This window comes from Galbitalea sp. SE-J8 (genome assembly GCF_030345695.1).
Classification (GTDB): domain Bacteria; phylum Actinomycetota; class Actinomycetes; order Actinomycetales; family Microbacteriaceae; genus JAUASV01.
In genome coordinates this window covers 57,672-111,471 of record NZ_JAUASV010000001.1, presented here as the reverse complement: position 1 = coordinate 111,471, position 53,800 = coordinate 57,672, and the positions used below count along the sequence as shown (strand labels likewise).

67 protein-coding genes (2 of these 67 only partly in view) are annotated in these 53,800 nt (G+C 70.9%); 57 read left to right on the top strand and 10 right to left on the bottom strand.

Annotation, left to right across the window (positions count from 1 at the left end; genetic code table 11):
• Positions 1–867, top strand: the end of a protein-coding gene (locus tag QT381_RS00575; protein WP_289246639.1) for a glycosyltransferase family 2 protein. The gene continues 1,434 nt to the left of window position 1, outside the view; only the last 867 of its 2,301 coding nucleotides appear in the window; its start codon lies off the left edge, out of view; it ends in the stop codon at positions 865–867.
• 20 nt (positions 868–887) lie between these two features.
• Here the strand turns inward: QT381_RS00575 and QT381_RS00570 are convergent, their stop codons facing one another.
• Genes QT381_RS00570 through QT381_RS00555 form a run of 4 tightly spaced genes read right to left on the bottom strand, consistent with a single transcriptional unit; the run spans position 888 to position 5,939 of the window.
• Positions 888–2,486 (bottom strand): ABC transporter ATP-binding protein, encoded by a 1,599-nt coding sequence (locus QT381_RS00570; RefSeq protein WP_289246638.1) that lies wholly within the window; start codon positions 2,484–2,486, stop codon positions 888–890.
• A complete protein-coding gene (locus QT381_RS00565) occupies positions 2,483–3,415 on the bottom strand; it encodes an ABC transporter permease (protein ID WP_289246636.1) in 933 nt (310 codons plus the stop codon). Before QT381_RS00565 ends, QT381_RS00570 begins: the two co-directional genes overlap by 4 nt.
• Entirely contained in the window at positions 3,412–4,374 is a 963-nt protein-coding gene (locus QT381_RS00560) for an ABC transporter permease (protein WP_289246635.1), read from the bottom strand. Before QT381_RS00560 ends, QT381_RS00565 begins: the two co-directional genes overlap by 4 nt.
• Positions 4,375–4,418: 44 nt before the next feature.
• A complete protein-coding gene (locus QT381_RS00555; RefSeq protein ID WP_289246634.1) occupies positions 4,419–5,939 on the bottom strand; it encodes an ABC transporter substrate-binding protein in 1,521 nt (506 codons plus the stop codon).
• Between the two features lie 126 nt (positions 5,940–6,065).
• Between QT381_RS00555 and QT381_RS00550 the strand changes: the two genes are divergently transcribed.
• On the top strand, positions 6,066–6,749 hold the full coding sequence (locus QT381_RS00550) for a DUF1028 domain-containing protein (RefSeq protein ID WP_289246633.1): 684 nt from the start codon (positions 6,066–6,068) through the stop codon (positions 6,747–6,749).
• Here the strand turns inward: QT381_RS00550 and QT381_RS00545 are convergent.
• Complete coding sequence (locus tag QT381_RS00545; protein ID WP_289246632.1) at positions 6,730–7,323, bottom strand: helix-turn-helix domain-containing protein; 594 nt, start codon at positions 7,321–7,323, stop codon at positions 6,730–6,732. The genes QT381_RS00550 and QT381_RS00545 overlap by 20 nt on opposite strands.
• Before the next feature lie 389 nt (positions 7,324–7,712).
• Here QT381_RS00545 and rpsJ point away from each other — a divergent pair, with 389 nt between their 5' ends.
• From rpsJ to QT381_RS00395, 30 genes are all read left to right on the top strand, one after another.
• Entirely contained in the window at positions 7,713–8,021 is a 309-nt protein-coding gene (gene rpsJ, locus QT381_RS00540) for a 30S ribosomal protein S10 (RefSeq protein ID WP_289246631.1), read from the top strand.
• 14 nt (positions 8,022–8,035) lie between these two features.
• Positions 8,036–8,686: a 50S ribosomal protein L3 gene (gene rplC, locus QT381_RS00535; protein WP_289246629.1), complete on the top strand. Its 651-nt coding sequence runs from the start codon at positions 8,036–8,038 to the stop codon at positions 8,684–8,686.
• 2 nt (positions 8,687–8,688) lie between these two features.
• On the top strand, positions 8,689–9,360 hold the full coding sequence (gene rplD / locus QT381_RS00530) for a 50S ribosomal protein L4 (protein ID WP_289246628.1): 672 nt from the start codon (positions 8,689–8,691) through the stop codon (positions 9,358–9,360).
• Positions 9,361–9,371: 11 nt separating this feature from the next.
• Positions 9,372–9,671, top strand: coding sequence for a 50S ribosomal protein L23 (gene rplW, locus QT381_RS00525; RefSeq protein WP_289246857.1), 300 nt, complete (start codon positions 9,372–9,374; stop codon positions 9,669–9,671).
• An 18-nt stretch (positions 9,672–9,689) separates the two neighbouring features.
• Positions 9,690–10,529 carry a 50S ribosomal protein L2 gene (gene rplB / locus QT381_RS00520; protein ID WP_289246627.1) on the top strand — a complete coding sequence of 280 codons (840 nt, stop codon included), beginning with the start codon at positions 9,690–9,692 and terminating at the stop codon, positions 10,527–10,529.
• Between the two features lie 15 nt (positions 10,530–10,544).
• On the top strand, positions 10,545–10,826 hold the full coding sequence (rpsS, locus tag QT381_RS00515) for a 30S ribosomal protein S19 (RefSeq protein ID WP_289246626.1): 282 nt from the start codon (positions 10,545–10,547) through the stop codon (positions 10,824–10,826).
• Between the two features lie 27 nt (positions 10,827–10,853).
• Positions 10,854–11,225, top strand: a complete 372-nt coding sequence (rplV, locus tag QT381_RS00510) for a 50S ribosomal protein L22 (protein ID WP_289246625.1) — start codon at positions 10,854–10,856, stop codon at positions 11,223–11,225.
• A 2-nt stretch (positions 11,226–11,227) separates the two neighbouring features.
• The gene (gene rpsC, locus QT381_RS00505) at positions 11,228–11,980 is read left to right on the top strand and encodes a 30S ribosomal protein S3 (RefSeq protein ID WP_289246624.1); all 753 of its coding nucleotides are present in this window, start codon (positions 11,228–11,230) and stop codon (positions 11,978–11,980) included.
• Positions 11,981–11,983: 3 nt separating this feature from the next.
• Complete coding sequence (gene rplP, locus QT381_RS00500; RefSeq protein WP_289246623.1) at positions 11,984–12,403, top strand: 50S ribosomal protein L16; 420 nt, start codon at positions 11,984–11,986, stop codon at positions 12,401–12,403.
• Positions 12,403–12,735, top strand: a complete 333-nt coding sequence (gene rpmC / locus QT381_RS00495; RefSeq protein ID WP_289246622.1) for a 50S ribosomal protein L29 — start codon at positions 12,403–12,405, stop codon at positions 12,733–12,735. Before rplP ends, rpmC begins: the two co-directional genes overlap by 1 nt.
• A 2-nt stretch (positions 12,736–12,737) precedes the next feature.
• Complete coding sequence (gene rpsQ, locus QT381_RS00490; protein ID WP_289246621.1) at positions 12,738–13,031, top strand: 30S ribosomal protein S17; 294 nt, start codon at positions 12,738–12,740, stop codon at positions 13,029–13,031.
• A gap of 3 nt (positions 13,032–13,034) precedes the next feature.
• Positions 13,035–13,403, top strand: a complete 369-nt coding sequence (gene rplN, locus QT381_RS00485) for a 50S ribosomal protein L14 (RefSeq protein WP_289246620.1) — start codon at positions 13,035–13,037, stop codon at positions 13,401–13,403.
• A 3-nt stretch (positions 13,404–13,406) separates the two neighbouring features.
• A complete protein-coding gene (rplX, locus tag QT381_RS00480) occupies positions 13,407–13,760 on the top strand; it encodes a 50S ribosomal protein L24 (RefSeq protein WP_289246619.1) in 354 nt (117 codons plus the stop codon).
• The gene (gene rplE, locus QT381_RS00475) at positions 13,760–14,356 is read left to right on the top strand and encodes a 50S ribosomal protein L5 (protein ID WP_289246618.1); all 597 of its coding nucleotides are present in this window, start codon (positions 13,760–13,762) and stop codon (positions 14,354–14,356) included. The genes rplX and rplE overlap by 1 nt, the downstream gene beginning before the upstream one ends.
• 109 nt (positions 14,357–14,465) lie before the next feature.
• Positions 14,466–14,864 carry a 30S ribosomal protein S8 gene (gene rpsH / locus QT381_RS00470; RefSeq protein WP_289246617.1) on the top strand — a complete coding sequence of 133 codons (399 nt, stop codon included), beginning with the start codon at positions 14,466–14,468 and terminating at the stop codon, positions 14,862–14,864.
• A 6-nt stretch (positions 14,865–14,870) separates the two neighbouring features.
• On the top strand, positions 14,871–15,407 hold the full coding sequence (rplF, locus tag QT381_RS00465) for a 50S ribosomal protein L6 (RefSeq protein WP_289246616.1): 537 nt from the start codon (positions 14,871–14,873) through the stop codon (positions 15,405–15,407).
• Between the two features lie 2 nt (positions 15,408–15,409).
• Positions 15,410–15,781, top strand: a complete 372-nt coding sequence (rplR, locus tag QT381_RS00460; protein ID WP_289246615.1) for a 50S ribosomal protein L18 — start codon at positions 15,410–15,412, stop codon at positions 15,779–15,781.
• Between the two features lie 38 nt (positions 15,782–15,819).
• Positions 15,820–16,485, top strand: a complete 666-nt coding sequence (rpsE, locus tag QT381_RS00455) for a 30S ribosomal protein S5 (protein WP_289246614.1) — start codon at positions 15,820–15,822, stop codon at positions 16,483–16,485.
• Positions 16,485–16,670, top strand: a complete 186-nt coding sequence (gene rpmD / locus QT381_RS00450) for a 50S ribosomal protein L30 (protein ID WP_289246613.1) — start codon at positions 16,485–16,487, stop codon at positions 16,668–16,670. The genes rpsE and rpmD overlap by 1 nt, the downstream gene beginning before the upstream one ends.
• A complete protein-coding gene (rplO, locus tag QT381_RS00445; protein ID WP_289246611.1) occupies positions 16,670–17,350 on the top strand; it encodes a 50S ribosomal protein L15 in 681 nt (226 codons plus the stop codon). Before rpmD ends, rplO begins: the two co-directional genes overlap by 1 nt.
• A 151-nt stretch (positions 17,351–17,501) precedes the next feature.
• Positions 17,502–18,827 (top strand): preprotein translocase subunit SecY, encoded by a 1,326-nt coding sequence (gene secY, locus QT381_RS00440; protein ID WP_289246610.1) that lies wholly within the window; start codon positions 17,502–17,504, stop codon positions 18,825–18,827.
• Positions 18,824–19,423, top strand: coding sequence for an adenylate kinase (locus QT381_RS00435; RefSeq protein ID WP_289246609.1), 600 nt, complete (start codon positions 18,824–18,826; stop codon positions 19,421–19,423). Before secY ends, QT381_RS00435 begins: the two co-directional genes overlap by 4 nt.
• Before the next feature lie 26 nt (positions 19,424–19,449).
• Positions 19,450–20,283 (top strand): type I methionyl aminopeptidase, encoded by an 834-nt coding sequence (gene map / locus QT381_RS00430; protein WP_502877404.1) that lies wholly within the window; start codon positions 19,450–19,452, stop codon positions 20,281–20,283.
• A 187-nt stretch (positions 20,284–20,470) separates the two neighbouring features.
• Entirely contained in the window at positions 20,471–20,692 is a 222-nt protein-coding gene (gene infA / locus QT381_RS00425) for a translation initiation factor IF-1 (RefSeq protein ID WP_289246607.1), read from the top strand.
• 60 nt (positions 20,693–20,752) lie between these two features.
• Complete coding sequence (gene rpmJ, locus QT381_RS00420) at positions 20,753–20,869, top strand: 50S ribosomal protein L36 (RefSeq protein WP_289246606.1); 117 nt, start codon at positions 20,753–20,755, stop codon at positions 20,867–20,869.
• Positions 20,870–21,109: 240 nt separating this feature from the next.
• Positions 21,110–21,490 carry a 30S ribosomal protein S13 gene (gene rpsM / locus QT381_RS00415; protein ID WP_289246604.1) on the top strand — a complete coding sequence of 127 codons (381 nt, stop codon included), beginning with the start codon at positions 21,110–21,112 and terminating at the stop codon, positions 21,488–21,490.
• Between the two features lie 32 nt (positions 21,491–21,522).
• A complete protein-coding gene (gene rpsK / locus QT381_RS00410; protein ID WP_289246602.1) occupies positions 21,523–21,924 on the top strand; it encodes a 30S ribosomal protein S11 in 402 nt (133 codons plus the stop codon).
• Between the two features lie 208 nt (positions 21,925–22,132).
• Positions 22,133–23,122, top strand: coding sequence for a DNA-directed RNA polymerase subunit alpha (locus QT381_RS00405; protein ID WP_289246601.1), 990 nt, complete (start codon positions 22,133–22,135; stop codon positions 23,120–23,122).
• A gap of 52 nt (positions 23,123–23,174) precedes the next feature.
• The gene (rplQ, locus tag QT381_RS00400; protein ID WP_289246600.1) at positions 23,175–23,729 is read left to right on the top strand and encodes a 50S ribosomal protein L17; all 555 of its coding nucleotides are present in this window, start codon (positions 23,175–23,177) and stop codon (positions 23,727–23,729) included.
• A 177-nt stretch (positions 23,730–23,906) separates the two neighbouring features.
• Positions 23,907–24,860 (top strand): cytochrome b/b6 domain-containing protein, encoded by a 954-nt coding sequence (locus tag QT381_RS00395; RefSeq protein ID WP_289246598.1) that lies wholly within the window; start codon positions 23,907–23,909, stop codon positions 24,858–24,860.
• A gap of 7 nt (positions 24,861–24,867) precedes the next feature.
• Here QT381_RS00395 and QT381_RS00390 read toward each other — a convergent pair whose 3' ends face one another.
• The gene (locus QT381_RS00390; protein ID WP_289246597.1) at positions 24,868–26,772 is read right to left on the bottom strand and encodes an acyltransferase family protein; all 1,905 of its coding nucleotides are present in this window, start codon (positions 26,770–26,772) and stop codon (positions 24,868–24,870) included.
• A gap of 128 nt (positions 26,773–26,900) precedes the next feature.
• Here QT381_RS00390 and QT381_RS00385 point away from each other — a divergent pair, with 128 nt between their 5' ends.
• Genes QT381_RS00385 through truA form a run of 3 tightly spaced genes read left to right on the top strand, consistent with a single transcriptional unit; the run spans position 26,901 to position 28,441 of the window.
• Positions 26,901–27,131 (top strand): AbrB/MazE/SpoVT family DNA-binding domain-containing protein, encoded by a 231-nt coding sequence (locus tag QT381_RS00385; RefSeq protein WP_289246596.1) that lies wholly within the window; start codon positions 26,901–26,903, stop codon positions 27,129–27,131.
• On the top strand, positions 27,115–27,540 hold the full coding sequence (locus QT381_RS00380) for a type II toxin-antitoxin system VapC family toxin (protein WP_289246595.1): 426 nt from the start codon (positions 27,115–27,117) through the stop codon (positions 27,538–27,540). Before QT381_RS00385 ends, QT381_RS00380 begins: the two co-directional genes overlap by 17 nt.
• The gene (truA, locus tag QT381_RS00375) at positions 27,533–28,441 is read left to right on the top strand and encodes a tRNA pseudouridine(38-40) synthase TruA (RefSeq protein ID WP_289246594.1); all 909 of its coding nucleotides are present in this window, start codon (positions 27,533–27,535) and stop codon (positions 28,439–28,441) included. The genes QT381_RS00380 and truA overlap by 8 nt, the downstream gene beginning before the upstream one ends.
• Here truA and QT381_RS00370 read toward each other — a convergent pair.
• Together QT381_RS00370 and QT381_RS00365 are read right to left on the bottom strand one after the other, a co-directional pair.
• Positions 28,433–28,765 (bottom strand): type II toxin-antitoxin system PemK/MazF family toxin, encoded by a 333-nt coding sequence (locus QT381_RS00370; RefSeq protein ID WP_289246593.1) that lies wholly within the window; start codon positions 28,763–28,765, stop codon positions 28,433–28,435. The genes truA and QT381_RS00370 overlap by 9 nt on opposite strands.
• Positions 28,737–28,970: a hypothetical protein gene (locus QT381_RS00365; RefSeq protein ID WP_289246592.1), complete on the bottom strand. Its 234-nt coding sequence runs from the start codon at positions 28,968–28,970 to the stop codon at positions 28,737–28,739. Before QT381_RS00365 ends, QT381_RS00370 begins: the two co-directional genes overlap by 29 nt.
• Before the next feature lie 525 nt (positions 28,971–29,495).
• Between QT381_RS00365 and QT381_RS00360 the strand changes: the two genes are divergently transcribed.
• From QT381_RS00360 to QT381_RS00335, 6 genes are all read left to right on the top strand, one after another.
• Positions 29,496–30,908 (top strand): hypothetical protein, encoded by a 1,413-nt coding sequence (locus QT381_RS00360; RefSeq protein ID WP_289246590.1) that lies wholly within the window; start codon positions 29,496–29,498, stop codon positions 30,906–30,908.
• A gap of 197 nt (positions 30,909–31,105) precedes the next feature.
• Entirely contained in the window at positions 31,106–31,552 is a 447-nt protein-coding gene (gene rplM, locus QT381_RS00355) for a 50S ribosomal protein L13 (protein ID WP_289246589.1), read from the top strand.
• A gap of 27 nt (positions 31,553–31,579) precedes the next feature.
• Entirely contained in the window at positions 31,580–32,065 is a 486-nt protein-coding gene (rpsI, locus tag QT381_RS00350) for a 30S ribosomal protein S9 (protein WP_289246587.1), read from the top strand.
• Positions 32,066–32,085: 20 nt separating this feature from the next.
• Positions 32,086–33,447, top strand: coding sequence for a phosphoglucosamine mutase (gene glmM / locus QT381_RS00345; RefSeq protein ID WP_289246585.1), 1,362 nt, complete (start codon positions 32,086–32,088; stop codon positions 33,445–33,447).
• Between the two features lie 942 nt (positions 33,448–34,389).
• A complete protein-coding gene (locus QT381_RS00340) occupies positions 34,390–35,955 on the top strand; it encodes a CHAP domain-containing protein (protein ID WP_289246584.1) in 1,566 nt (521 codons plus the stop codon).
• A complete protein-coding gene (locus QT381_RS00335) occupies positions 35,937–37,499 on the top strand; it encodes a CHAP domain-containing protein (protein ID WP_289246583.1) in 1,563 nt (520 codons plus the stop codon). Before QT381_RS00340 ends, QT381_RS00335 begins: the two co-directional genes overlap by 19 nt.
• A gap of 17 nt (positions 37,500–37,516) precedes the next feature.
• On the opposite strand, the gene coaA is transcribed toward QT381_RS00335, so the two are convergent.
• Positions 37,517–38,455, bottom strand: coding sequence for a type I pantothenate kinase (gene coaA, locus QT381_RS00330; RefSeq protein ID WP_289246582.1), 939 nt, complete (start codon positions 38,453–38,455; stop codon positions 37,517–37,519).
• 154 nt (positions 38,456–38,609) lie between these two features.
• On the opposite strand from coaA, the gene glmS reads away from it, so the two are divergent.
• The 9 genes from glmS (at position 38,610) to QT381_RS00285 (ending at position 46,587) form a co-directional block, all read left to right on the top strand.
• The gene (gene glmS, locus QT381_RS00325; protein WP_289246581.1) at positions 38,610–40,460 is read left to right on the top strand and encodes a glutamine--fructose-6-phosphate transaminase (isomerizing); all 1,851 of its coding nucleotides are present in this window, start codon (positions 38,610–38,612) and stop codon (positions 40,458–40,460) included.
• A gap of 270 nt (positions 40,461–40,730) precedes the next feature.
• Positions 40,731–41,099 carry a holo-ACP synthase gene (locus QT381_RS00320; protein ID WP_289246579.1) on the top strand — a complete coding sequence of 123 codons (369 nt, stop codon included), beginning with the start codon at positions 40,731–40,733 and terminating at the stop codon, positions 41,097–41,099.
• A complete protein-coding gene (alr, locus tag QT381_RS00315; RefSeq protein WP_289246577.1) occupies positions 41,096–42,220 on the top strand; it encodes an alanine racemase in 1,125 nt (374 codons plus the stop codon). Before QT381_RS00320 ends, alr begins: the two co-directional genes overlap by 4 nt.
• A 35-nt stretch (positions 42,221–42,255) precedes the next feature.
• Complete coding sequence (gene tsaE / locus QT381_RS00310; protein ID WP_289246856.1) at positions 42,256–42,699, top strand: tRNA (adenosine(37)-N6)-threonylcarbamoyltransferase complex ATPase subunit type 1 TsaE; 444 nt, start codon at positions 42,256–42,258, stop codon at positions 42,697–42,699.
• Positions 42,700–42,823: 124 nt separating this feature from the next.
• A complete protein-coding gene (tsaB, locus tag QT381_RS00305) occupies positions 42,824–43,453 on the top strand; it encodes a tRNA (adenosine(37)-N6)-threonylcarbamoyltransferase complex dimerization subunit type 1 TsaB (protein ID WP_289246576.1) in 630 nt (209 codons plus the stop codon).
• The gene (locus QT381_RS15780; RefSeq protein WP_502877391.1) at positions 43,453–44,595 is read left to right on the top strand and encodes a GNAT family N-acetyltransferase; all 1,143 of its coding nucleotides are present in this window, start codon (positions 43,453–43,455) and stop codon (positions 44,593–44,595) included. Before tsaB ends, QT381_RS15780 begins: the two co-directional genes overlap by 1 nt.
• On the top strand, positions 44,592–45,641 hold the full coding sequence (tsaD, locus tag QT381_RS00295; RefSeq protein WP_289246575.1) for a tRNA (adenosine(37)-N6)-threonylcarbamoyltransferase complex transferase subunit TsaD: 1,050 nt from the start codon (positions 44,592–44,594) through the stop codon (positions 45,639–45,641). The genes QT381_RS15780 and tsaD overlap by 4 nt, the downstream gene beginning before the upstream one ends.
• A gap of 42 nt (positions 45,642–45,683) precedes the next feature.
• Positions 45,684–46,022, top strand: a complete 339-nt coding sequence (locus QT381_RS00290; protein WP_289246573.1) for a hypothetical protein — start codon at positions 45,684–45,686, stop codon at positions 46,020–46,022.
• Positions 46,023–46,152: 130 nt separating this feature from the next.
• Positions 46,153–46,587, top strand: a complete 435-nt coding sequence (locus QT381_RS00285; RefSeq protein ID WP_289246572.1) for a DUF4190 domain-containing protein — start codon at positions 46,153–46,155, stop codon at positions 46,585–46,587.
• Between the two features lie 3 nt (positions 46,588–46,590).
• Here the strand turns inward: QT381_RS00285 and QT381_RS00280 are convergent, their stop codons facing one another.
• Entirely contained in the window at positions 46,591–47,769 is a 1,179-nt protein-coding gene (locus QT381_RS00280) for a THUMP-like domain-containing protein (RefSeq protein ID WP_289246571.1), read from the bottom strand.
• A 169-nt stretch (positions 47,770–47,938) separates the two neighbouring features.
• On the opposite strand from QT381_RS00280, the gene groES reads away from it, so the two are divergent.
• The 7 genes from groES to QT381_RS00245 all read left to right on the top strand — a co-directional run.
• Complete coding sequence (gene groES, locus QT381_RS00275; protein ID WP_289246570.1) at positions 47,939–48,235, top strand: co-chaperone GroES; 297 nt, start codon at positions 47,939–47,941, stop codon at positions 48,233–48,235.
• A gap of 97 nt (positions 48,236–48,332) precedes the next feature.
• Positions 48,333–49,286 (top strand): EamA family transporter RarD, encoded by a 954-nt coding sequence (rarD, locus tag QT381_RS00270; RefSeq protein WP_289246568.1) that lies wholly within the window; start codon positions 48,333–48,335, stop codon positions 49,284–49,286.
• A 165-nt stretch (positions 49,287–49,451) separates the two neighbouring features.
• Positions 49,452–50,609, top strand: coding sequence for a branched-chain amino acid ABC transporter substrate-binding protein (locus tag QT381_RS00265; RefSeq protein WP_289246567.1), 1,158 nt, complete (start codon positions 49,452–49,454; stop codon positions 50,607–50,609).
• Positions 50,610–50,736: 127 nt separating this feature from the next.
• A complete protein-coding gene (locus tag QT381_RS00260) occupies positions 50,737–51,777 on the top strand; it encodes a branched-chain amino acid ABC transporter permease (protein WP_289246566.1) in 1,041 nt (346 codons plus the stop codon).
• On the top strand, positions 51,774–52,949 hold the full coding sequence (locus tag QT381_RS00255) for a branched-chain amino acid ABC transporter permease (protein ID WP_289246565.1): 1,176 nt from the start codon (positions 51,774–51,776) through the stop codon (positions 52,947–52,949). Before QT381_RS00260 ends, QT381_RS00255 begins: the two co-directional genes overlap by 4 nt.
• On the top strand, positions 52,942–53,754 hold the full coding sequence (locus QT381_RS00250; RefSeq protein ID WP_289246564.1) for an ABC transporter ATP-binding protein: 813 nt from the start codon (positions 52,942–52,944) through the stop codon (positions 53,752–53,754). Before QT381_RS00255 ends, QT381_RS00250 begins: the two co-directional genes overlap by 8 nt.
• Positions 53,741–53,800, top strand: the beginning of a protein-coding gene (locus QT381_RS00245; RefSeq protein ID WP_289246563.1) for an ABC transporter ATP-binding protein. 663 nt of this gene lie beyond the right edge of the window; the window shows 60 of its 723 coding nt (coding positions 1–60); it begins with the start codon at positions 53,741–53,743; its stop codon lies off the right edge, out of view. The genes QT381_RS00250 and QT381_RS00245 overlap by 14 nt, the downstream gene beginning before the upstream one ends.

The following is a 53,800-nucleotide window of genomic DNA, read 5'->3' as shown; positions in this document are numbered from 1 at the left end:
CGGCACGCGCTCCCGGCCATGATCGACGAGTACGTGGGGTACAGCGTCGCGTACTCGGCGCAGGACGTCGGGACACGCGCGGGTGCGATCTCGACGTTCGTCCAGTCGCTGATCTTCACCCCGTCGGGGATAGCGGGGATCGCCGTCCTCACCGCGGTCGTCGTCGTCGGAGGGGTGCGACGCCGGCTCGCCGCTCGCGACGGGGCAGGGCTCGCGGGATCCACGGTTTTCGCCGTCATCGCGCTCGCGTTCCTCGCGGATGCGGCGTCGCAGCTCGTCGCGCATCGCGCGTACGTCCACTACGCCGTGACGGCGCTCGCCGCGCTCGCCGTCCTGCCGCTGATCGCGTGGAGCGGCAATCGAGGAGTCGCCCCGACGCGGCCCGATCGCAAGGCTCTCGCGTCGAGCGCGGTCGCCGTGCTCGCGCTCGCCGTCGTCTTCGGCTCCACGGGCGTCGCCGCGTACGACCGGGTGCGCGCCATGCTGTCGAACGGGGTGTTCGTCGCCGGCTCGTATCAGAACGCGATCGTCGACTACGTCGACGCCCACACGGATGCCGACCAGCGCGTGCTCGTGCACGGAGCGGAGACGTGGATCCTGTCGGCGGCCGACCGGACCTCGGTGACGCCGATCACCTATCTGCTCCCGGTCGCGGTCGGCTACGGCGATCTGCCGGAGCGCTATCGGCGCGACATCGAGGCCGACCCGCCCGCGCTCATCGTCGAGGCGCCCGACGTGTGCGGGATATCCGCGCCCTGTCCGCCCGACCAGGCCTACTTCGGCGGACTGAACACGTTCGTCGCGGCGCATTACACGATCGACGCCGACATCGACGGCTTCCGATTCTGGCTCCCGACGGGCCGCTGAGATCCGGCGGGCCGCCGAGATCAGGCGGGCCGCTCCGGCGGGATCGCGGCGATGAGCCGGCGCGTGTAGTCGGTGCGCGGGCTCCGGTAGAGCTCGGCGCTCGGCGCGCTCTCCACGATCTCCCCGTTGCGCATCACGGCGATGCGGTGGCTCATCCGCTCGACGACCGCGAGGTCGTGGCCGATGAACAGGTACGCCGTGCCGAGCCGTTCCTGCAGCTCGATGAGCAGCTCGATCACCCGTGCCTGGATGGAGACGTCGAGCGACGCGGTGGACTCGTCGAAGATGACGAGCTCGGGCTCGCACGCGAGCGCCCGGGCGATGCACACGCGCTGACGCTGTCCGCCCGAGAGCTCGTGCGGGTAGCGCGCGGCGAACTCCGCGGGCAGCGCGACGAGCTCGAGCAGCTCGCGCACCCGCCGCGTCCGGGCGGCGCCATCGGCGACGAGCCGGTGCTCGACGAGCGGCTCGGCGATCGCGGCCTCGACCCTCATCCGCGGATCGAGCGCCGAGAACGGATCCTGGAACACCATGGCGAGGGAGCGACGGATGCCGCGCGCCCGCGCCCCGGTCGCGGCGAGCACGTCGGCGTCGCGGAGGGTGACGCGTCCCGCGTTCACCCGGGCGAGCCCGGTCAGGGCGTTCGCCACGGTCGACTTGCCCGAGCCCGACTCCCCGACGATGCCGAGCGTCTCGCCCCGGCGCACCTCGAACGAGACGCCCGACACGGCCCGCACGGTGTGCCGCCCGCCGGGGGAGGCCACCCGGAAGCGCACGTCGAGGTCGGCGACGCTCAGCACGCGGTCGGCGTCGGGCGCGATCGGCCGGCGCTGATCGCGCCCGAGCACGGGCCGCGCGGCGAGCAGCGTGCGCGTGTACTCGTGCCGCGGCGCGTCGAACACCTCGTGCACGCCGGCCTGCTCGACCGCCTCGCCGTGCTGCAGCACGCTCACCCGGTCGGCGACCTGCCCGATCACGCCGAGGTCGTGGCTGATCCAGACGACGGCCATGCCCGTGCGCTCCTGCGTCGCCGCCACGAGGTCGATGATCTGGGCCTGGGTCGTGACGTCGAGCGCGGTCGTGGGCTCGTCCGCGACGAGCAGCGTCGGGTCGCACGCGATCGCGATCGCGATCATCACCCGCTGCTTCTGCCCGCCGGAGAGCTGGTGGGGGTACGCGGCGAGCCGGCGCTCCGGCTCCCGGATGCCGACGGCCTCGAGCAGCTCGAGGGCGCGACGCCGCGCGGCCCGAGGGGTGAGCCCCCGGTGCGTGCGCGGGCCCTCGACGAGCTGCTGCTCGATCGTCAGCAGCGGATTGAGCGAGGTGGCGGGGTCCTGGAAGACGAAGCCGACCCGATCGCCGTGCACGGCCCGCAGGGTGCGGCGGCTCGCCCCGACGAGCTCGGTGCCGAGCAGCGCCGAGGAGCCGGTGACCTGCGCGCCGGCGGCGCGGAACAGCCCGGTCGCCGAGAGCACCGTCATCGACTTGCCGCTGCCCGACTCGCCGACGACGCCGACCGTCTCTCCGGCGTCGACATCGAACGAGATGCCGCGCACGATCGGCCGCGACCCGATCGACACGCGCAGGTCGCGCACGGACAGCACCGGCCGGCCGGTCATCGGGACCCCCTCGACCCGCTGCGGGCGGTTCGGCCCATCCGGGTGCGGTGACGCGGGTCGAGCGCATCGCGCAGGCCGTCGCCGACCAGGTTGAAGGCGAGCACGGTGACGAAGATGGCCGCACCGGGGAACACGCTCATCCACCAGGCCGAGCCGAGGAAGCCCTGCGCGTCGAACAGCATCCGTCCCCACGAGGGCTGCGGCGGCTGCACGCCGAGCCCGAGGAAGGACAGGGCGGCCTCGGACAGGATCGCGAACGCGAGCGAGAGCGAGGTCTGCACGATGATCGGCCCGCTGATGTTCGGCAGGATGTGGCGCACCAGGATGCGGGAGCGTCGCGTGCCCATCGCCTGCGAGGCCTTCACGTAGGGCTCCTCGGTGACGCTCAGCGTGCTCGCCCGGGTCACACGCGCGAAGATCGGCGTGTACACGACGCCGATCGCGAGCATCGCGGTCGTGAGGCCGGGTCCGAGGATCGCGACGATCGCGAGGGCGAGCAGCAGCACCGGGAAGGCGAACATCACGTCGACGGCGCGCATCAGCACGGTGTCGACCCAGCCGCCGAGGTAGCCCGAGATCAGGCCGACGGCCGTGCCCACGACGAGCGCGAAGGCGACGCTCACGACCGCGACCTGCAGCGACACCCGGGCGGCCAGCATGACGCGGGACAGGATGTCGCGCCCCAGGTCGTCGGTGCCGAACCAGTGCGCGGGGCTCGGCGGCCGGAGGGCGCCGAGCACGTCCGTCGCGTTGACCCCGTAGGGCGCGATGACCGGACCGAGCGCCGCGACGAGCACGAGCGCGAGCAGCACGGCGAGGCCCGCGGCGCTCAGCGGCGTGCGGACGAGCAGACGGATGACGCCGCGGCCCGTGCCGGGGGCGGGCCGCGGCATCCGCTCGTCGATCGCTGCGGATGGGAGTTCGCTCATGACAGCCGGATCCTCGGGTCGATGACGGAGTACAGGATGTCGACGATGAGGTTGATCGCGAGGAACAGCGCGGCGATCATCAGCACGGCGCCCTGGATGACGGGGTAGTCGCGCGAGGCGACGGAGTCGTACATGAGCCGGCCGAGCCCCGGCCAGGCGAAGACGACCTCGACGACGATGACGCCGCCGAGCATCGTCGCGAGCTGGATGCCCGTGATGGTGAGCACGGGCACGAGCGCGTTGCGGCCGATGTGGCGGCCGACGACGACGGCGCGGCCGAGCCCCTTCGACTCGGCCGTGCGCACGTAGCCGGAGCTCGCCACGTCGATCACGGCCGCGCGCACGTACCGGGTCATGATCGAGCCGGCGACGAGCCCGATGGTCAGCGCCGGCAGGGTCACCCGCCGCAGCCACTGCACGGGATCCTCCACGATCGGCACGTAGCCGGACGAGGGCAGCAGTCCGAGCACCGCCGAGAACAGGGTGATGAGCAGCATCCCGATCCAGAAGTCGGGGACCGAGACGCCGAACTGGCTGACGACGCGGATGGCGCCGTCCACCGCGCGCCCCTCGCGCAGTGCGGCGAGGGTGCCGAGCGGCAGCGCGATGACGAGCGCGATGACGACGCCCACCCCGGCGAGCGAGAGCGTCGCGGGCAGCCGGTCGAGCAGGATGAGCGTCACCGGCTGCCCGTTGCGGAAGCTCACCCCGAGGTCGCCCGTGACGGCGCCGCCGAGATAGGAGAGGAACTGGGCGGCGATCGGGCGGTCGAGCCCCGACGCGTGGCGCAGCGCCTGGTAGGTCTCCGGCGAGTACCGGGTGCCGAGCGCGATGCGCACGGGGTCGCCGGGCACGAGGTGGATGAGCGCGAAGACGACGACGAGAACCCCCAGCAGCACGACCGCCGTGTAGAGCAGCCTGCTCGCCACGAAGCGCAGGGTGGGGGTTCTCGCCGTCATCGTCATCCGTTCTCTCGCCGTCCGTCCCAGCCCAGGCTCACGTCTCAGCCCAGGCTCACGTCGCGGAACCGCACCGCGCGGTCGCCGCGCACGACGTAGCCGGAGAGCTTCGTCGAGTAGGCCTGGATGACCGAGGGGTTGTAGAGGTACAGGTAGCTGACGTCGTCGGCGATGATCGTCGCCGCCTGGGCGTAGATCTTCTTGCGCGCGTCGACGTCGGTCTCGGTGCGTCCGGCGTCGAGCAGCTTGTCGACCTCGGGGTTCGAGTAGCCCTGGGCGTTGCTCCCGCCCCCGGTGTGATGCTGCGAGTAGTAGAAGTCGTCGGGGTCGATGTTGCCGAGCCAGCCCATCATGAGCATGTCGAAGTGACCGGAGTCCTGCTCGTCGAGCCAGCTCGCGAAGTCGAGGGTGCGGATCTTCACGGTGATGCCGAGCGGCTGCAGCTCGTCGGCGATCAGCTGGGCCGCCGAGACGGTCTCCGGGTAGTCGGATGAGACGAGCAGGTCCATCGTGAACGGCCCGACCCCGGCCGCGGCGAGCAGCGATCTCGCCTTGTCGATGTCGGTGGAGTACGTGTCGTACTTCGTGTACCACGCGCTCCCCTTCGGGATCGCGAGCTCGTTCACGGTCGCCGTGCCGTAAGCCGCCACCTGGGCGATGGCATCCCGGTCGACCGCGTAGGCGATCGCCTGCCGCACGCGCACGTCGTCGTACGGCGCGCGCTTCTCGTTCATGGCGAGGTACCAGTAGTCGTTGCTCGGCGTGGTGCCGACGGTCAGCGAGTCGTCGGACTTCAGGCTGTCGAGCTGCTGCGCCGGGATGGAGTCCGTCCAGTCGATCTCGCCGGCCTTGAGGGCGGCGATGGCCGTGCTGCCCTCGGACACGAACGTGTAGTCGATCCCGTCGATCTTCGGCGCCCCGCCCCAGTAGTGCGGGTTCGCGGTGAGCTCGATCGAGTCGCCGGGCGTGTAGGACGCGAGGGCGAACGGGCCGGTGCCGATGGGCTTCGTCGCGATGTCGCCGCTCTCGACGTTGGCCTTCTCGACGATCGCCATGCCCTTGAAGCCGCCGATGCTCGACAGCAGGTTCGGCGTCGGAGCGCTCACGGTGATGGTGACCGTCGAGTCGTCGACGGCCGTGACATCCGTCACCGTGCTGAAGCGCCAGGAGTTGGCGAGCTTGTCGTCGATGATGCGGTCGTAGGAGTACACGACGTCGGCCGCCGTGAACGGGGTGCCGTCCTGGAACGTCACGCCCGAGCGCAGGTGGAAGGTCCAGACCAGCTGGTCGTCGCTGAGGTCCCACGAGGTCGCGAGCGCGGGCTGCATCTCGAGGTTCTCGTCGGGCTCGACGAGGGTGTCGAAGACGTTCTCGAGCACCTCGAACGAGAAGTACGAGCTCGTCTTCTGCGGGTCGAGCTGGTCCGGCTCGCCGGCGATGGCCGCGCGCAGGATCGTGTGGCCGCCGCTCGGCACGTCGACGCCGGTGCCGGCGGAACAGCCGGTGAGGGCGAGCGCGAGCGCGGTGGCCAGTGCCCCCACCGCGAGGGGAAGTCGGTGTTTCATCGTCTGCCTCCAACGATCAAGTTAATGATGATTCGATCAGTATGTGATTGACTCGAGCGAGTCGGCAAGCGTCGGCGCGGTTTGGAAACACGATCGTCACATGAGAGCCGAACGGGGATGCATCGGGTGACACTCACGGTCTTGGCAGCGCACTCGGGTGCGCTCGCGATCGCCACGGCGAGCTACTCGCTCGCCGTCGGCAACGCGGTGCCCGCCCTCGTCCCGGGCGTGGGCGCCGCCGCGTCGCAGGCGTACACCAACCGCGCGCTGCGCTCGGCGCTGCTCGACGAGCTCGCCCGCGGGCCCGGGCCGAGCGACGCGATCGAGGCGATGCGCCGCCGGGACGCGGCGATCGCGTTCCGTCAGCTGGCCGTGCTCGGTGCGGACGGCGCGGGTGCCGCCACGACCGGAGAGCGCTGCAGCGGATGGGCGGGCCAGCTGCTCGGACCCGGCTGGATCGCGATCGGCAACCTGCTCGCGGGCGGGGCCGTGCTCGACGCGATGGCCGGCAGCATCGACGGCGCCCTGGGCGGCGTGCGCTCGGCGCTCGACCTCGCCGCGGCCGCGGTCGGTGCGCTCCGCGCCGGGGAGGCCGCCGGCGGCGATCGCCGGGGACCGCAGAGCGCCGCGCTGCTGGCCGCGGCGGGCGGGGGCGGGCCGGACAGCGATCTCGACGTCGACGTGCGCGCCGACCACTCGGCCGACCCGCTGAGCGAGATCGACCGGCTGCTCGCCCTCGCGCCCGCCGACATCGAGGGCCGCGCGCGGGCGCGGGCCGAGGTCGCGACGCTCAGATCTCGAACGGGGTGACCGCGCCGAGCACGACGGCCGGCGCATCCGTCGTGTTGGCCCACCAGTGCGGGACCGAGCACTCGTAGGTCATCGAGTCGCCGACCCCGAGCTCGACCCGCCGATCGCCGTGCACGACCACGAGCGAGCCGCTCTCCACCACGACGCACTCCATGCCGATGTGCCGGAAGGCGCGACCCTCGTTCGAGAAGCCCGGCGGAACGGTGCTGCGGATCACCTGCAGCACGCTCTGGTTGGCCGGCGTGACGAGCTCGCGCACGACCTGCCGCGACTCCGGCTCGTCCCGGCTGAACGGCAGCAGCCGGCGCTCCGACCGCCGCACGACGAGCGCGTCCTGGTTCGCGACCCCGCTGACGAGCTTCGGCAGCGGCACCTCGAGGGCCTCGGCGAGCCGCTGCAGCGACACGAACGACGGGTTGCCCATGCCGCGCTCGAGCTGGCTGATGAGCCCGAAGCTGACGTCCGACTTGGCACTGAGCGCCTGCACGCTGAGGCCCTGACGCCGCCGCGCGAGCCGGAGAGCGACGCCCATCGCAGCGATCTCCTCGCGGTACTCCGACCTCTCCGACGACACCGTCAGTCACTCTCCGCTGGCACGCTCAGACACGATACCCGCTCGTTCCCGGGCGCGACACGCCCGGGTTGCACGCAATGCCCGGCTGTGGCAGACTTTCGGGGTTCAATACTTCGCCCCTCGTGGGCGGATCACTCCCAGGGCAGTGCATAGCAGCGGACAGAAGTCCGGATGGCTAGGCCGCGGGGAGCAGAACCCAGCTTCAATCGATCCCCCGATTCCATCCGAGGACACCCGTGTGCCCGGACGGACCGGGATCGGCGCGGACACGCGCCGTGGATCGTGACGGTGATTGACAGATAAACAGTGGTGCGCGCGAGCAGAAGTGCTCGGCTGCCGATGCATCCGCCGGGCGAGAGCCCGTGATGCGAGAAGGAAGAGAGTCAGACATGGCGGGACAGAAGATCCGCATCCGACTGAAGTCGTACGACCACGAGGTCATCGACACGTCGGCCCGCAAGATCGTCGACACGGTGACCCGAGCGGGCGCCCAGGTCGTCGGCCCGGTGCCGCTTCCCACGGAGAAGAACGTGGTCGTCGTGATCCGTTCTCCCCACAAGTACAAGGACAGCCGGGAGCACTTCGAGAAGCGCACCCACAAGCGTCTGATCGACATCATCGACCCCACCCCCAAGGCGGTCGACTCCCTCATGCGTCTCGACCTGCCGGCGGACGTCAACATCGAGATCAAGCTGTAAGGAGGCGACCTCGTATGGCTATCACCAAGACCACAAAGGGCCTCCTCGGCACCAAGCTCGGCATGACGCAGGTCTGGGATGAGCAGAACAAGCTCATCCCCGTCACGGTCATCGAGATCGCGCCGAACGTCGTGACCCAGATCCGCACCGCGGAGAAGGACGGCTACGAGGCCGTCCAGATCGCCGCCGGTCAGATCGACCCCCGCAAGGCGAACAAGCCGGCCGCCGGCCACTTCGAGGCCGCCGGCGTCACCCCGCGCCGTCACCTCACCGAGGTGCGCACCGCGGATGCCGCGGAGTACTCGCTCGGCCAGGAGCTCTCGGTCGACGCCTTCGAGGCCGGCCAGCTCGTCGACGTCGTCGGCACGAGCAAGGGCAAGGGCTTCGCGGGCGTCATGAAGCGCCACAACTTCAAGGGCGTGTCCGCGAGCCACGGTTCGCACCGCAACCACCGCAAGCCGGGCTCGATCGGCGCATCCTCGACCCCCAGCCGGGTCTTCAAGGGCATGCGCATGGCGGGCCGCATGGGTGGCGACCGCGTCACCGTGCTCAACCTGCGCGTCCACTCGGTCGACGTCGAGAAGGGTCTCCTCCTCGTCAAGGGTGCCGTCCCCGGCGCCCGCGGCCGCATCGTCTTCGTCCGCAACGCCGTGAAGGGAGCCTGACCATGGCAGCTGTTCAGTCGAAGGCTGACTCCAACAAGCTCGACGTCGTCGACACCACGGGCAAGAAGACCGGTTCGGTCGACCTGCCCGCCACGGTGTTCGACGTTCAGACCAACGTCCCCCTCATCCACCAGGTCGTCGTCGCCCAGCTCGCCGCAGCGCGCCAGGGCACGCACAAGACCAAGAACCGTGGCGAGGTGGCCGGCGCCGGCCGCAAGCCGTTCAAGCAGAAGGGCACCGGCCGCAGCCGTCAGGGCTCGGTGCGTGCACCGGAGCACCGCGGCGGTGGCGTCGTGCACGGCCCGACGCCGCGCGACTACTCGCAGCGCACCCCGAAGAAGATGATCGCCGCTGCCCTGCTCGGCGCCATCTCCGACCGCGCGCGCGGCGAGCGTCTCACGATCGTCGAGTCCTTCGGCACCGAGGTGCCGTCGACGAAGGCCGCGGCCGCCGTGCTCTCCGGCGTCCAGGGCAGGAACGTGCTCGTCGTGCTCGACCGCGGTGACGTGGTCGGCGCGAAGAGCGTCCGCAACATCCAGGGCCTGCACACGCTGTGGGCCGACCAGCTCAACGCGTACGACGTGCTCAGGAGCGACGACATCGTCTTCACGAAGGCGGCGTTCGACAGCTTCGTCGCCGCGAAGACGGCCACGAAGAAGGAGGTCGAGGCGTGACCACGACGACTGTGACCACGAACTTCAAGGACCCGCGCGACATCATCATCTCGCCGGTCGTCTCGGAGAAGAGCTACAACCTGATCGACGAGGGCAAGTACACGTTCAACGTGGACCCCCGCGCGAACAAGACCGAGATCAAGCTCGCCATCGAGAAGATCTTCGACGTCAAGGTCAGCTCGGTGAACACCCTCAACCGCCCGGGCAAGACCCGCCGCACGCGTTTCGGCATCGGCAAGCGCAAGGACATCAAGCGCGCCATCGTCACGCTCAAGTCCGGCTCGATCGACATCTTCACGGCTGTCGGCTAAGACCTCGGAGAACACACCATGGCTATTCGCAACTACAAGCCCACGACCCCCGGTCGTCGCGGTTCGTCGGTCGCCGACTTCGCGGAGATCACGCGCTCGACGCCCGAGAAGTCGCTCCTGCGCCCGCTGCCGAAGACCGGTGGCCGCAACAACGCCGGCCGCATCACGACGCGGCACATCGGTGGTGGCCACAAGCGCCAGTACCGCGTGATCGACTTCAAGCGCAACGACAAGGACGGCGTCAACGCCAAGGTCGCGCACATCGAGTACGACCCCAACCGCACCGCGCGCATCGCGCTGCTGCACTACGTGGACGGCACGAAGCGCTACATCCTCGCGCCGAACAAGCTGCAGCAGGGCGACGTCGTCGAGAGCGGTCCGAGCGCCGACATCAAGCCGGGCAACAACCTGCCGCTCAAGAACATCCCGGTCGGCACCGTGGTGCACGCGATCGAGCTCCGTCCCGGCGGCGGTGCCAAGCTCGCCCGCTCGGCCGGCGCCAGCGTGCGTCTCGTCGCGAAGGACGGCCCCTATGCGCAGCTTCGGCTGCCGTCGGGCGAGGTCCGCAACGTCGACGTGCGCAACCGCGCGACGATCGGCGAGGTCGGCAACGCCGAGCAGTCGAACATCAACTGGGGCAAGGCCGGCCGCATGCGCTGGAAGGGCGTGCGGCCGACGGTCCGCGGTGTCGCGATGAACCCGGTCGACCACCCGCACGGTGGTGGTGAGGGCAAGACCTCCGGTGGTCGCAACCCGGTCAGCCCGTGGGGTCAGAAGGAGGGTCGCACTCGCAAGCGCAACCTCCCGAGCGACAAGCTCATCGTCCGTCGCCGCAACGCCGGCAAGAAGCGCAAGTAGTAGGAGCCGAAGAAGATGCCTCGCAGTCTCAAGAAGGGCCCCTTCGTCGACGACCACCTGCTCCGCAAGGTCGTGACGGCGAACGAGTCCAAAAGTAAGCCCGTCATCAAGACGTGGTCGCGTCGCTCGATGATCGTGCCGGCCATGCTCGGCCACACGATCGCGGTGCACGACGGCCGCAAGCACATCCCGGTCTTCGTGACCGAGTCGATGGTGGGCCACAAGCTCGGCGAGTTCTCGCCGACCCGCACCTTCCGCGGCCACGAGAAGGACGACAAGAAGGGTCGTCGCCGCTAAGGCGGCGATGGAGAGGAGGAGAGAGACATGGTTGAGTCCATCGCTCGCGTGAAGCACATTCGCGTCACCCCCACCAAGGCCCGTCGCGTCGTGAACCTGATCCGCGGCAAGCAGGCCACCGAGGCGCTCGCGATCCTGAAGTTCGCGCAGCAGTCGGCCAGCGAGCCGGTCTACAAGCTCGTCGCGTCGGCGATCGCCAACGCGCGGGTCAAGGCGGATGCCTCGAACGAGTACCTCGACGAGCAGGACCTGGTCGTCTCCGAGGCGTTCGTCGACGAGGGCACCACGCTCAAGCGCTTCCAGCCGCGTGCGCAGGGCCGCGCGTTCCAGATCCTGAAGCGCACGAGCCACATCACGATCAAGCTGGCCACGCCCGACGTGGCGAAGGCAGGGAAGTAACCATGGGACAGAAGGTCAATCCGTACGGCTTCCGTCTCGGTATCACCACCGACCACGTGTCGCGCTGGTTCGCCGACTCGACGAAGCCCGGTCAGCGCTACGCCGACTACGTGGCCGAGGACGTCAAGATCCGCTCGATGCTCACCAAGAGCCTCGACCGCGCCGGCGTCGCCAAGATCGAGATCGAGCGCACCCGCGACCGCATCCGCGTGGACATCCACACGGCGCGCCCGGGCATCGTGATCGGCCGCCGCGGCGCCGAGGCCGAGCGCATCCGCGCCGACCTCGAGAAGCTCACCGGCAAGCAGATCCAGCTCAACATCCTCGAGGTGAAGAACCCCGAGGCCGAGGCCCAGCTCGTCGCGCAGGGCATCGCCGAGCAGCTCTCCGCCCGTGTCGCGTTCCGTCGCGCCATGAAGAAGGGCCTGCAGGGCGCGCAGCGCGCCGGCGCCAAGGGCGTGCGCATCCAGGTCTCCGGCCGCCTCGGCGGCGCGGAGATGAGCCGCTCCGAGTTCTACCGCGAGGGCCGGGTGCCGCTGCACACGCTCCGCGCCAACATCGACTACGGCTTCTACGAGGCCAAGACGACGTTCGGCCGCATCGGTGTGAAGGTCTGGATCTACAAGGGCGACATCACCAACAAGGAGCTCGCTCGCGAGCAGGCCAGCCAGAAGTCGTCGCGCCCCGAGCGCGGCGGTGACCGTCGTCGCGGCCCCCGTGCCGACGCGCCGGTCGCAGCAGGAGCGGAGGCGTAAGACATGCTCATCCCCCGTAAGGTCAAGCACCGCAAGCAGCACCACCCCGGCCGTTCCGGCCAGGCGACCGGTGGCACGCAGGTCGTGTTCGGCGAGTTCGGCATCCAGGCGATCACGCCCGCGTATGTCACGAACCGCCAGATCGAGGCCGCGCGTATCGCCATGACGCGTCACATCAAGCGCGGCGGCAAGGTGTGGATCAACATCTACCCCGACCGCCCCCTCACCAAGAAGCCCGCCGAGACCCGCATGGGTTCCGGCAAGGGCTCGCCGGAGTGGTGGGTCGCGAACGTCAAGCCGGGCCGCGTGCTCTTCGAGGTCGCGGGCGTCAACGAGACGCTCGCGCGCGAGGCGCTCACGCGAGCCATTCACAAGCTGCCTCTCAAGGCACGCATCATCAAGCGCGAGGAGGGCGACGCGTAATGGCGATCGGCACCAAGGAGCTCGCCACCGCAGAGCTCGACACGTTCGAGGACAGCCGCCTCGTCGACGAACTGAAGAAGGCCAAGGAGGAGCTCTTCAACCTCCGCTTCCAGTCGGCGACCGGCCAGCTCGAGAGCCACGGCCGCATCCGCGCCGTGAAGCGCGACATCGCGCGCATCTACACCGTGCTCCGCGAGCGCGAGCTCGGCATCCGCGCCACCCCGGCGCCCGTCGAGACGCCGGCCCCCAAGGCCGCCGCGAAGCGGACCACCAAGAAGGCAGCCGAGGCTCCGGCCACGGATGCTGCTGACGACACCACGAAGGAGGCCTGAGCATGGCGAAGGCAACTGAGACGGCCGCGGAGACGGCCGAGGTCGTCCGCGGTTACCGCAAGGCGCGCCGCGGGTACGTGACGAGCGACAAGATGGACAAGACGATCGTCGTCGAGGTCGAGGACCGCGTGAAGCACCCGCTGTACGGCAAGGTCATCCGCCGCACCTCGAAGGTCAAGGCGCACGACGAGACGAACTCGGCCGGCATCGGCGACCTCGTGATCATCAACGAGACCCGTCCGCTGAGCGCCACGAAGCGCTGGCGCCTGGTCGAGATCCTCGAGAAGGCGAAGTAAGCCATGATCCAGCAGGAATCCCGCCTCAAGGTCGCCGACAACACCGGCGCCAAGGAGCTGCTCACCATCCGCGTGCTCGGCGGCTCCGGCCGTCGCTACGCCGGTCTCGGCGACGTCATCGTCGCGACCGTCAAGGACGCGATCCCGGGCGGCAACGTCAAGAAGGGCGATGTGGTCAAGGCCGTCATCGTCCGCACCGTCAAGCAGACCCGTCGTCAGGACGGTTCGTACATCAAGTTCGACGAGAACGCCGCCGTCATCCTCAAGAACGACGGCGACCCGCGCGGCACGCGCATCTTCGGTCCGGTCGGTCGTGAGCTCCGCGACAAGAAGTTCATGAAGATCGTCTCGCTCGCACCGGAGGTGATCTGAGTCATGGCCAACATCCGTAAGGGCGACACCGTGCAGGTGATCTCGGGCCCGACCCCCGAGCGCGGCGGCAGCCGTGGCAAGCAGGGTCGCGTCATCGAGGTGCTCGGCGACCGCGTGATCGTCGAGGGCGTCAACTTCGTCACGAAGCACGTGCGCGTCGGCCAGACGCAGCGCGGCACCAAGACCGGCGGCATCGAGACGCACGAGGCTCCGATCCACGTGTCGAACGTCGCGCTCATCGACCCCGAGACCAAGAAGCCCACCCGCGTCGGCTTCCGCGTCGAGTCGGTGGAGAAGGACGGCGTCACCAAGACGACCCGCGTCCGCTACGCCAAGAAGTCAGGTAAGGACCTGTAATGACCATCACTGCGCCCGCGTCTGGCACCGCCTCTTCCACAAGAGCCGGCCAGCCGCGCCTCAAGCAGAAGTACAAGGCCGAGATCGCCCCGGCGCTCAAGGAGCAGTTCTCCTACGGCAACGTGCACCAGATCCCGGGACTCACGAAGATCGTCGTGAACACGGGTGTCGGCGAGGCCGCGCGCGACTCGAAGATCATCGAGGGGGCCGTCAAGGACCTCATCGCGATCACGGGTCAGAAGCCGCAGGTCACGCTCGCCCGCAAGTCCATCGCGCAGTTCAAGCTGCGTGAGGGCCAGGCGATCGGCGCGCACGTCACCCTCCGCGGCGACCGCGCGTGGGAGTTCCTCGACCGCCTGCTCTCGCTCGCCCTGCCCCGCATCCGTGACTTCCGCGGCCTGTCGGACAAGCAGTTCGACGGCAACGGCAACTACACGTTCGGCGTGCAGGAGCAGTCGATCTTCCACGAGATCGACCAGGACAAGATCGACCGCGTCCGCGGTTTCGACATCACCGTCGTCACCACCGCGAAGACGGATGACGAGGGTCGCGCCCTGCTGCGCGCGCTCGGCTTCCCCTTCAAGGCGAACGACTGACCACCCCCCGGCAGCACCCGCTGCCACCGATCGACGAGGTCGACATCCCGTCCGTGCTCTTGAGGAGCTGGGGGATGCCGAAACCGGCCGAGAAAAGGAATCAACCGTCATGACCATGACAGACCCGGTCGCGGACCTGCTCACGCGCGTTCGCAACGCCAACTCGGCGTACCACGACACCGTGTCGCTGCCCTCGAGCAAGCTCAAGACGCACATCGCCGACATCCTCAAGGCGGAGGGCTACATCTCCGACTGGAAGATCGAGGATGCCCGCGTCGGCCAGACGCTCACGATCTCGCTGAAGTACGGCCCGAACCGCGAGCGGTCGATCGCCGGCCTCAAGCGCGTGTCGAAGCCCGGCCTGCGCGTGTACGCGAAGTCGACCGAGATCCCGCACGTGCTCGGCGGACTCGGCGTCGCCATCCTGTCCACCTCCTCGGGGCTCCTCACGGACCGCCAGGCGACTCAGAAGGGCGTGGGTGGGGAAGTCCTCGCCTACGTGTGGTGATCAGTCATGTCTCGAATCGGTAGGCTCCCGATCGACATCCCCGCGGGTGTCGACGTGAAGATCGACGGCTCCGCCGTCACCGTCACGGGCCCGAAGGGCGAGCTCTCGCTCGTCGTCGCCAGCCCCATCGAGGTGAAGCTCGACGAGGGCCAGGTGCTCGTGACCCGCCCGGACGACGAGCGCGCCTCGCGCTCGCTGCACGGCCTCACGCGCACCCTCATCGCCAACGACATCGTCGGCGTCACCCAGGGCTACACCAAGGGGCTCGAGGTCGTCGGCACGGGTTACCGCGTCGCCGCCAAGGGCACCGCGCTCGAGTTCGCGCTCGGCTACTCGCACCCGATCACCGTCGAGGCGCCCGAGGGCATCTCGTTCACGGTCGAGGGCAACAACAAGGTCACCGTCAACGGCATCTCGAAGCAGGCCGTCGGCGAGGTGGCCGCCAACATCCGCAAGCTGCGCAAGCCCGAGCCGTACAAGGGCAAGGGCGTGCGCTACGCGGGAGAGAACGTCCGCCGCAAGGCCGGAAAGAGTGGTAAGTGATCATGGCTCTGGGTACACGAGGCAAGAGCAAGCAGGCCGCCAAGGCCCGCCGTCACGCCCGTCTGCGCAAGAAGATCGTCGGCACCGAGTCGCGTCCGCGTCTCGTCGTCACGAGAAGCGCGCGCCACGTCTTCGTGCAGGTCGTCGACGACTCGAAGGGTCACACCGTCGCGTCGGCGTCGACCCTCGAGGCGGACCTCCGCGAGTTCGACGGTGACAAGACCGCGAAGGCGCACCGTGTCGGCGAGCTCGTCGCCGAGCGCGCCAGGAGCGCGGGCATCGAGGCCGTGGTCTTCGACCGCGGCGGAAGCAAGTACGCGGGCCGCGTCGCCGCTGTGGCGGACGGCGCCCGCGAGGGAGGACTGGCACTGTGAGCGACACTGCGTCATCCAACGTGAACAAGGAGACCCCGGTGGCCGAGGCAACCGCGACGACGACGGATGCGCCGGCGACGGACACCACGAGCGAGCCCCGCGAGGCGCGCCGTGGCAGCCGCGAGCGCAACCCCAACCGCGACCGCAACAACCGTGACGGCGAGAAGAGCCAGTTCCTGGAGCGCGTCGTCACGATCAACCGCGTGTCGAAGGTCGTGAAGGGCGGTCGTCGCTTCAGCTTCACCGCGCTCGTGATCGTCGGCGACGGCAACGGACTCGTGGGCGTCGGCTACGGCAAGGCCCGCGAGGTGCCGACGGCGATCTCGAAGGGCGTCGAGGAGGCGAAGAAGAACTTCTTCCGCGTCCCCCGCGTCGGCGTCACCATCCCGCACCCCGTGCAGGGTGAGGCCGCGGCCGGCGTCGTGCTGCTGCGTCCGGCATCCGCCGGTACCGGTGTCATCGCCGGTGGTCCGGTGCGCGCCGTGCTCGAGTGCGCCGGCATCCACGACGTGCTGAGCAAGTCGCTCGGCTCGTCGAACACGATCAACATCGTCCACGCGACGGTGGAGGCGCTCAAGCAGCTCGAGGAGCCGAGCGCCGTCGCCGCCCGCCGTGGTCTGGACCTGGACCAGGTCGCCCCGGCCCGCCTCCTGCGTGCGCAGGCCGAGGCGCGCGCGGCCGCGACCGAGAAGGCAGGTGTCTGATGGCCGCCCGGCTGAAGGTGACCCAGATCAAGTCGAAGATCAGTGAGAAGCAGAACCAGCGCGACACGCTGCGCAGCCTCGGGCTCAAGCGCATCGGCGACGTGGTGGTTCGCGAGGACGACAAGCAGACCCGTGGCTACGTGCGCACGGTCGCCCACCTCGTGAAGGTCGAGGAGATTGACTGATGTCTGACGAGAAGAACACCGAAGCGGTCGAGGCCGCTCCGAAGAAGGCGCCGGCCGCCAAGAAGGCCGCTGCGCCCAAGGCCGCTGCGCCCAAGGCTGCCGCGCCCAAGGCTGCCGCGCCGAAGGCAGACAAGCCCGCGGCGGATGCTGCCGCCACGGCTCCGGCTGCGAAGGCTCCGGCCGCGAAGGCGTCCGCTGCCAAGGCTCCGGCCGCGAAGAAGTCCGAGGACGTCGTCGCGCGTCCCGGCGTGCTCAAGGTGCACCACCTGCGCCCGGCCGCCGGCGCGAAGAAGGACCGCACGCGCGTCGGCCGCGGTGAGGGCTCGAAGGGCAAGACCGCCGGTCGCGGCACCAAGGGCACCAAGGCGCGCTACTCGGTTCGTCCCGGGTTCGAGGGCGGCAACATCAACTTCGTGATGCGCGCCCCGAAGCTCCGCGGCTTCAAGAACCCGTTCCGGGTCGAGTACCAGGTCGTGAACCTGGACCGCCTCGCCGAGCTCTACCCGCAGGGCGGGGACGTCACGGTGAGCGACCTCGTCGCGAAGGGCGCCGTGCGCAAGAACGAGAAGGTCAAGGTGCTCGGCACCGGCGACATCTCGGTCAAGCTGACCGTCGCGGTCGACAAGGTCTCCGGCTCCGCGGAGCAGAAGATCGTCGCCGCGGGCGGATCGGTAAAGTAACAACGGCGCGCTCACGCGCGCTGCCGACCTCGCCGGTCGGCGATAGAGCGTAGACGAGCGGAGTCCCGGGAGATCCGGGCTCCGCTCGACTCGCGCAGAACCACTCTGCGCCGCAGTGGCCCTGCGCTCGCCCAACAGCACTGGAGGACTCGTGTTCAGAGCCGTCGCGCGGATCTTCCGCACGCCCGACCTTCGTCGCAAGCTCGGGTTCACGCTCGGAATCGTGGCCCTGTTCCGTCTCGGATCGTTCATCCCCGCGCCGTTCGTAGACTTCCAGAACGTGCAGCAGTGCCTCTCGGACAACGCGAACGCATCCGGGCTCTACGAGCTCGTCAACCTGTTCAGCGGCGGCGCGCTGCTGCAGCTGAGCGTGTTCGCGCTGGGCATCATGCCCTACATCACGTCGTCGATCATCGTGCAGCTGCTGCGCGTGGTCATCCCGCACTTCGACACCCTCTACAAGGAGGGCCAGGCGGGCCAGGCCAAGCTCACGCAGTACACGCGGTACCTGACGATCGCGCTCGGCGTGCTCCAGTCCACGACGCTCATCACGGTCGCGCGCTCGGGCAACCTGTTCCCGTCGTCCACCGGCAGCACCGCGTGCTCCTCGCTCATCACCGACGAGTCCTGGTACGCGATCGTGCTCATGGTCATCACCATGACGGCCGGCACCGGCCTCATCATGTGGATGGGCGAGCTCATCACCGAGCGCGGCATCGGCAACGGCATGTCGCTGCTCATCTTCACGTCGATCGCTGCGCAGTTCCCCGGCTCGCTCTGGTCGATCAAGTCGGCCCGGGGCTGGGAGACGTTCTTCCTCGTCATCATCGTCGGCATCGTGATCGTCGGCCTCGTGGTGTTCGTCGAGCAGTCGCAGCGCCGCATCCCCGTGCAGTACGCGAAGCGGATGGTGGGCCGCCGCACGTTCGGCGGCAACAACACCTACATCCCGATCAAGGTGAACATGGCCGGCGTCGTGCCCGTCATCTTCGCGTCGTCGCTGCTGTACCTGCCCGCGCTCATCGCTCAGTTCAACCAGCCGCCGGCCGGCCAGGCGCCCGCGGCCTGGGTGACGTGGATCAACGACACGCTCACCAAGGGCGACCACCCGCTCTACATGATCATCTACTTCATCCTCATCGTCGGGTTCACCTACTTCTACGTGGCGATCACCTTCAACCCGGAGGAGGTCGCGGACAACATGAAGAAGTACGGCGGCTTCATCCCGGGCATCCGCGCGGGACGCCCGACGGCGGAGTACCTCGACTACGTGCTCACCCGCGTCACGCTGCCCGGCTCGATCTACCTCGGCCTGATCGCGCTCGTGCCGCTCGTCGCGCTCTCGCTCGTCAACGCGAACCAGAACTTCCCGTTCGGCGGCGCCTCGATCCTCATCATCGTCGGCGTCGGCCTCGAGACCGTGAAGCAGATCGACTCGCAGCTGCAGCAGCGGCACTACGAGGGGCTGCTGCGATGACCCTGGCTCAGCGCGGCGCCCGCCTGCTCATCGTCGGCCCGCCCGGGTCGGGCAAGGGCACCCAGTCGGTGCGCATCAGCGAGCACTACGGCGTTCCGGCGATCGCGACCGGCGACATCTTCCGCGAGAACGTGCGCAACGAGACCGAGCTGGGCCTCAAGGTCAAGGCGATCATGGATGCCGGCGACTTCGTGCCGAACGAGCTCACGAACGAGCTCGTGGCCGACCGGCTCGCGCAGCCCGACGTCGAGCACGGCTTCCTGCTCGACGGCTACCCGCGCACGATCGGACAGCTCGAGTTCCTCGACGAGCGCCTCGCCGTCGACGGCTTCGGGCTCGACGCCGTGATCGAGCTCGTGGTCGACGAGGACGAGGTCGTGCAGCGGCTGCTCAGGCGCGCGCACGAGCAGGGCCGCACCGACGACACCGAGGACACCATCCGTCATCGCCAGCAGCTGTACGCGAAGGAGACGGCGCCGCTCATCGCGACCTACGCGAAGCGCGGCATCGTCGCGCGCGTCGACGCGTTCGGCTCCGTGGCGGCCGTGAGCGAGCGGATCGCCGAGGCCCTCGAGGCCCGCGGCGTCGCCGCCTGATCCGGTCCGGCCGAGCAGCCGTCGTGATCGGACGCCGTCCGCGCATCTACAAGTCGCCCGCCGAGCTCGCGGCGATGATCGAGCCGGGACTCGTGACGGCCGCCTCGCTCGCGGCGGTGCGGGACGCCATCCGGCCCGGGGTCACGACGCTCGAGCTGGATGCCGTGGCCGAACGGGTGATCCGCGCGGCGGGCGGGACGCCGAACTTCTCGAAGGAGCCCGGTTACCGGCACACCATCTGCGCGTCGGTCAACGACGCGGTCGTGCACGGCGTGCCGGGCGATCGGGTGATCGAGCCGGGCGACATCGTCTCGATCGACAGCGGCGCCGAGGTCGGCGGCTGGAACGGCGACGCCGCCCTCACGGTCGTCGTGCCCGACCCGTCGCGGCCCGCGCTCGTCGCCGCCCGGCGGCGGCTCTCCGACGCGTGCGAGCGGGCGCTGTGGACCGGCATCGCCGCGCTCGCGAGCGCGACGACCCTCAACGAGATCGGCGGGCCGATCGAGGACGCCATCGCGGGCGCCGGCGAGTTCGGCGTCATCGAGGACTACATCGGCCACGGCATCGGCCGCGCGATGCACGAGGAGCCGCCGGTGTTCAACTACCGCGTGCGCGGCGCCGGTCCCGCGGTGCGGCCCGGCCTCGTCGTCGCGATCGAGCCGATGGTCGTCACCGGCTCGAACGAGACCCACGTGGCGTCCGACGACTGGACGGTGCTCACCGACGACGGCGGCGACGCCGCGCACTGGGAGCACTCGGTCGCCGTGCACGACGGCGGGATCTGGGTGCTCACGGCTCCCGACGGCGGCGCTGCCGGGCTCGCGCCGTTCGGCATCGTGCCGTCGCGGATCGCCGTATAGCACCCGGCTGGCGAAACGCCCGGGATTCACGTAAGATCGACCTTTGGTGTTTCGGGCCTGGTCGAGCCGTGCCTGGACGCCGGCGGATCCGTCCGCCGGCACCACCGTCATCCACCGCAGACCAGCGGGCACACACCTGTAACACGGGGCGTCTGCGCATGCAGCGCACCGGCGAACGATTGAGGATATGGCCAAGAAAGACGGAGTCATCGAGATCGAGGGATCGGTGATCGAGGCGCTGCCGAACGCGATGTTCCGCGTCGAGCTCACCAACGGACACAAGGTCCTCGCCCACATCTCGGGCAAGATGCGGCAGAACTACATCCGCATCCTTCCGGAGGACCGCGTGGTCGTGGAGCTCTCGCCCTACGACCTGACCCGTGGCCGCATCGTCTACCGCTACAAGTGAGCCCCGCTGAGAAGTAACGCTCCCGGCAACGGGCGCGAAGACAGCGAACAAGGAACAGCAATGAAGGTCAACCCCAGCGTCAAGCCCATCTGCGACAAGTGCCGCGTCATCCGCCGCAACGGTCGCGTCATGGTGATCTGCTCGTCGAACCCGCGTCACAAGCAGCGCCAGGGTTGAACCAAAGGGTGAGGCTTGCGAAGCAAGGCTCACCCGAAGGTTCAAGGTCGAGGAGCGCCGCGAGCGAAGCGAGCGCCGCGTCACGAGACCTGCGCAACAACTCAATAGAGCAACAACTCAATAGATAAGAACGGCGACAGGATCCGGCACCGCGCGAGCGGATGCCGGTGACACCCGGGGCGGGAGGCCCCGGCACCGTCGCCGTCCAGACCTCCCACACCACCCCCAGGAGAAGCCACCATGGCGAGACTCGCAGGAGTCGACATTCCGCGTGAGAAGCGCGTCGAGGTCGCACTGACCTACATCTACGGCGTCGGGCGCACGCGTGCGCTCGAGACGCTCGCGGCCACCGGCATCAGCGGTGACATCCGCGTCAAGGACCTCACGGACGACCAGCTGCTCGCGCTGCGCGACCACATCGAGGGTCAGTACAAGGTCGAGGGCGACCTGCGCCGCGAGGTCGCCGCCGACATCCGCCGCAAGGTCGAGATCGGCAGCTACCAGGGCATCCGTCACCGCCGTGGCCTGCCCGTGCACGGTCAGCGCACCAAGACGAACGCGCGCACCCGCAAGGGCCCGAAGCGCACCGTCGCCGGCAAGAAGAAGGCCGGCCGCAAGTAAGCGCGCCGTCACAGGTTTAGGAGAGATCGAACATGGCAGCACCGAAGGCCTCCGCCGCGCGCAAGCCGCGCCGCAAGGAGAAGAAGAACATCGCCGTGGGCCAGGCCCACATCAAGTCGACGTTCAACAACACGATCGTCTCGATCACCGACCCGTCGGGTGCGGTGGTCAGCTGGGCCTCGTCCGGAGCCGTCGGCTTCAAGGGCTCCCGCAAGTCGACCCCGTTCGCCGCGCAGCTCGCGGCCGAGTCCGCTGCGCGCCAGGCGCAGGAGCACGGCATGAAGAAGGTCGACGTCTTCGTCAAGGGCCCGGGCTCGGGTCGCGAGACCGCGATCCGCTCGCTCCAGGCCGCGGGCCTCGAGGTCGGCAGCATCAACGACGTGACGCCGCAGGCGCACAACGGATGCCGTCCCCCGAAGCGTCGCCGCGTCTGAGCTTTCCGGCGGGAGGGCACGCTTGCGACTTCGTCGCCGGCGCACCCTCCCGCAGCGGCCCGCCGCACACTCGGGCCACTCTCATCGCGCAGTCACAACTCAATACTTCCGGCCGGCCCGCCACCGGCTGATCTCCCAGTGCTTGTCTAACCCAGCGCTCGTCTAACAGAGTCCTCATATAGCGGAGGCTCTGCGAAAGGAACCCACCGTGCTCATCGCACAGCGCCCCACCCTGGCAGAAGAGACCATCTCCGAGTTCCGCTCGCGGTTCGTCATCGAGCCGCTCGAGCCGGGCTTCGGCTACACGCTCGGCAACTCGCTTCGCCGCACCCTGCTGTCGTCCATCCCGGGCGCGGCGGTCACGAGCATCCGCATCGACGGCATCCAGCACGAGTTCTCCACGATCCCCGGGGTCAAGGAGGACGTCGTCGAGGTCATCCTGAACATCAAGGGCCTCGTCGTCTCGAGCGAGCACGACGAGCCCATCACCGCCTACCTGCGCAAGCAGGGCGCCGGTCAGGTCACCGCCGCGGACATCTCGGCCCCCGCGGGCGTCGAGATCCACAACCCGGAGCTCGTCATCGCGACGCTCAACGACAAGGCCAAGTTCGAGCTCGAGCTCACCATCGAGCGCGGCCGCGGCTACGTCTCCGCGACGCAGAACCGCAGCGAGTTCAGCGAGTCGGGCCAGATCCCGGTCGACTCGATCTACTCGCCCGTGCTCAAGGTCACCTACCGCGTCGAGGCGACGCGTGCCGGTGAGCGCACCGACTTCGACCGCCTGGTCGTCGACGTCGAGACGAAGCCGGCGATCAGCCCGCGCGACGCGATCGCGTCGGCCGGCCGCACGCTCGTCGAGCTGTTCGGCCTCGCCCGTGAGCTCAACACCGCGGCCGAGGGCATCGAGATCGGTCCGGCGCCCGTCGACGCCGTGCTCTCGAACGAGCTGAGCATGCCGATCGAGGACCTCGACCTCAGCGTGCGCAGCTACAACTGCCTCAAGCGCGAGGGCATCAACACGGTGTCGGAGCTCGTCGCCCTCTCGGAGACGCAGCTCATGAACATCCGCAACTTCGGTCAGAAGTCGGTCGACGAGGTCAAGGACAAGCTCGTCGAGATGGGACTCTCGCTGAAGGACTCGGTGCCCGGCTTCGACGGCGCCCACTTCTACGGCGGCTACGACGACGACGAGGCCTGATCCGGCGGCACTCGCCTAGCCGGACCGACTTTCACCACCTGGAGATACGACAATGCCCACCCCCACCAAGGGACCCCGCCTCGGAGGCGGCCCCGCGCACGAGCGTCTTCTGCTCGCCAACCTCGCCGCAGCGCTCTTCACGCACAAGAGCATCAAGACGACCGAGACGAAGGCCAAGCGCCTGCGTCCCGTCGCCGAGCGCCTCATCACGTTCGCGAAGCGCGGTGACCTGCACTCGCGTCGCCGCGTGCTCGCGGTCATCGGCGACAAGAGCGTCGTGCACGAGCTGTTCACCGAGATCGCCCCGCTCGTCGCGGAGCGCGAGGGCGGCTACACGCGCATCACGAAGCTCGGCTTCCGCAAGGGCGACAACGCCCCCATGGTGCAGATCGAGCTCGTGCTCGAGCCCGTGACCCCGAAGGCGAAGAAGGCGAAGCCCGCCGCGACGCCGGCCGCGCCGGTCGCCGAGGAGGCGCCCGCGGAGGACGCCGCCGAGATCGCCGAGGACGCCCCCGTCGAGGACGCGACCGTCGTCGAGGACGCGCCCGTCGTCGAGGAGGCCGCCGAGGACGCGACCGAGGCCCCCGCGGAGGACGAGGCGAAGTAACGCCTCCGCGCTGCCACAGCGAGCACCACGATCGAGGCCCGGCGGGTTCACCCGCCGGGCCTCGTCGCATCCCGGGACCTCGGACCCGGTCGCCGCGGCCGCGCGATCTGCCAGGATGGTGGCCGCGGCATCCGCTCACCCGATCCCGGGCGGGCCGCATCGCACGATGGAGAACGCATGACGACCGCCGCCCGCGGCCCGGCCGGAAAGGGCGATCGCCCGTTCCTGCAGCGCCGCTGGGGCCGCCTGATCTGGCTGGTTCCCGCGCTCATCGTCGTGGCCGCGCTCGTCGTGCTGCTCGCCCACTGGCTGCGGGCGCAGCCGGCGGTCGCCGACTTCCTCACGACCTATCCCGGTCACAGCGAGCTGCCCGACGACGCGCCCGTGGGCTTCCCCGCGTGGCTGCGCTGGCAGCACTTCCTCAACGCGTTCTTCCTCGTGGCTCTCGTGCGCACCGGCCTCACGCTGCGCGCCAGGCAGCGCCCGAGGATGTTCTGGCAGCGCGACAACACCCGCTTCGTCCGCACACGGGCGGCCCCGCGCCGGATGTCGATCCACCTCTGGCTGCACCTCACCGTCGACGCGCTCTGGATCGCGAACGGCGTCGTGTACGTCGTGCTGCTGTTCGCGACCGGTCAGTGGGTGCGCATCGTGCCCACGAGCTGGGACATCGTGCCGAACGCGATCTCGGCGGGCCTGCAGTACGCCTCGCTCGACTGGCCGACCGAGAACGGCTGGGCGAACTACAACGCGCTGCAGCTGCTCAGCTACGCTCTCACGGTGTTCGTCGCGGCGCCGCTCGCCTTCGTCACCGGGCTGCGGATGTCATCCGCCTGGTCCGAGCGCTGGACGCGCGCGAGCCGCGCGTTCCCGGAGCCGCTCGCACGCGCCGTGCACTTCCCCGTGATGGTCTACTTCGTCGGCTTCACGATCGTGCACGTCACCCTCGTGCTCGCGACGGGCGCGCTGCGCAACCTCGGCCACATGTACTGGGGAACCGACGAGGTGTCGTGGGCGGGGTTCGCCGTGTTCGCGGTCTCGATCGCCGTGCTCGTGGCGACGTGGACGCTCGTGAAGCCGGCGGTCGTGAAGCCGATCGCACGCCTGTGGGGAACGGTCACCGAGCGCTGAGGCCCGGTCAGCCGCCCGCCTCGAGCTCCGTGAGCGCCGCGCGCACGGCCCGCAGGTAGACCGTGCCGCCCCTCGGCCCGCCCGGATGGATCCGGTCCGGGCCGAGGTACGACAGCTTGCCGTGGATGGCCCCGTGCCAGTCGGCGACGACGACGCCCGGACGCGCGGCGGCGTACTTCCGGAGCGTCGCGTTGACGCCCTTGACCCACGAGCGCGGAGCCTGCGTGTTCACGAGCACGGCGCGCGCGCCCGGGCCCGCCGCCGCGATCATCGCGTCGAGGTCCGCGGCCCTCACGACGCCGTTCGTGCCGAGACCGATGAGCAGCACGGAGCGCAGCTCACCGCGCGCCCGCAGCTTCTCGGCGATCGTCGGCCCCTTCGCCGCCTGCCGTGCCACGGACGCGTGGATCGAGATGCCGGGCAGTCCCGCCTCGAGCGTGGGGGCGACCGCGAGCATCACCGAGTCGCCGATGGCCGTGATCTGGTCGCCGGTGATCGGCCCGGATGCCGCCTGCAGCGGCGCGGCCGTCGCCTCGTCCGTCGCGGCCTGGCCCGGTGCGAGCGCCCCCGGTGCGGGTGCGCCGCCGTCCCGCGAGTCGGAGCCGTGCGTCGCGATCGCCGCCTGGCCCGCCGCGATCGCCGCCTCCGTCGAGGTGCGCGCGGGTGCCGTCAGCAGGCCGAGGCACGCCATCGTGGCGAGGGCGAACACGACGACGGATGCCGTGATCGCGGCACCGCGACCGCCGCGCGAGCCGCGGGCGGCATCCGCCCACGCGCTCGCCGTGGCGCGCAGGCCGCGCTCGCGGATCGGCACCTCGAGCCAGCGGTAGGAGATCGCCGCCGCGGCGACCGCGATGAGCGTCACGCCGACGGCGAGCACGATCCGGCCCTGCGGGTCGAAGTCGAACGCCGGCACCCACGCGAGGGCGAGCACGAGCACGGGCCAGTGCCAGACGTAGATGCCGTACGAGCGCTCGCCGATCCAGCGCAGCGGCGCGAGGTCGAGCACGCGGCCGAGCGGGGCGCCCGGCACGGCGACGGAGACGACGAACGCGGTCGCGAGCACGGCGACCCCGACGAGGCCGCCGCGGTACACGACCGGGCCGTCGGTGGGCAGCATCCGCGCGAGCAGCACGAGCGCGAGCAGCGCGACGCCGCCCGCGATCGCGACGCCGCGCCGAAGGCGGGCGCCCCATCCGCCGGCGGGTCGCGCGTCGAGCGCGAAGGCCGCTGCGGCGCCGAGGGCGAGGCCGAACGCGTGCGTGTCGCTGCCGTAGTAGACGCGGGAGCCGTCCGCGCCGAGCAGCGAGAGCAGCAGCATCGCGCCCGCGGATGCCGCGGCGACGCCGAGGCTCAGGCCGACGCGCAGCCGGCGCGAGCGCACCAGGCAGAGCCCGAGCACGGCGATCGGCCAGAGCGCGTAGAACTGCTCCTCGACGGCGAGCGACCACAGGTTGCGGAACAGCTCCGGGCTGGCGTCGTCGAAATAGTCGCCGCCGCGCAGCACGTCGAGCCAGTTGTAGCTGAACGTCGCGGCGCCGAGCACCTGCCGCCAGAGGTCGACGAGCACGTCGCCGCCGACCAGGAACGCCGCCGCGGAGCAGGCCAGCACCGCCGCCGTGAGCGCGGGCAGCAGCCGGCGCGCGCGCCGCTGCCAGAACCGGCGCAGGCGGATGCCGCCCGACCGGTCGCGCTCGCGCAGCAGCAGTCCGGTGATGAGGAACCCGCTGAGCACGAAGAACACGTCGACGCCGATGTAGCCGCCGTCCAGTGCACCGGGCAGCAGGTGGAACACGAGCACGGCGATGACCGCGAGCGCGCGGATGCCGTCGAGGCCCGGGATGCGGGTGCGACCCGTCGCGGGCGGGGTCGTGGCGGCGACGGGGCGGGGGATCTCGGCGGTGATCGTCATCAGGGAGGGGGCCGGTGGGAGGCGGCAGGTCCAGCGTAGGCGGCGCGGCCGATGGACGGAACGTCGCGGCGAACCGCGCGCGGAGCTCATGACCAGCCCGCTGCCAGTGCGGATGGTAATCTCCTGCCATGCGCACCACCATCGACAAGGCCGGCCGGATCGTCGTGCCGAAGTCGCTGCGCGACGAGCTCGGCCTGACCGAGGGGCCGGTCGAGATCGTGGTGGCGAACGCCGAACTGCGCGTCGTGCCGCTCGCGAGCGACGAGCTCGTCGAGCGCGACGGTCTGCTGACCCTTCCGCCGGGCGGCTACGTCGACGACGAGCAGGTCAGGAAGCTCCGCCTTGGCGACCAGAGGTAGCACGGCCGACCTGCTCGTCGACACGAGCGTCGCGATCGCCCTCGTGCAGCCCGACCATCCGGGCCACGAGGCCACGTTCGCGCGGGTGTCCGGCGCGGCGATCGGTCTCGCCGGCCACGCGATGCACGAGACCTACTCCGTGCTCACCCGGCTGCCGAGGCCGCAGCGGCTGAGTCCCGCGGCGGCGCAGCGGCTGATCGCCACCGACTTCCCGCGGAGCCGACAGCTCAGCGCGAAGGGCGCGAGCGCACTGCTCGCCGAGCTGGTCCGGGTCGGCATCGCGGGCGGAGGCGTCTACGACGCCCTGGTCGGGGCCACGGCGCGCGAGCACGACGCCCTGCTGCTGAGCCGCGACCGTCGCGCGGCGGAGACCTACCGGGCGCTCGGCGTGAGGTTCGAGCTTGTCTGAGCGCCGCGGCTCTGCGCTGCCCCTGTCGGAGACCCGCATCTCGGGCACGCGCATCCGTCTCGACATTGCCTACGACGGCACCGCGTTCGCGGGCTGGGGACGGCAGCCGGCGCTGCGCACCGTGCAGGGCGTGCTCGAGGAGACCCTCGCCACGATCGTCCGCCGGCACGGCGAGCCGCCGCGGCTGACGGTCGCGGGGCGAACGGATGCCGGCGTGCACGCCACCGGCCAGGTCGCGCACCTCGACCTCACCGCAGCCCAGCTCGCGAGCCTCAAGGAGGACGGGCCGGCGGCGCTCGTGCGCCGCGTCAACGGCATCCTCGGGCTCGACAGCGACGTCGTCGTGCGCGGCGCCCGGGTCGCGCCCGAGGGCTTCGACGCGCGGTTCTCCGCGGTGTGGCGCCGGTACGAGTACCGGGTCGCGGATACCGCGGCGCCGCGCGATCCGCTCTCCCGCGCGTTCGTCGTCACCCACCCCGTGCTGCTCGATGTCGACGCGATGGCGGCGGCGGCATCCGAGCTCGTCGGACTGCACGACTGGGCGGCGTTCTGCCGGCCACGCGAGGGCTCGACGACGATCCGCACCCTGCAGGAGTTCGCCTGGCGGCGCGAGCCCGGCACCGGCGTGCTCGTGGCCACGGTGCGCGCCGACGCGTTCTGCCACAGCATGGTGCGCGCGCTCGTCGGCGCGAGCATCGCGGTCGGCGCTGCGCGGCTCGGCGGCGACGACGTGCGGGCGCTCCGCGACGCCCGGGAGCGCACGAGCGCGTTCATCGTCGCGCCCGCGAAGGGCCTCACGCTCGTCGAGGTCGGCTACCCGCCAGACGGCGAGCTCGCCGCCCGCGCGCTGCAGACCCGCGCGATGCGCGAGCCGGTGACGCCGCGGCATCCGTCAGACTGAGAGCACGAGGCGCAGCGCCGCCTCGACAGCGCGAAGTTCGTCGACGCTCAGATGCCCGACCTGCTCGCCCAGTCGACCTGGGTCGACGGCGGAGGTCTGCTCTACGAGCACTCGGGTCGGGGTTCCGTTGAGGTCGATGGACGGGCGGAAGCTTGCGGGTCTCGCCGACGTCGACGTGGGCGCGACCAGCCACGTCGAGAGCGGGTGCAGGTCGTCGGACTGCACGACGACGGCATATCGGGCGCCGCGCTGCTCGTGCCCGGTCGTGCCGCGGGGTGCGCGCAACCAGAGCACGTCACCACGCACGAAGCGTCTCCAGGTCACGCAGCACCTGTGCGGCCTCGGCGCGGTCGTGCGGATCCGCCGCCAGCGCTTCTGCTTCGGCGCGAAGCCTAGCCTTGCCGTGTCGGGCGGCAGCCTCGATCAGGGCACTGCGAACGGCGGTCGATGTCGGAGTGCCGTCGGCGGTGAGCTCTTGCAGCGCGAGGCGCGCGTCTTCATCGGGGCGGAAGGTGATCGTGGCTGTCATCAACCAAGTGTCGCACAATTCGTAAGACGGACCGCGATGGCGAATGCGCGAGGCAATCTGCCTCGATCACGACATGGCGGACAACGGCCGATGCCAGAGTGGAACGATCGGTGCATGCGATTCGCGCGCTGCCCGAGTTGCGCACATGACGACCAAACCCTGCCCCAGGGGAATTCGACCGACTCATGTCGCCGCTCATGGCCGTGAGGCTCGCCGCCGCCGCTCGGCAGGCGCGCGAGATGAACACTTCCTGGCGCGCTCTCGGCGAGATGATCGGCACCAGCGGCGAAGCCGTCCGACCGCGATACGGGCTCGTCGATCGCTGAGCCGGAGATGCGCTCACGGGAGCGTGCGCGCGGATGACGGTGGCCCTCACTTCAGTTGCGCCCTGGGTGGGGGACACCACTATGACCAGCACTCTAAAGCGGGGACGCGCCGCACCTGCGTGTACTGATCGAATGAGGGCCAATCCACGGAAGGTCTGTCATGTTTGCATCCCGGTCACGCATCCCGACCTTCACCCGGGTGGGATTCAGCCTGCTCATGGCGGGGCTACTTGTGGTCGGCGGTGTTGTGCCGACAGCGGACGCGAAAACCCGGAAAATTGCCACCTCTACATCGGCGTCAGTCACCCGTTCGGTCACGGCCGGAGGGTCAGCGATCGTTGCGGCCCGGGTGAAGCTCAAGCCCGGCAACAGGGCGCTCAAGCGTGTTCGCGTCGTTGTGCAGATGCGTCCGGTCGAGTCCACGGCCTGGATCACGATCGCGCGCGTGCGCACCGACAAACGAGGCAAAGCCTCGTTCAAGACCCAGCCCCTTTCCGCCAACGTCGACACGAGGGTTCTCTACAAGGGGAGCGCGAAGTACCGATCGAGTTCGTCGACCGTGCGCCGTATCGTGGTGGCGCAGGGGCTCCGAATCACCGGGACGTCGGCGTCCGCGCTCAACGCGGGCGACCCCGTGCTTGTGAGCGGGACCGCCACCGCGCCCCTGGTGGGCTCACCGCTCGAACTCCAGGTGCGATTCGGGTCGAGCGAACTTGCGCGTGCAGCGAAGAGTTGGGCGACGATCTCGACGGGGCTCGTTGGAGGGGACGGGTCCTTCGCGATAAGCGCCGCACCAATGGCCGTCGGCACGGCCGAGTTCCGAGCCGTGTTCCGCGGATCGAAGAGTCTCAGTGCCGCCGAGAGCAATTCCGCGCTCGTCGCCCTTTCGCTGTCCGACGCGGTCGCCATCACCTCCAGCGCGGTTGGGATAGTGATGGTGGGTCAGACCGTGACCTTCACCGGCACCGCGAGCCCGGCCCGCGCCGGCACGGAGGCGGGGCTCTACTACCAGAAGGACGGATCCACGACGTGGACGTCCGCGGCACCCGCGACAACCTTCGATGCCACTGGCCACGCGACGGTCACGATCGCGATGCCGAGCGCCGGAGTGCGCAACTACAGCTTCCGCATCACCTCGGGAACGTCATCGACGAAGGTGTACTCGGCGCTTGTGCAGGTCGCGACGTATTCCTGGTTCTCCCTCGACAGCGCGCTCGCGGCGACCGGCACATCCGGTTCACTGAGCGCGAAGTCCGGGCTGGTTTCAGGCTCGCAGATGTCGGGCCGCGGGTACACCACCATTCGATCCGACACCGTGCGGGGCAGCTTGTGGCGCCTGGGCGGACGCTGCGTGAGCTTTCAGGCGGCGCGCGCGGTGCTCGACGGCGGCGACGAGTTGCAGAACATCGGGTTCACGGCGCGACTCGACGCCCAGGACGAGATCGAGTACGACGACCTGTGGCCGGGCGATGCACCGGAGCCGATCACTCTCGACGTGACGGGGGTTTCGGAACTGAGTCTCATCCTGACCCTGCCGGGAAACTATGACCTGTGGCTTCCGACGACGGGAATCTGGGCGAGCCCACAGGTGCTGTGCACGGCGAAGCCGTGATCGCGCGGGTGGCGCCGGGGCATCCGGTGGTCTAGAGTAGCTCGTTGGTGCCTGCGGCCCGTTCGCACGGCAGCACTCGAGAAGAGCCCTCCGACGGCGGGTTCCGGTCAGCATTGTGCAGAGCGCATGGCGTGATCGGAACGCGCGACGGGAGCGGGATTCACGAACTCCTCACTCGACCAGAAAGCAGTACACCTGTGACTCGCACGTTCTCCCCCAAGCCGGCGGACCTGAAGCGCGAGTGGCTCGTGATCGACGCGACGGATGTCGTGCTCGGTCGCCTCGCGAGCCACGTCGCCGCCCTGCTCCGCGGCAAGCACAAGCCGACCTTCGCCCCGCACGTCGACGGCGGCGACTTCGTCATCGTCGTCAACGCCGAGAAGGTGGCCCTCACCGGCCAGAAGCTCCAGAAGAAGCTCGCCTACCGTCACTCGGGCTACCCGGGCGGCCTCTCGGCGACCGGCTACGCCGAGCTGCTCGAGAAGCACCCGACGCGTGCCGTCGAGAAGGCCGTGCGCGGCATGCTGCCGAAGAACTCGCTCGGCCGCGACCAGCTCACCAAGCTCAAGGTCTACGCCGGCCCCGAGCACCCCCACGCTGCGCAGCAGCCCAAGACGTACACCCTCTCCCAGGTCGCTCAGTAAGCGCCGGACAGACTGAAGGACTGAACAGTGGCCCAGATCTCCGACATCGTCGGCGAGACCCCCTCGTCGTACTCCACCGAGACCCCCGCGGGCGCGGCTCCCAGCACGCCCCGCGCGGTGCTCAACGTCTCCGGCAGCGCCGTCGGCCGCCGCAAGGAGGCCATCGCCCGCGCCCGCATCAAGCCCGGCACCGGTGAGTTCACGGTCAACGGCCGCGCGCTCACGGACTACTTCCCGAACAAGCTGCACCAGCAGCTCATCACCGACCCGTTCACCGTGCTCGGCCTCGTCGGCGCCTACGACGTGACGGCGAAGATCACCGGCGGCGGCCCCTCGGGCCAGGCCGGCGCGCTGCGCCTCGCGATCGCGCGCTCGCTCAACGAGGTGGACCGCGAGAACAACCGCCCCGCGCTCAAGAAGGCCGGCTTCCTCACCCGTGACGCTCGCGTCATCGAGCGCAAGAAGGCCGGTCTCAAGAAGGCCCGCAAGGCGTCGCAGTTCTCGAAGCGCTGACGCGCGAGCCGGCATCCGCCATGCCTCGCCTGTTCGGCACGGACGGCGTGCGGGGTCTCGCCAACCAGGACATCACCGTCGAGTTGGCGATGGGCCTCGCCCAGTCCGCCGCGGTCGTGCTCGGCCAGGGGCGCTTCGCCGACGGGCGCCGCGCCTCCGGCCGGCGCCCGCTCGCCGTCGTCGCGCGCGACCCGCGGGTCTCGGGCGAGTTCATCGCGACCGCCGTCATGGCCGGGCTCGCGAGCTCGGGAGTGGACGTCTACGACGCCGGGGTCATCCCGACCCCGGCGTCGGCGTTCCTCATCCAGGACATCCGCGCCGACTTCGGCGTGATGATCTCGGCGTCGCACAACCCGGCGCCGGACAACGGCATCAAGTTCTTCGCCGTGGGCGGCGTCAAGCTGCCCGACATCGTCGAGGACCGCATCGAGGCGGCGCTCGACCAGCCGAAGCTCGCCCCGACGGGGCTCGAGGTCGGCCGCATCCGTCGCTTCGCGGATGCCGAGGACCGCTACGTCGTGCACCTGCTGTCGACCCTGCCGCATCGGCTCGACGGACTGCACGTCGTGCTCGACTGCGCTCACGGCGCGGCGAGCGGCGTGAGCCCCGAGGTGTTCACGGATGCCGGCGCGCTCGTCACCGTCATCGGCGCGGACCCCGACGGCCACAACATCAACGACGGCGTCGGATCGACCCACCTCGACCTGCTGCGCCGCACCGTGCTCGAGCTCGGTGCCGACGTCGGCATCGCCCACGACGGCGACGCCGACCGCTGCCTCGCGATCGACGCGGACGGCAACACCGTCGACGGCGACCGCATCATGGCGATCCTCGCGATCGCGATGAAGGAGCGCGGAGCCCTCGCCGACGACACGCTCGTCGCGACCGTGATGTCGAACCTCGGCCTGCACCGCGCGATGGCCGAGCACGGCATCCGGGTCGTCACGACGGCGGTCGGCGACCGCTACGTGCTCGAGGCGATGGACGAGCACGGCTACTCGCTCGGCGGCGAGCAGTCCGGGCACGTGATCATGAGCGAGTTCGCGACGACCGGCGACGGCATCCTCACCGGCCTGCACCTGGTGTCCGAGATGGCCCGGCAGGGCAGGTCGCTCGCCGAGCTCGCGAGCGTCATGACGGTGTTCCCGCAGGTGATGGTCAACGTGCGCGGCGTCGACCGCGCGGCCCTCGCCGCCGACGCCGAGATCGCGGATGCCGTGGCCGCGGCGACCGCGGAGCTCGGCGACACCGGCCGCGTGCTGCTGCGTCCCTCGGGCACCGAGCCGATGGTGCGCGTCATGGTCGAGGCGGCCGACGAGGCCCGGGCACGGGAGATCGCCGAGCGGCTCGCGGCGCTCGTGGAGGCGCGGCTCTCGGTCTGACGTCGCGGCGGGCCCCTCCCCGTTGGTCGAGGAGTCCGCGAGCGGAGCGGGGCTCCCCGTTGGTCGAGGAGTCCGCGAGCGGATCGGGGCTCCCCGTTGGTCGAGGAGTCCGCGAGCGGAGTGGGGCTCCCCGTTGGTCGAGGAGTCCGCGAGCGCAGCGAGCTGACGTCTCGAGACCACGACGGTTTCGGGGGGTGGGCGGTGGTCTCGAGACGTGTCCTCGCTTCGCTCGGGCACTCCTCGACCAGCGGGGTCGGGCACTCCTCGACCAGCGCGGGGCACTCCTCGATCAGCGTTGGGGGTGGAGTCTTCCCTCGTTGGTCGAGGAGTCCGCGAGCGGAGCGGGGCTCCCCGTTGGTCGAGGAGTCCGCGAGCGGAGCGAGCTGACGTCTCGAGACCACGACGGTTTCGGGTGGCGGGCGGTGGTCTCGAGACGTGTCCTCGCTTCGCTCGGGCACTCCTCGATCAGCGTTGGGGGTGGAGTCTTTCCTCGTTGGTCGAGGAGTCCGCGAGCGCAGCGAGCTGACGTCTCGAGACCACGACGGTTTCGTTGGCGGGGGGTGGTCTCGAGACGTGTCCTCGCTTCGCTCGGGCACTCCTCGACCAGCGGGGTCGGGCACTCCTCGACCGGCGGGGTCGGGCACTCCTCGACCAGCGTTGGGGGTGGAGTCTTCCCTCGTTGGTCGAGGAGTCCGCGAGCGCAGCGGGGCTCCCCGTTGGTCGAGGAGTCCGCGAGCGCAGCGAGCTGACGTCTCGAGACCACGACGGTTTCGGGTGGCGGGCGGTGGTCTCGAGACGTGTCCTCGCTTCGCTCGGGCACTCCTCGACCAGCGGGGTCGGGCACTCCTCGACCAGCGCGGGGCACTCCTCGACCGGCGGGGCGCTCGACTGCCGGGCGATTGTCGCGCATACTCGAACCGTCATCTGTCGGGGAATGAGTCGATGCACCACCAGCTCTCGAAGCGCGCCCTCGCGGCCGCGCTCGCCACGATCGCGCTCGCGGTCGGCACCCTCGTCGCGGGCGCGCCCGCGGCATCCGCTGCCCTCGCGTCGGCGCCGACGAGCGCCGTGCTGTGCCAGGGCTACGCCGGGTGCACGGCGCTCGGCATGACGAACCACGGCTATTCGACGCGCACCGCGGGCTACTGGCGCATGGTCCCCGGGCACAACTGCACGAACTACGCCGCGTTCCTGCTCATCAAGGCGGGCGCGTCGCGCACCCGTCCCTGGACGGGCAACGGCAACGCGAACGCGTGGGGGCACTACCTGCCGAACGACGCGGTCCCCTCGGCCGGCGCGATCGCCTGGTGGGACGCGAACACGAACGGCTCCGGCGCCGCCGGCCACGTCGCCTTCGTCGAGGCGGTGCTCTCGCCGACGACGATCGTCGTCTCCGAGGACAACTACGGCGGCGACTTCTACTGGAAGGTCATCACGGCCGCCGACCCGCACTGGCCGACCGGGTTCATCCACCGCCAGGAGCCGGGCCTCGCCGCCGGCGTGGCCGCCTGGTCGGGACGCTTCGTCGACCAGACGATGTACACGGATGCGACGCTCACGACGCCACTGCCCGAGGGCTACGTCAAGCCCGGAGCGACGGCGTGGGTGAACGTTCGCTACCAGAACCTCGGCTCGGCCGCGTGGGTCGGCACGTCGCTCGGCACGCCGTTCGACCCGGCGCCCCCGATCGCCTCCGGGTGGCCGACCCCCGATCGCGTCGGGCAGCAGCGCGAGGCGAGTGTCGACATCGGCGGGATCGCGTCGTACGTGTTCGCCGTCCAGGCGCCCGCGGGGGTGCCGGACGGCACGACGTCCTCGACGGTCCTGCAGCCGGTGAGCCCGGCATCCGGGTGGATGCCGGGCGGCAAGGCCACTCTCGGGTTCGTCACCGACTCCCGCGACCCGTTCACCGTCGCGCCGCCGCCGACGCTCGCCGGGGCCGCCCGCGAGGGCCAGACCCTCACGGCATCCGTCGGCGCGTGGGCGCCGGTCGTGCCGTCGATCGCGTTCCAGTGGACGCGCGACGGCGTCGCGATCCCCGGCGCGAACACCTGGGCGTACACGCTCACGGCGGCGGATGTCACCCACCGCGTCGCGCTCGCGATCACCGGCAGCGCCGACGGCTACATCCCGGTCACGCAGAGCAGCGCGCCGACCGCGGTCGTGGCCTCCCGGTGGCCCTCGTCGCTCACCGCCGGAGGGCGCACCGTCGTCGGTCAGCAGCTCGTGTCGGCGAACGGGGTGTATCGCGCCGGCGTCACGACGAGCGGCAAGATCGCGGTCGTCAACCGGCTGACCGCGAAGGTCGCCTGGTCGACCAGGAAGATCGGGGCCGTGAAGCTCAAACTGCGCAGCGACGGCAACCTCGTCGCCTACGCCCGAAGCGGCAGGGTGGTCTGGCAGTCGAAGACGAAGAAGTCGAAGGCCGTGCGCCTCGGACTCTCCACGACGGGAAAGCTCGTGCTGTACACGAGCGCCGGCAAGCAGAAATGGAAGACCACGACGTGAGGCGCGCGCTCGTCGCGACGGTCGCGGCCGCCGCGCTCGCCGCATCCGTTCTGCTCGGCGCCGCACCGGCCTATGCCGGGCCGGGCGCGATCCAGTGCCGCGGGTACGCGGCGTGCGAGGCCCAGGGCAAGAGCGCGTACGGCTATCCCGGCGCATCGAGCGTGGAGTACTGGCGCATGGTCTCCGGGCACAACTGCACGAACTACGCCGCGTACCGGCTGATCTCGGCGGGGATGTCGAGCGTGCGCCCGTGGGACGGCAACGGCAACGCGAACGCGTGGGGGCTCTCGAACGCCGACATCACCGACCGCACGCCCACGGTCGGCTCGATCGCCTGGTGGGACGCCGGCCACGACGGCGCCGGCTCCGTCGGGCACGTCTCCGTCGTCGAGCGGGTCGTCTCACCCACCCGCATCGTGGTCTCCGAGGACAACTATCTCGGCGACTTCGCCTACCGCATCGTCGACGCGAGCGCGGGCACCTGGCCGAGCGGCTTCGTGCACCTCAAGGACGCGAGCGTGTCGGCATCGTTCCCGTCCTGGCGGGCGCGGGCGCTCGGGCAGACCGTGTGGGCGGATGCGACCAGGGCGCAGCCGGCATCCGGGTCGTTCGTGAAGCCCGGGTCGACCGAGTGGGTCACCCTGACGTACCTCAACACCGGCGACACGGCGTGGAGCGGACTGCAGCTCAGGGTCAAGGGCGCCGCCTCGGCGGTCGCGGGTCCGGGCTGGCTCGACGGCACGACCCCGGCGGTGCAGAAGCAGCCGTCCGTCATCACGGGCGGCACCGCGACGTTCTCGTTCAGCGTGCAGATCCCCGCGGGGGTGCCGGATGGCACGCAGTACTCGTCGGTGTTCACGCCCGTCGACGCGAGCGGCGCGGCGATCCCCGGCGGCGACGTGCAGCTCCAGTTCACGGCCGACTCCCGGGACCCGTTCGCCGTGCAGCCTCCGCTCGGCATCGCCGGCGCACCGCGGCAGAACTCGATCCTCACCTCGACGACGGGCGCCTGGGCGCCGGTGCAACCGGTCTTCAGCTACCAGTGGACGCGCGACGGCTCGCCGATCGCGAACGCGACCGGTCCCGCGTACCGGCTCACCGGAGCGGATGTCGGCCGCACGGTCGCGCTCACCGCGGTGGCGAGCGCGCCCGGCTACCTGCCCGTGAGCCAGGCCGCGACACTGCCGACGACCGTGCGCAGCATCTCGCCCAACGCGCTCGCGCGCGGCGTCACCATGCGCGGCACGGAGCTCGTGTCGACGAATGGGCAGTACCGTCTCGTCGTCACGAAGACGGGCAAGGCGGCCGTTCTCGACCGCTGGAGCAAGCGGGTCGCCTGGACGACCGCGCGGGTGAAGGCGGTCAAGGTCAAGCTGCGCAGCGACGGCGTGCTCGTCGCCTACGACGCGCGCAACCACGCCGTCTGGAAGACCGCCGGCGCGAAGTCGGGCGCGAACCGCGCGGTCGTCACCAACACCGGCAAGCTCGTGCTCTACTCGGCGACCGACCGCATCAAGTGGAACTCGGCGAAGCACCGCTCGTAGCGCTCAGATCGCAGCGCTCAGATCTTGCGCAGGAGCACGCTCGACACGGCGTGATCGGCGCCCTTGCGCAGCACGAGCGTCGCCCGGGCCCGGGTCGGCAGCACGTTCTGCAGCAGGTTGGGCTCGTTGATCGCGTGCCAGATCGAGCGCGCCCGGGCTCGCGCCTCATCCTCGGTGAGCGACGCGAAGCGGTGGAAGAACGACTTCGGGTTCGCGAACGCGCCGCGCTGCAGCCGCAGGAAGCGGTCCTCGTACCAGCCCGCGATGTCCGTGGTGCGCGCGTCGACGTAGACGGAGAAGTCGAACAGGTCGCTCACCGCGAGCCGCTGGCCGGGGGCGACGGGCTGCAGCACGTTGAGGCCCTCGACGATGAGCACGTCGGGAGAGCGCACGACGACCTCGGCATCCGGCACGATGTCGTAGGCGAGGTGCGAGTAGAACGGCGCGCGCACCTCCGGCACGCCGCTCTTCACCTGTGAGACGAAACGCAGCAGCGCGCGACGATCGTACGACTCCGGGAAGCCCTTGCGATCCATGAGGCCGCGACGCTCGAGCTCCGCGTTCGGGTAGAGGAAGCCGTCGGTCGTCACGAGCTCGACGTGCGGGCTCTCCGGCCAGCGCGACATGAGCTCGCGCAGCAGTCGCGCGATCGTCGACTTGCCGACCGCGACGCTGCCCGCGACGCCGATCACGAACGGCGTCGAGACGGATGCGGTGCCCAGGAAGCGCGTCGTGTCGGCGTGCAGGCGGCGGGCCGCCGAGGCGTAGAGGGTGAGCAGGCGCGAGAGCGGCAGGTAGACCTCGGCGACCTCGCGCAGGTCGAGCAGGTCGCCGATGCCGCGCAGCTGCACGAGCTCGAGCTCGGTGAGCGGCGACTCGGACGCCTGCGCGAGCGCCGCCCAGTCCGCGCGCGGGATCTCCTGGAACGGGGTCGCGTGCGCGACGGTCTCGGGCATCGGCACGAGCCTAGACCCCCGGTCGTGTTCCGTTTCGCGCACTGGAGTTCGTGCACCCGGGCGCACGAACTCCAGTATGCGAAACGGGCACACCGCATCCGGCGACGGAGCGCCCCCGGCCTCGCCCAGGCGCGCGCCCGTACACTCGGATTCCATGTGCGGGATCGTGGGCTACGTCGGCGGCGAGCGGACCCTGGGCGTGCTCATGGGCGGACTCAAGCGGCTCGAGTACCGCGGCTACGACTCCGCGGGCGTCGCCGTGCTCGACCCGGACGGCGCCCTCGGCGTGCGCAAGAAGAGCGGCAAGCTGCAGGTGCTCGCCGACGAGCTCGCGGCGCACCCCATCCGGGACGGCGCGACGGGCATCGGGCACACCCGCTGGGCGACGCACGGCGGCCCGACGGACCGCAACGCGCATCCGCAGCTCGGCGACGACGGCCGGCTCGCGCTCATCCACAACGGCATCATCGAGAACTTCGCCGAGCTCAAGCAGGAGCTGCTGGACCGCGGGGCGGTGTTCACGAGCGACACCGACAGCGAGGTCGCGGCGCTGCTCGTCGGCGAGCAGTACCGCGAGACCGGCGACCTCACCGAGGCGTTGCGCCGCGTCGTCGGCCGGCTGCACGGTGCCTTCACGCTGCTCGTCGTGCACAGCGACGCGCCGGGCGTGGTGGTCGGCGCTCGCCGCAACTCGCCGCTCGTGATCGGCCTCGGGGAGGGCGAGAACTTCCTCGGCTCCGACGTCGCGGCGTTCGTCGAGCACACCCGCCGCGCGGCCGAGATCGGCCAGGACCAGATCGTCACGATCACCGCGGATGCCGTCGTCGTCACCGACTTCGACGGCGTCGTCGTGCCGATGAAGGAGTTCGACATCGCCTGGGACGCCTCGGCGGCCGAGAAGGGCGGCTGGTCGAGCTTCATGGCGAAGGAGATCAGCGAGGAGCCCGAGGCGGTCGCGAAGACCCTCATGGGCCGCGTCGTCGACGGCCGCGTCCTGTTGCCCGAGCTCGACGCCCTCGGCGAGGACGTGCTCGCCGGCATCGACCGGATCACGATCATCGCGTGCGGCACGGCGGCCTACGCGGGGCTCGTCGGCAAGTACGCGATCGAGAAATGGACCCGCGTGCCGGTCGAGGTCGCCCTGAGCCACGAGTTCCGCTACTCCGACCCGATCCTCGACGGGCGCACCCTGGTCGTCTCGATCAGCCAGTCGGGCGAGACGATGGACACGCTCATGGCCGTCAAGTACGCGGGGGAGCAGGGCGCGAAGACCCTGTCGATCTGCAACACGCAGGGCTCGACGATCCCGCGCGAGTCGGACGGCGTGGTCTACACGCACGCCGGCCCCGAGGTGGCGGTCGCGTCGACGAAGGCGTTCGTCGCGCAGATCACGGCGCTCTACCTGTTCGGCCTGCACCTCGCGACCGTGCGGGGCACGCTCGACGACGCGGGCCTGGCCGCCCAGCTCGCCGAGCTGCAGGCGGTGCCCGGCAAGCTCGCGACCGTGCTCGAGAACGGCCCGGAGATCCGCCAGCTGGCGCGCTGGATGACGGACACCCAATCCGTGCTGTTCCTCGGCCGCCACGTCGGCTACCCGATCGCGCTCGAGGGCGCGCTCAAGCTTAAGGAGCTCGCCTACATCCACGCGGAGGGCTTCGCGGCGGGCGAGCTCAAGCACGGGCCGATCGCGCTCATCGAGCCCGGTCAGGTCGTGTTCGTGATCGTGCCGAGCCCCCGCGACGCGGGCGGCCTGCAGAAGAAGGTGCTCAGCAACATCCAGGAGATCAAGGCCCGCGGCGCGCGCGTCATCGCGATCGTCGAGGCCGGGGACGTCTCGGTGCTGCCGTTCGTCGACGAGGCGATCCGCATCCCGCTGGCCGCCCCGCTGTTCGAGCCGCTGCTCGCGGTCGCGCCGCTGCACATCTTCGGCATGGAGCTCGCGGCCGCGAAGGGCCTCGACGTCGACCAGCCGCGCAACCTGGCCAAGTCCGTCACGGTCGAGTAACCCCCCCAGCCCGCGCGCCCCGCGCCCCAGTCCCCGCGCCTGCGCCCCCGCGCCCCAGTCCCCGCGCCCCCGCCCCCGCGCCTGCGCCCCGCGCACAACGGATCTCACGGATAACGGGGGTGCGAGTCACACGGTGGGCGGCGCACAGCGGGCGGAATGCGCGATCATCCGTGAAATCCGTTCCCGGGCGGGGCGGGGCGGGGCCGGGGCGGGGCGGGGCGGGGCGGGGGCGGCGCGCTGGGTAGGGTCGACGGAACGGAGGGAGCGCGCGTGATCGTGGGCATCGGGATCGACGTCGTCGACCTGCGGCGCTTCGAGCGTGCCCTCGACCGCACGCCGGCGCTGCGCGCGCGCCTGTTCACGGATGCCGAGCAGCGCCCGCGAGGACGGGAGCTGTCGCTGCGCTCCCTGGGCGGCCGGTTCGCCGCGAAGGAGGCGCTCATGAAGGCTCTCGGCGACGCGACCGGGGTGCGCTGGCACGACATGCAGGTCGTGTCGAACGAGCACGGCGACCCGTCCCTCGAGCTGAGCGGCGCCGCCCGCGCTCTCGCCGACGCGCGCGGCGTCGCGCGCGTGCACCTGTCGATGTCGCACGACGCGGGCCTCGCGATCGCGAACGTCGTGCTGGAGTCGGCGTGAGCGCGGCATCCGTCGGGACGACCGGCGCCGCGCTGCGCGAGGCGCGCGTCGATCTCGGCGCGATCGCGCGCAACGTCGCGACCATCCGCGCCGCCGTGGGCGTGCCGGTGATGGGCATCGTCAAGGCCGACGGCTACGGGCACGGCGCGATCCGCGCCGCGCACGCCCAGCTCGCGGGCGGCGCCGAGTGGCTCGGCGTCGTCGAGCTCGAGGAGGCGTTCGCCCTGCGCGACGCGGGCATCGCCGTGCCCGTGCTGACCTGGCTGCACGGGCCCGACGCGGACTTCGCGGCGGGCATCGCCCGGCACATCGACATCGGCGTCAACTTCCTCGAGCAGCTGGAGGGCGTCGCGGCCGCTGTCGGGCGCGCCGAGGTGCACCTCAAGGTCGATACCGGCCTGAGCCGCAACGGCGCCGTCGAGGCGGACTGGGATGCGCTGTTCGCCCGCGCCGCCGAGCTCGAGCGGCGCGGCGCGATCCACGTGCGCGGCGTCTTCAGCCACCTCGCGAACACCGACGAGGATGCCGACCTCGAGCAGGTCGCGGCGTTCGAGCGCGCCCTGTCGCTCGCCGCCGAGCGCGGCCTCGACCCGGAGGTCGCGCACCTCGCCGCGACCTGCGGAGCGCTCGCCGTGCCCGAGAGCCGGTTCGGCATGGTGCGCATCGGCATCGGCTCGTACGGCCTGTCCCCGGTGCCGGGCGCGACGAGCGCGGACCTCGGCCTCACGCCGGCGATGACCCTCGTCGCGCGCGCCGCGGCGGTCAAGCGGGTGCCCGCGGGGGCCGGCGTGAGCTACGGCCACACGTACGTGACGGATGCCGCGACCACGCTCGTGCTCGTTCCGCTCGGCTACGCGGACGGCATCCCGCGGCACGCCTCGAACGCCGCGCCGGTGAGCATCGCGGGGGAGACCTTCCGGGTGAGCGGACGCGTCGCCATGGACCAGTTCGTGGTCGACGTCGGCGACGCCGAGGTGCGGGTCGGCGACGAGATCGTGCTGTTCGGCGACCCCGCGGCGGGCGTGCCCGGCGCCGTGGACTGGGCGGATGCCGCGGGCACCATCGACTACGAGATCGTCACCCGCATCGGCGCGAGGGTGCCGCGGCGGTACCTGCCGTGACCCCGGTCGTGCTCACGATCGCGACCCCGGATGAGATGGAGGCGCTCGGCGCCCGGCTCGCCCGGGAGCTGCGCGCCGGCGACCTCGTGGCGCTCGACGGCGAGCTCGGCGCGGGCAAGACCACCTTCACGCGGGGCCTCGGCGCGGGACTCGGCGTGCGCGGGGCGGTGACGAGCCCGACCTTCGTGCTCGCGCGCACGCATCCGCGAGAGGCGGGCGGCGCGCCGCTCGTGCACGTCGACGCCTACCGCCTCTCGAGCGCCCTGGAGCTCGGCGACCTCGACATCGACTGGCCGGGCTCGATCGTCGTGGTCGAGTGGGGTGCCGGCAAGCTCGACGGGGTCGCCGACGACTGGCTGCAGCTCGCGATCGAGCGTCCGCACGGCGGCGAGGCGGAGTCGGATGCCGAGCCCCGCACGGTCACGATCACCGGCCATGGCCCGCGCTGGGCCGGCCTGGATCTCGCCCCCGCCGGCTGAGGAGCGCGCCGCCTCGCTGGCTGAGGTGCGCGCGAGCGCAGCGAGCCCGCGTCTCGAAGCCACGCCCCCTGCTCGGCCGCCCCCCTTCTCAGCCGCCGAGCTTCTCCGCCAGTACCGTAGACGCGTGCTGCTCGCGATCGATACCTCCGCAGGCACGAGCGTCGCTGTCGTCGATCGTGACGGCGGCATCCTCTCCGAGCGCACCGTCGCGGACACCCGCAGCCACGCCGAGGTCATCGGCCGCCTGATCCGGGAGACCCTCGAGGAAGCGGATGTCGCCCCGGCCGCGCTCTCCGGCGTCGTCGCCGGAATGGGGCCGGGTCCGTTCACGGGACTGCGGGTCGGCATCGCGGCCGCGCGTGCGTTCGCGTTCGGCGTCGGCAAGCCCGTCGTGCCGCTCGTGAGCCACGACGCGGTCGCCTTCGCGCGCGCCCTCGCGGGCGACGCCGAGCCGCTCCTCGTCGTCACGGACGCCCGCCGCCGCGAGCTGTACTGGTCGCGCTACGGCGCGCCCGACGCCCAGGGCTTCCCGACGCGCGTCGGGGGTCCCGCCCTGGCGAAGCCCGACGAGCTGCCGGCCGGCGTGCGCCGCGTCGACGCTCCGGTGATCCCGGCCGGGTCGCTCGGCCTGCTCGCCGAGGCGCTGTACGCGGCGCGCCGCCCGTTCGCGGCGCAGTCGGGCGGACACGACGAGCCGCTGTACCTCCGTTCCCCCGACGTCACGCCGAGCGCCGGCCCGAAGCGGGTGAGCTGATGCTGCGCCCGGCGAGCCTCGACGACCTCGACGCGATCATGGCGATCGAGGAGGCCACGTTCACGACGGATGCCTGGAGCCGCGAGGCGATGGCGTCCGACCTCGCGAGCGCCCACACCTACTACCTCGTCGACGAGGACCTCCCCCCGCTCGATCGCCTCCCGCCGCTGGTCGAGGAGCCCGCGAGCGGAGCGAGCCCTGCCCCGCTGGTCGAGGAGCCCGCGAGCGGAGCGAGCCCTGCCCCGCTGGTCGAGGAGCCCGCGAGCGGAGCGAGTCGGCGTCTCGAGACCACCACGGGTCCTTCGGTGAACGAGTGGTCTCGAGACGCGTCCTCGCTGCGCTCGGGCGCTCCTCGACCGGCGGATGCGGGTCGAGCCGACGGGGTCGCTGAGGAGCCCGCGAGCGCAGCGAGCCCTGCCCCGCTGGTCGAGGAGCCCGCGAGCGGAGCGAGTCGGCGTCTCGAGACCAGCACGGGTCCTTCGGCGGATGAGTGGTCTCGAGACGCGTCCTCGCTGCGCTCGGGCGCTCCTCGACCGGCGGATGCGGGTCGAGCCGAGGAGCCCGCGAGCGCAGCGAGCCGCACCCCGCTCGTCGAGGAGCCCGCGAGCGGAGCGAGTCGGCGTCTCGAGACCACCACGGGTCCTTCGGCGGATGAGTGGTCTCGAGACGCGTCCTCGCTGCGCTCGGGCGCTCCTCGACCAGCGGATGCGGGTCGAGCCGACGGGGTCGCTGAGGAGCCCGCGAGCGCAGCGAGCCCTGCCCCGCTGGTCGAGGAGCCCGCGAGCGCAGCGAGCCGGCGTCTCGAGACCACCCGTCCCGACACCACCCGCCCCGGGCCCCGGCCCGCGATCGTCGGCTACGGCGGCCTGCTCGCGCCGCGCGGCGGGCGTGACGGCGACATCCAGACCATCGCGGTCGCGGCATCCGTGCGGGGCACCGGACGCGGCCGGGCGCTCATGCGCGCGCTGCTCGCCGAGGCGCGTGAGCGCGGCGTGCGCGAGCTGTTCCTCGAGGTGCGCGCCGACAACCCGATCGCCCAGTCGCTCTACGCGAGCCTCGGCTTCGAGGGCATCGCCGTGCGCCCGCGCTACTACCAGCCCGACGACGTCGACGCCCTCGTGATGAAGGCGGTGCTGGCGTGAGCGCGCGCGGGCCGCTCGTGCTCGGCATCGAGACGAGCTGCGACGAGACCGGCGTCGGCATCGTGCGCGGCACCGAACTGCTCGCGAACGTCATCGCGAGTTCCATGGACGAGCACGCCCGCTACGGCGGCGTCGTGCCCGAGGTCGCGGCCCGCGCCCACCTCGAGGCCCTCGAGCCGACGCTGCGGGCGGCGCTCGCCGAGGCGGACGTGCGACTCGACGAGCTCGACGCGATCGCCGTGACGAGCGGCCCGGGACTCGCGGGCGCCCTCATGGTCGGCATCGGCGCCGCGAAGGCGCTCGCCGTCGCGACGGGCAAGCCGTTCTACGCGGTGAACCACCTCGTCGGCCACGTCGGCGCCGACCTGTTGAGCGGGGCGCCGCTCGAGACCCCGACGATCGCGCTGCTCGTCTCGGGCGGCCACACGAGCCTGCTGCTCGTGCGCGACCTGGTGAGCGACGTCGAGCTGCTCGGCGAGACGATCGACGACGCGGCGGGGGAGGCCTTCGACAAGGTCGCCCGGCTGCTCGGCCTGCCCTACCCGGGCGGCCCGCAGATCGACCGCGCCGCGGTCGGCGGCGACCCGCGCGCCATCCGGTTCCCGCGCGGGCTGAGCCTGCCGAAAGACCTGGCGGCGCACCGCTACGACTTCTCGTTCTCCGGGCTCAAGACGGCGGTCGCGCGCTGGGTCGAGCAGAGACGCGACGCGGGCGTCGAGGTGCCGATCGCGGATGTCGCGGCGAGCTTCCGGGAGGCGGTCGCCGACGTGCTGCTCACGAAGGCGCTCGCGGCGTGCGCCGACCACGGCATCCCGCGCCTGCTGCTCGGCGGCGGCGTCGTCGCGAACGCCCGCATCCGTCAGCTCGCGACGGAGCGCACGGATGCCGCCGGCGTCACCCTGCGCATCCCGCCGCTGTCGCTGTGCACCGACAACGGCGCGATGATCGCGAGCGTCGCGAGTCGCCTCATCGCGGCCGGCCACGGCCCGTCGAGCCTCGACGTGGGCGCGGACTCGACGCTGCCCGTGACGACCGTGCAGGTGTGACGCGGCCGTGCGGGATCTGAGGCTCGTGGCAGGATGGGCCGCGTGAGCAGCGAGAGCCCGTCCGGAGTCCGGCACGATCGGGGCGCCGGCGACGACGAGCGGGTCGAGCCCGCCCGGCCCGTCTCGACGTACGGCAGCCACGCGCTCGGCATCATCGCGGCGGCGCTCGGCGTCGTCGGGGCCGCGCTCGCGTTCCTCGGCTGGGCGTTCCTGCTGCCGGTCGGTGCGATCGTCTTCGCCCTCGTCGCCCGCGTGCGGGAGAGCGGGCGCGCGCTGTGGGTCGCCGGGCTCGTGCTCGGCATCCTCGGTCTGCTCGCCTCGGCCGTGTCGCTGTACTTCCAGGTGCTCGCGCTCAGCGTTCTCACGACGCTCGACCTCTGACCGCGCCGCCCGCCGGCGGCCGCGCGGCCGGTCGAGGAGCCCGCGAGCAGGGCGAGCCGGCTTCTCGGGACCGTCGCGCACGGGGCGTCGTGCCACTATGGACGCACCGTCCACACCCCAGGAGGTCGTCGTGTCCGACACCACCCCGCCGCCGCCCGAGCCGACGCCGGTGCCGCCCCAGCCCGGCGGCTACGCGCCCGCGCCGCCCGCCTACGGCGAGCAGACCGCGTACGGCAGCCAGCCCGGGCAGCAGCCGGCCTACGGCCAGCAGCCCGGCTACGGGCAGCCCTACGCCTACCCGACCGCGCCGAAGACGAACACGCTCGCGATCGTCTCGCTCGTGCTCTCGCTCGTCGGCGTCGGCCTCGGCGGCATCATCACGGGCCACCTCGCCCTCGGCCAGATCAAGCGCACCGGTGAGGGCGGCCACGGCCTCGCCCTCGCCGGCACGATCATCGGCTACGTCGGCGTCGCGCTCGGTCTGCTCGTGATCATCGGATACGTCGTCGTGCTCGCGGTCTTCGGCGCCGCGTGGGCGTCGACCGGCTACTCGTACTACAACTGATCGCTACGACTGATCGTCGCGCTGCGCGAGCAGCGCCCGCCGGGAGCCGCCGATCCGCGTGAGCACGAGCACGGCGGCTCCGTCGCCGTCGAGGCCGAGCTTCGTGCGGAACACCGCCGGGTCGATGTCGACGCCGCGCTTCTTGATCTCGACGACGCCGATGCCGTCCGCGCGCAGCCGCCGGCCGATGGTCCTGGCGTCGAGCGGCAGCGCGTCGACCACGCGGAACCGTCGCGCGAACGGCGTGTCCCGCGGCTCGTCCGCGGTCAGGTACGCGATCGACGGATGCAGCATCCGGGCGTCGAGGGACCGCGCCAGATCGCCGATGAGGCGCGCCCGGATGACGGCGCCGTCGGGTTCGTAGAGGTACGCACCGAGCGGGCCGGCCGCGACGTCGTCGCTGTCCGCGGCGGCGGTGAGCTCGGCCGCGCGGCCGGCCTGGAGCACGAGCGCCGCGCGCCCGACCCCGGGCCGGGCGAGCTCGCGGGTCCAGACCGCGACCTCGACGACGTCGCCGTCGACCGAGACCCACTGCGCCTCGGTGCCCGCGGGCAGCAGCTCCCGGTCGATGCCGGGCCCGAGCTTCACGCCGGTCGGCAGCGCCAGCCCGAACGCGAGGTCGAGGCTCGGCGACCAGTCCGCCGGGTCGTGGCTGCGCCGGCCGTTCGCCCGGCGGGCGGGGTCGAGCCACACGCCGTCCCGTCCGGACAGGTCGACGTCGGCGGCATCCGCCTCGATCACGTCGGCGTCCGGCCACGGCGCGAGGTTGTAGGCGGCGATCGCGGCCGTGACCGGGTCCCGTTCGACGGCGAGCACGTCGAGGTCGAGCGCCGCGAGCGAGAGCGCGTCGGCGCCGATGCCGCAGCCGAGGTCGGCGACGCGCGCGAGTCCCGCGTCGCGGAACCGGCCCGCGTGCAGCGCGGCGACCGGCAGCCGGGTGGCCTGCTCGAGCCCGGCCTCGGTGAACAGCAGCTGCGCGGCGAACGGGCCGAACTTCGTGCGTGCCCGTCGGCGCAGCCGTGCCTGGGTGAGCACGGCCGCGACCCGCTCGGGCGGGTGGCCCGCGGCGCGCAGCGCGCTCACGGTCGCGAGCACGTCGGTCGTCGCCTCGTACGGAGGCAGCTCGTCGAGCAGCGCGAGCGCCTCCGGGGTGAGCAGCGCGGTGAGCTCCGCCGCATCCATCCGTACAGGTTACGGCGGGAGGCCGCGCCGGATCACGGCGGGGAGCCACGGCGATCGCCCTTCTTTTGGCACTCGCGTTGATGGAGTGCTAGCGGGTCGCTATAGTCGTTCTGGCACTCGCGGCTCCCGCGTGCCAGAGGAACTTCCGTCAAGAAAGCAGAGGTCCACCGTGTCGGTGTCCATCAAGCCGCTCGAAGATCGCATCGTCATCCAGCAGGTCGAGGCTGAGACCACGACCGCGTCGGGACTCGTGATCCCCGACACTGCCAAGGAGAAGCCCCAGGAGGGCGAGGTCGTCGCCGTCGGCCCCGGCCGCATCGACGACAACGGCAACCGCATCCCGCTCGACGTCGCCGTCGGCGACAAGGTGATCTACTCCAAGTACGGCGGCACCGAGGTCAAGTTCGGCGGCGAGGACTACCTGGTCCTCTCGGCGCGCGACGTGCTCGCCGTCGTCGTCCGCTGACCGGCGCGCAGACAACGGCCGGATGACTCCGGCCACCCGAGGCCCCGCACCCAGGTGCGGGGCCTCGTCGCGTCGCCGGCCCCCGTAGGCTCGGCGGATGACCCCGAGGAGCGCCGGCGCCGCCGACCCGCGCCCCCTCGGCGAGCGCACCGCGGCCGGCCTCGGCTACGCCGTCGGCGCCTACGGCTGGTGGGGCCTCATGCCCCTCTACTTCCTGCTCCTCGTGCCCGCAAGCGCTCTCGAGATCGTGGCCTGGCGCATGCTGCTCTCGGTCGCGGTGTGCGCGATCCTGCTCACCGTGACGGGCGGATGGCGCACCATCCTCGCGCTCGTGCGCACGCCCCGCGCCACCCTCCTGCTCGGTCTCGCGAGCCTGTTCATCGTCGTGAACTGGCTCGTCTACGTGTACGCGAGCGTGAGCGGCCACGTCGTCGAGGCCGCTCTCGGCTACTTCATCAACCCGATCGTCACGGTGCTGCTCGGCGTCGTCGTGCTCGGCGACCGGCTGCGCCCGCTGCAGTGGGCCGCGATCGGGGTCTCCCTGCTCGCCATCGCGGTGCTCGTGGTCGGCTACGGCCGGTTCCCGTGGATCTCGATCGTGCTCGCCGTCTCCTTCGGGGGCTACGGGCTCATCAAGAAGCGGGTCGGGGCCAGCGTCGACGCGCTCAGCGGCCTCACGCTCGAGACCGCGTGGCTCGCGGCGCCGGCATCCGTCGTGCTCATCGTGCTGGCCGGCACGGGCGGGCTCGTCACCGGCACGGTCGGCGCCGGGCACACCGTCGCGACGATGTTCGCGGGCGTCATCACGAGCGTTCCGCTGCTGCTGTTCGCCGCAGCGACGAGGCGGCTCTCGCTCAGCGCGGTCGGGCTCACGCAGTACCTGACGCCCGTCATCCAGTTCGTCTTCGGCGTCGTCGTGATGCACGAGGACATGCCCGCCGCGCGCTGGATCGGCTTCGCGATCGTCTGGGTCGCCCTCGCCCTGCTCACCGTCGACATGCTCGGAGCGACCCGATTCCGGCGCCGCCCGCAGCCGCTCGACACCGTCTGAACCCGTCGTATCGCGCGCGATCGGCCGGTGCCGTCGCGAGCCGTCATCGAAATCCCGCGGAAACAAACGTCCCGTAGTTTCTGTGCATCGCGGCGCCGGCGTGCGTCGTGAGACCTGTGCAACCACGCTTCACGTTCCACACCACACACAGAGAAGAGGAGACCCATGAAGGGCTTCACTAAGGCTTCGGCCGCTGTCGCGGTCGGTATCGCCGCGGCGATCAGCCTCGCCGCCTGCGGTACCACCGCCGACGCTCCCGGCGACGGCGGATCGACGGGCGGCTCGACCGAGACGTACAAGATCGCCTACCAGGGTCCGCTGACCGGCTCGAACGCGGCCTACGGCACCTACTCGCGCGCCGGCATCGAGGTCGCCCTCGCCGACTACGCCGCGAAGTACCCGGACGGCCCCAAGGTCGAGGTGGACTACGCGGACACCCAGGGCGACCCGGCCCTCGCGCCGGCCGTCGCCACGGACCTCATCAACGACCCGTCGGTGCTCGGCATCGTCGGCCCGTCGTTCTCCGGTGAGACCAACGCCACCGGCCCCGCCTACGCCGAGGCCGGTCTCGTGACCGTCTCGCAGTCGGCGACGAGCCCCGCGCTCTCGACCAACCACTGGGCCACGTTCCACCGCGTCGTCGCGCCCGACTCGGCACAGGGCCCCGCGGCCGCCAAGCTGCTCACCGACATCAAGGGCTTCAAGAAGGTCTTCGTCGTCGACGACTCCAGCGACTACGGCGTGGGACTCGGCGGCGAGGTGCGCGACACCCTCGGCGACGCGCTCGTCGGCAGCGACTCGGTGCAGGTCAAGGACACCGACTTCTCGGCGACCGTCGCGAAGGTGAAGTCCTCCGGCGCCGACGCGATCTACTACGCCGGCTACGCGCCGGAGGCCGCGCTGCTGCTCCGTCAGCTCCGTGACGGCGGCTACCAGGGCACCTTCGCCTCGGGCGACGGCACGGTCGACGCCGCGTTCCTCACGGCCGGCGACTTCACCGACGGCACGCTCCTCACGTTCCCCGGCGTCCTCGACGCCGGTGACGAGTTCACCAAGAAGTACGACGCGCTGACCGTGAGCGACAAGGGCACCATCGGCGCCTACACGCTCGAGTCGTACGACGCGGCCTGGGTGCTCCTCTCGGGCATCGGCGAGGGCAAGACGACCCGCGCCGACCTGCTCGACTGGGTGAACAACTACGACGCCGACGGCCTCACCAAGCACATCAAGTTCAGCTCCACGGGTGAGATCGAGGGCGCCTCGGGCGTGTACTACTACACGGTCGACGGCGGCAAGACCGTCTCCGGCGGTCCGATCGAGTGATCCAGCAGCGCCGGGGCTCGGCTGAGCCCCGGCGCTCGCCACCACGAGGAACGCGGCCGGATTCCGCCGGGGATCCGGCCGCGTTCCCCGGATGCCGCACCGCTGGACCCCAGGGAGAGTCGCGTTCGTGGACTTCAGTTTCCTCTTCAGTAATTTCTTCGAGCTGTCCATCACGGGCCTCGTGCTCGGCTCGGTGTACGCGCTCGTCGCGCTCGGGTACACGCTCGTGTACGGCGTGCTCCAGCTCATCAACTTCGCCCACGCCGACGTGTTCATGTGGGGCACGTTCGTCGTCGCGTGGGTCTTCATCCTCACCGGCGCCTCCGGGTCCACCACGCTCCTCGGCGCGGCGCCGTACCTGCTCATCGCGCTCGTGGCCGCGGCATCCGCGTCCGGCGGCCTCGCGATGCTCGTCGAGCGCATCGCCTACCGGCGTCTCGTGCGCAAGAGGGCGCTCAGCTACATCATCCTGATCTCCGCCATCGGCGCCTCGTTCGTGCTGTCGGAGACCATGGGCATCCGCGACAAGGTCGTCGCGCTCATCGACGGGATCATCAACGCGGTCGTCGGCCTGTTCGGCGGGCACATCGACATCGTCGGCTGGCTGAGCGACTACACCTCCCGCGCCCGCGGCGTGACGACGCTGCCGCTGACGATCAAGCCGCAGGTCGTGTTCTCGGCCGGCAACTTCAGCGTCCGCGACACCGACCTCACGATCATCCTCGCGGCGCTCATCATGATGATCGGGCTCGACCAGTTCATCCGCCGCACGCGGCTCGGCCGGGAGATCCGCGCCGTGGCGCAGGACCCCGAGGCCGCCGCGCTCATGGGATCGAACTCGACGAGCGTCGTGAGCAAGACCTTCCTCATCGGCGGCATCATGGCCGGTGTCGCCGCGGTGCTGTACCAGATCAAGGTGGGCGCGACGACGTTCGACCTCGGCGTCGTGCTCGGCATCAAGGCGTTCACCGCCGCGGTGCTCGGCGGCATCGGCAACCTGCGCGGCGCGCTGCTCGGCGGACTGCTGCTCGGCGTCGTCGAGAACTACGGCTCCGCGCTGTTCGGCACGCAGTGGAAGGACGTCGTCGCGTTCCTGCTGCTCGTGCTCATCCTGCTCGTGCGACCCACCGGGTTGCTGGGCCAGACGCTCGGGAGGGCTCGGGCATGAACCACTTCGCCAGAACCGCCGGGGACTGGATCAGCGACCGCTGGGCGACCGTGGGCGACCGGGTCAGCGACGTCGTCGGCAAGCGGCCCGTCAAGATCCCGCTCATCATCGTCGGCGTCGCGCTCGTCTACCTGCTGCCGATCCTCAACCTGCCGATCATCGCGACGCCGGAGAGCGACTTCCCGACCGTGCTGTTCACGGTCACCGTGTACGCGATCGTCGCCGTCGGCCTCAACATCGTCACGGGCTACGCGGGCCTGCTCGACCTCGGCTACGTCGGCTTCTACGCGACGGGCGCCTACGTCATCGGCCTGCTGACGGCGTACCACTTCGCCTGGCCGTTCCTGCTCGTGCTGCCGATCGCGATGCTCATCACGCTCGTCACGGGCGTGCTGCTCGGCGCCCCCACCCTGCGCGTGCGCGGCGACTACCTCGCCATCGTCACGATGGGCTTCGGCGAGCTCATCCGCATCACGATCCGCAACACCGCCTGGCTCGGCGGCACGAGCGGCATCAAGAGCATCCCCGCCCCGCAGGGCATCGGCGACAAGAGCACCGGGGTGTTCCAGATCCCGCACCTCGACTGGTCCACCGGCACCCCGCTCGTCGACCTCAACCGCCAGACGAAGTTCCTCGTGTTCGGCGTGCTCGACGCGACGCCCTACTTCTGGCTCGCCCTCACCGCCCTCATCGTGATCATCGTCATCGAGCGGCTCGTGAAGCGCGGCCGGGTCGGACGGATGTGGGAGGCGACCCGCGAGGACGAGGACGCCGCCGAGATCATGGGCGTGCCGACGTTCAAGTTCAAGCTGCTCGCGTTCGCCTCGGGCGCGTTCATCGGCGGGCTCGCGGGCGCCCTGTTCGCGTCGAAGGCCGGATACATCAACCCGATCAGCTTCCCGGCGAACCTGTCCATGCTGTTCGTCGCCGCGGTCGTCATCGGCGGCTCGGGCAACCGGTGGGGCGCGATCATCGGCGCGATCATCGTGGCCTACCTGCCCGAGCGGTTCCGCCAGCTCGAGGACTGGCGCCTGCTGTTCTTCGGCATCGCGCTCGTCGCCATCGTGAGCTTCCGCCCGCAGGGCCTGTTCCCGCCGGGCAACCGCGCCCGCGCTCAACGCGCGGCGAGACGCGCGGCGAGAGACGCGCAGAGGGAGGTGCCCGTTGTCTGAGGTGCAGACCGCCCCGTCCACGGTGCAGCCGCTGCTCGACGTCGACCACGTCACGATCAAGTTCGGCGGCGTCGTCGCGCTCGACGACGTGACGTTCGAGATCAAGCCCGGGGAGATCCTGGGACTGATCGGCCCGAACGGTGCCGGCAAGACGACGTGCTTCAACGTCATCACCGGCGTCTACCAGGCCACGAGCGGCACGGTCGCGTTCGACGGGACCCCGCTCAAGGGCAAGAAGCGCTACCAGATCACGAAGCTGGGCATCGCGCGGACGTTCCAGAACATCCGTCTGTTCCCGTCGATGTCGGCGGAGGAGAACGTCATGGTGGGCGCCGACGTGCACAGTAAGGTCGGCATCCTGCGGTCGATTTTCCGCACGCCGTACTTCCGGCGCACGGAGCGCGAGTCGCGCGAGCGCTCCCGCGAGCTGCTGCGGTTCGTCGGGGTGAACGCCGATCCGGAGGACTTCGCCGTCAACTTCTCCTACGGCGACCAGCGGCGGCTCGAGATCGCCCGGGCGCTCGCGACCAAGCCGAAGCTCGTCTGCCTCGACGAGCCCGCGGCCGGCTTCAACCCCGCCGAGAAGCAGCGGCTCATGCAGCTCATCCACGACATCCGCGACGCCGGCAACACGGTGCTGCTCGTCGAGCACGACATGAACCTCGTCATGGGCGTGTGCGACCGCATCGTCGTGCTCGAGTTCGGACGCAAGATCGCCGAGGGCACCCCGGCCGAGATCCAGTCGAACCCGGATGTCGTCGCGGCCTACCTGGGCACCGAGGAGGACGACGATGACACTGCTTGAGGTCGAGAGCCTGAGCGTCAACTACGGGCACATCGAGGCGATCCGC

What these genes read in the sequence shown, in the direction of transcription:
- QT381_RS00570 (WP_289246638.1), bottom strand. Translation starts at nt 2,486, where the DNA reads ATGACCGGCCGGCCGGTGCTGTCCGTGCGCGACCTGCGCGTGTCGATC.
- QT381_RS00565 (WP_289246636.1), bottom strand. Translation starts at nt 3,415, where the DNA reads ATGAGCGAACTCCCATCCGCAGCGATCGACGAGCGGATGCCGCGGCCC.
- QT381_RS00560 (WP_289246635.1), bottom strand. Translation starts at nt 4,374, where the DNA reads ATGACGGCGAGAACCCCCACCCTGCGCTTCGTGGCGAGCAGGCTGCTC.
- QT381_RS00555 (WP_289246634.1), bottom strand. Translation starts at nt 5,939, where the DNA reads ATGAAACACCGACTTCCCCTCGCGGTGGGGGCACTGGCCACCGCGCTC.
- rpsJ (WP_289246631.1), top strand. Translation starts at nt 7,713, where the DNA reads ATGGCGGGACAGAAGATCCGCATCCGACTGAAGTCGTACGACCACGAG.
- rplC (WP_289246629.1), top strand. Translation starts at nt 8,036, where the DNA reads ATGGCTATCACCAAGACCACAAAGGGCCTCCTCGGCACCAAGCTCGGC.
- rplD (WP_289246628.1), top strand. Translation starts at nt 8,689, where the DNA reads ATGGCAGCTGTTCAGTCGAAGGCTGACTCCAACAAGCTCGACGTCGTC.
- rplB (WP_289246627.1), top strand. Translation starts at nt 9,690, where the DNA reads ATGGCTATTCGCAACTACAAGCCCACGACCCCCGGTCGTCGCGGTTCG.
- rpsS (WP_289246626.1), top strand. Translation starts at nt 10,545, where the DNA reads ATGCCTCGCAGTCTCAAGAAGGGCCCCTTCGTCGACGACCACCTGCTC.
- rplV (WP_289246625.1), top strand. Translation starts at nt 10,854, where the DNA reads ATGGTTGAGTCCATCGCTCGCGTGAAGCACATTCGCGTCACCCCCACC.
- rpsC (WP_289246624.1), top strand. Translation starts at nt 11,228, where the DNA reads ATGGGACAGAAGGTCAATCCGTACGGCTTCCGTCTCGGTATCACCACC.
- rplP (WP_289246623.1), top strand. Translation starts at nt 11,984, where the DNA reads ATGCTCATCCCCCGTAAGGTCAAGCACCGCAAGCAGCACCACCCCGGC.
- rpmC (WP_289246622.1), top strand. Translation starts at nt 12,403, where the DNA reads ATGGCGATCGGCACCAAGGAGCTCGCCACCGCAGAGCTCGACACGTTC.
- rpsQ (WP_289246621.1), top strand. Translation starts at nt 12,738, where the DNA reads ATGGCGAAGGCAACTGAGACGGCCGCGGAGACGGCCGAGGTCGTCCGC.
- rplN (WP_289246620.1), top strand. Translation starts at nt 13,035, where the DNA reads ATGATCCAGCAGGAATCCCGCCTCAAGGTCGCCGACAACACCGGCGCC.
- rplX (WP_289246619.1), top strand. Translation starts at nt 13,407, where the DNA reads ATGGCCAACATCCGTAAGGGCGACACCGTGCAGGTGATCTCGGGCCCG.
- rplE (WP_289246618.1), top strand. Translation starts at nt 13,760, where the DNA reads ATGACCATCACTGCGCCCGCGTCTGGCACCGCCTCTTCCACAAGAGCC.
- rpsH (WP_289246617.1), top strand. Translation starts at nt 14,466, where the DNA reads ATGACCATGACAGACCCGGTCGCGGACCTGCTCACGCGCGTTCGCAAC.
- rplF (WP_289246616.1), top strand. Translation starts at nt 14,871, where the DNA reads ATGTCTCGAATCGGTAGGCTCCCGATCGACATCCCCGCGGGTGTCGAC.
- rplR (WP_289246615.1), top strand. Translation starts at nt 15,410, where the DNA reads ATGGCTCTGGGTACACGAGGCAAGAGCAAGCAGGCCGCCAAGGCCCGC.
- rpmD (WP_289246613.1), top strand. Translation starts at nt 16,485, where the DNA reads ATGGCCGCCCGGCTGAAGGTGACCCAGATCAAGTCGAAGATCAGTGAG.
- rplO (WP_289246611.1), top strand. Translation starts at nt 16,670, where the DNA reads ATGTCTGACGAGAAGAACACCGAAGCGGTCGAGGCCGCTCCGAAGAAG.
- QT381_RS00435 (WP_289246609.1), top strand. Translation starts at nt 18,824, where the DNA reads ATGACCCTGGCTCAGCGCGGCGCCCGCCTGCTCATCGTCGGCCCGCCC.
- infA (WP_289246607.1), top strand. Translation starts at nt 20,471, where the DNA reads ATGGCCAAGAAAGACGGAGTCATCGAGATCGAGGGATCGGTGATCGAG.
- rpmJ (WP_289246606.1), top strand. Translation starts at nt 20,753, where the DNA reads ATGAAGGTCAACCCCAGCGTCAAGCCCATCTGCGACAAGTGCCGCGTC.
- rpsM (WP_289246604.1), top strand. Translation starts at nt 21,110, where the DNA reads ATGGCGAGACTCGCAGGAGTCGACATTCCGCGTGAGAAGCGCGTCGAG.
- rpsK (WP_289246602.1), top strand. Translation starts at nt 21,523, where the DNA reads ATGGCAGCACCGAAGGCCTCCGCCGCGCGCAAGCCGCGCCGCAAGGAG.
- rplQ (WP_289246600.1), top strand. Translation starts at nt 23,175, where the DNA reads ATGCCCACCCCCACCAAGGGACCCCGCCTCGGAGGCGGCCCCGCGCAC.
- QT381_RS00395 (WP_289246598.1), top strand. Translation starts at nt 23,907, where the DNA reads ATGACGACCGCCGCCCGCGGCCCGGCCGGAAAGGGCGATCGCCCGTTC.
- QT381_RS00390 (WP_289246597.1), bottom strand. Translation starts at nt 26,772, where the DNA reads ATGACGATCACCGCCGAGATCCCCCGCCCCGTCGCCGCCACGACCCCG.
- QT381_RS00385 (WP_289246596.1), top strand. Translation starts at nt 26,901, where the DNA reads ATGCGCACCACCATCGACAAGGCCGGCCGGATCGTCGTGCCGAAGTCG.
- QT381_RS00365 (WP_289246592.1), bottom strand. Translation starts at nt 28,970, where the DNA reads ATGACAGCCACGATCACCTTCCGCCCCGATGAAGACGCGCGCCTCGCG.
- glmM (WP_289246585.1), top strand. Translation starts at nt 32,086, where the DNA reads ATGCCTCGCCTGTTCGGCACGGACGGCGTGCGGGGTCTCGCCAACCAG.
- QT381_RS00340 (WP_289246584.1), top strand. Translation starts at nt 34,390, where the DNA reads ATGCACCACCAGCTCTCGAAGCGCGCCCTCGCGGCCGCGCTCGCCACG.
- QT381_RS00335 (WP_289246583.1), top strand. Translation starts at nt 35,937, where the DNA reads ATGGAAGACCACGACGTGAGGCGCGCGCTCGTCGCGACGGTCGCGGCC.
- coaA (WP_289246582.1), bottom strand. Translation starts at nt 38,455, where the DNA reads ATGCCCGAGACCGTCGCGCACGCGACCCCGTTCCAGGAGATCCCGCGC.
- glmS (WP_289246581.1), top strand. Translation starts at nt 38,610, where the DNA reads ATGTGCGGGATCGTGGGCTACGTCGGCGGCGAGCGGACCCTGGGCGTG.
- tsaE (WP_289246856.1), top strand. Translation starts at nt 42,256, where the DNA reads ATGGAGGCGCTCGGCGCCCGGCTCGCCCGGGAGCTGCGCGCCGGCGAC.
- QT381_RS15780 (WP_502877391.1), top strand. Translation starts at nt 43,453, where the DNA reads ATGCTGCGCCCGGCGAGCCTCGACGACCTCGACGCGATCATGGCGATC.
- QT381_RS00280 (WP_289246571.1), bottom strand. Translation starts at nt 47,769, where the DNA reads ATGGATGCGGCGGAGCTCACCGCGCTGCTCACCCCGGAGGCGCTCGCG.
- rarD (WP_289246568.1), top strand. Translation starts at nt 48,333, where the DNA reads ATGACCCCGAGGAGCGCCGGCGCCGCCGACCCGCGCCCCCTCGGCGAG.
- QT381_RS00265 (WP_289246567.1), top strand. Translation starts at nt 49,452, where the DNA reads ATGAAGGGCTTCACTAAGGCTTCGGCCGCTGTCGCGGTCGGTATCGCC.
- QT381_RS00255 (WP_289246565.1), top strand. Translation starts at nt 51,774, where the DNA reads ATGAACCACTTCGCCAGAACCGCCGGGGACTGGATCAGCGACCGCTGG.